A 57671-nucleotide genomic window follows, 5' to 3' on the forward strand; every position below is an offset into this window, starting at 1 on the left:
AGTGAAACGAAGTATCGCCGATGGTAGTGTGGGGTTTCCCCATGTGAGAGTAGGTCATCGTCAGCCTTTAATTTAAAACCCCTGATCGGTAACGGTCAGGGGTTTTTCTGTTTTAGGGCTTAGGCTATTGCCGGCCCCTGAGGGCCCTCTGAGACAGTTTGGAGCCGGTTGCGCACAAGTCTTAGTCGTGCGTTTATGCGGCTGCTCCGGGCCAACCAGCGCGCATAAAAAAGGCGGGCCATGGCCCGCCTTTTACAAGGGATATTCTGCAGGGGTTCTTATCTGACGTTAGAGAGCTTTAAGTTTGGCTTTTTGGCTTCTCTAAAAATCAACGCCACCTTGCCAATCTCCTGAACAATCTCAGCTCTGCATTTTTTTGCCATTTCAGCAATGACTTGCTTTCGCAGGTCGCGATCGGCGATCACCAATTTGACTTTAATCAGCTCGTGATCATCCAGGGCGCGATTTAATTCTTCAATCACAGTATCGCTCAGCCCATTACCGGCTACGGTGACTACGGGGTTTAAGTTGTGACCCAACGAGCGATATTGTTTTTTACGGTCTGGGCTTAAAGGCATACAATGTCTCATCTTGTAAATGGTATACAGGCTGCGGATGTTGCTCGCGACCAGAGGTCGGCGCGATTGGCATTGCAGAAAAACTCTATTGTAACTCAAGTTCAGGTTCTTGGTGGGTATGGCAAGGTCGAAAACAAGTAAGGGCTGGCTTAAAGAGCACTTTAATGATCAGTATGTAAAGCAGTCCCAGCAGGACGGTTATCGCTCGCGTGCCAGTTACAAGCTGGTGGAGCTCGACAAGAAAGACCATTTGTTCCGCCCGGGCATGACCGTGGTAGACCTGGGGGCCGCCCCTGGAGGCTGGAGTCAGGTGGCTGCTCGCCTGGTGGGAGATAACGGCAGGGTTATCGCATCGGATATTCTCCCAATGGACTCTTTGGCAGGGGTGGTGTTTATTCAGGGGGACTTTACCGAAAATGAGGTCTTTGAAGAGATCCTCGATGCCATGGGGCCGGAGAAGGCGGACCTTGTAATTTCGGATATGGCCCCCAATATGAGTGGAATGAGTGACGTTGATCAACCGCGAGCAATGTACCTGGTTGAGTTGGCGCTGGACATGGCGCGAGAAACCCTAAAGCCCGGGGGGGCGTTTGTCGCGAAAGTCTTTCAGGGGGAGGGGTTTGATGCCTACCTGAAAGATGCAAAGCAATCTTTCAAATCCGTTGTCACCCGCAAGCCCGATGCCTCCAGGGCTCGATCCCGTGAAGTGTATATTGTGGCAAAGGGCTTTAAGGGCTGAATTAACGATTATTTACCTGCAGGAGCGGTATGGGCGTCGCCGAGATGCCGCCGATAACGCTATACTGTAAATTAGGCTGTTTTTCCGAATACTCGGAGCGTACAAGCCATTTGAGCTAAGTCGTTGTTTTATAAGGGCTAAGCCGAATCAATAGCTGAAGTGAGGAAGTCTCTTGAACGATATGGCGAAAAACTTGGTGTTGTGGCTGGTAATTGCGGCAGTTCTGTTGGCAGTTTTTCAGAACTTTAATCCACAGCCCTCTCAGGAAAGCTTGACCTACTCTGAATTTGTTAGAGAGATACAGTCTGATCAGGTTCGCGAAGTCACGGTGGATGGGCTCATTATTATGGGCGTCAGAAACGATAATTCCCGTTTTGAGGCGGTACGTCCTCAGATAGCTGACGATAAGCTCATGGACGACTTGCTTAACCACAATGTTGAGGTTAAGGGGCGCAAGCCAGAGCAGCCCAGCCTGTGGCAGCAGCTCTTGGTGGCGAGTTTCCCGATTTTGTTGATCATCGTTGTGTTTATGTTCTTCATGCGTCAAATGCAGGGGGGAGCCGGTGGTAAAGGCGGCCCTATGAGCTTTGGCAAGAGCAAGGCGCGTCTTTTGGGTGAAGATCAGATTAAAACCACTTTTGCCGATGTGGCCGGCGTTGATGAGGCCAAAGAGGACGTTCAGGAGCTGGTTGAGTTTCTTCGCGATCCATCAAAATTCCAGCGCCTGGGTGGGCAGATTCCCCGTGGCGTCTTAATGGCAGGACCTCCGGGTACTGGTAAAACCTTATTGGCAAAAGCCATTGCGGGTGAAGCCAAGGTTCCTTTCTTCTCCATTTCTGGCTCTGATTTTGTCGAAATGTTTGTGGGTGTGGGCGCCTCCCGAGTCCGGGACATGTTTGAACAGGCCAAAAAGCAGTCGCCTTGTATTATCTTCATTGATGAGATTGATGCCGTTGGTCGTCATCGTGGGGGTGGTCATGGCGGTGGTCATGATGAGCGTGAACAGACGTTAAACCAGTTGCTGGTTGAAATGGACGGTTTTGAAGGAAATGAAGGCATTATCGTCATTGCCGCGACAAACCGCCCGGACGTTCTGGATAAGGCGTTGTTGCGCCCGGGTCGTTTTGACCGTCAGGTGTTTGTGGGTCTGCCTGACATTCGTGGGCGTGAGCAAATCCTGAAAGTGCACATGCGAAAAGTGCCTTTGGATGACAAAGTGAAAGCATCCATCATTGCTCGTGGTACACCCGGCTTCTCCGGTGCTGATTTGGCCAACCTGGTCAATGAAGCCGCTCTGTTTGCCGCTCGCTCTAACCAGCGTCTTGTAACGATGGAGGAGTTTGAAAAAGCCCGGGATAAAATCATGATGGGCGCTGAGCGCAAATCCATGGTGATGGGCGAGAAAGAAAAAGAGAACACGGCATACCACGAGGCGGGCCATGCTATTGTGGGGCGCTTGGTGCCAGAGCATGACCCAGTGCACAAGGTTACTATTATTCCTCGTGGCCGGGCTTTGGGTGTGACTCAGTTTTTGCCGGAAGATGACAAATACAGTTTGAGCAAGCGAGCCATTGAGTCACAGCTTTGTACTCTGTTCGGTGGGCGTATTGCCGAAGAGATGACTTTGGGTTTTGAGGGCGTCACAACCGGTGCTCAAAATGATATCGAGAGGGCAACCAGCTTGGCTCGTAATATGGTGACTAAGTGGGGCCTGTCTGAGAAGTTGGGGCCATTGCATTACGGCGAAGACGAAAGCGGTATGCCAGGAACTGGCGGAGCACCGAATTATTCCGGAGCGACGTCCAAAACCATTGATGAGGAAGTGCGTCGTATCATCGATCACTGTTACACCGAAGCGGAACGTCTGCTGAGGGAAAATCGCGATATCCTGGAAGCCATGAAAAATGCGTTGATGGAATACGAGACCATTGATGCAGAGCAGGTTGACGATCTCATGGGGCGTAAAAAAGTTCGCCCGCCACGGGATTGGCATGATGGTGATTTTAGCGGTCACATCAAAGATGATGATCTGAGTGAAAAAGGAAAGGATGACGACAAGGGAGCCAATCCGATAGGCGGCCCCGCTAAACATCACTGAGTCGGATTGAGAAACAGGGCCCAGCTTGCTGGGCCTTTTTTTGTTTTTGTTGTTTTGCAAAAGAAGATTGGGGGGGAGCGTGTCCCGTTTAATTTGTGGTGGCAGGATATTGGATTTATCACAGCCGGTTGTGATGGGTATCTTAAATACGACGCCGGATTCTTTCTCGGATGGTGGTCAGCTGTTACAACAGGGGACGGTAAATCTGGACGCCGCCTTGAAGCGCGCTGAAGCGATGGTGACGGCGGGTGCCAAAATTTTAGATGTGGGGGGGGAGTCGACCCGTCCAGGGGCTAAAGTTGTTTCGGAGCAAGAAGAATTGCAGCGGGTAGTCCCGTTGGTTGAGGCTATTGCCCGTGAGCTGGATGTGGTGATATCCGTGGACACCAGCTCTGCTATAGTCATGACAGAAGCCGCCAGTGTCGGTGCGGGATTGATTAACGATGTTCGATCGCTGCAGCGCGAAGGCGCTTTGAGCGCTGTGGCTGAGTCCGGGCTGCCGGTGTGCATAATGCACATGCGGGGTGAGCCACAAACCATGCAAACACAACTGGCGTACGAGTCCGTCGTTGATGAGGTATTGAAATTCTTGCTTGAGCGAGCAGCTGTATTAGAGGCCGCCGGTATCCCGAACGACAAGGTGTTGTTGGATCCGGGGTATGGGTTTAGCAAATCACCCGAACACAACCTCCAGTTGTTGCAGAAGTTGCCGGTTATCGTCGACACCGGCTTCCCGGTGTTGGCCGGCCTGTCGCGGAAGTCGGTGATTGGTCATGTGCTCAACAAAACCGTTGAAGAGCGCCTGGCCGGCAGCTTGGCGGCTGCGTTGTTGGCTGCCCAGGCGGGAGCCAAAATTATTCGAGTTCATGATGTGGCTGAAACAGTGGATGCACTAAAAGTGTGGCAGGCTGTTGTGGCCGCTTAAGCGTTCGGTTTCCACATAGATTGATGAGTGCCCGCTGGGTTATAAAACCTGTTTGAACGTCAGGTTGTTTTTAGATTTTTGTGGTGGCTGTTTGCTGTGCTGGCCATGCCGGTGCACCACAGTCATTGAACGTATTGAAAAAGCTGAGGGAGCGGTACAGCATGTCGCGTAATTACTTTGGAACAGATGGTATCCGGGGCCGGGTTGGTGAGGGCGTCATCACGCCGGACTTTGTTCTCCGGCTTGGGTGGGCGGCTGGCCAGGTGTTGGCAAATCACTACAAGGGCAGAAAACAAATTTTAATGGGCAAGGATACCCGTATCTCGGGGTATATGTTTGAGTCGGCCCTGCAGGCCGGGTTGATCAATGCCGGCATTGATGTGGGTCTGTTGGGGCCAATGCCGACTCCGGCGATTGCGTATCTGACGCGGACTTTTCAGGCGCAGGCGGGCATTGTCATCAGTGCTTCACACAACCCATTTTATGACAACGGCATCAAATTTTTCAGCGGTGCAGGTACCAAGCTACCCGATGAAATAGAGCTGGAAATTGAGGCGAATCTTGACTTGCCTATGCAGACCGCCACTCGCTTGGGGAAGGCTCGGCGCATCGAAGACGCGGCTGGTCGATATATTGAATTTTGTAAGGGAACCATGCCTTGGGGGTTCAGTCTTGAGGGCCTGAGGATTGTCTTGGATTGTGCCAACGGGGCGACCTATCACATTGCCCCTAATGTCTTTCAGGAGTTGGGCGCCACTGTTGATGTGATCGCGGCGGTGCCAGACGGTGAAAACATCAACCAGGATTGCGGCTCTACCAAGCCGGGCAAACTGCAGCAGCGAGTGCTGGAGACCGGGGCGGACCTGGGGATTGCCTTCGATGGTGATGGCGATCGACTGGTGTTTGTCGACCATAAAGGAGAAGTGGTTGATGGCGATGAGATCCTCTATTTGATTGCGGCGTATCGCAAGCGCTACGGTGGTGGCTGTGAGGGTGTTGTTGGAACCTTGATGAGCAACTTCGGCTTTGAGTTGGCGCTGAACAAGCTGGACATCCCTTTTGTGCGAGCCAAAGTGGGAGACCGCTATGTCCTGGAGCAGATGCACCAGCGAGGCTGGTCCCTGGGTGGCGAAAACTCGGGACACATTGTGTGCGGCGACGTCACCACAACCGGTGATGGTATTGTTGCAGCGTTGCAGGTCTTGTTGGCCCTGTCGAATGAGGGCGGAGCCACCTTGCATGAATTGAAGCAGGGGATGCACAAGCTGCCGCAGAATATGATCAACGTACGCGTCACTGGCAAGGTGGTGCTGGAGGGCAACGAGGTGATTGAGCGAGCGGTTGCGGCTGCTGAGCATGAGTTGGCCGGAAAAGGGCGGGTATTGTTGCGACCGTCAGGTACTGAGCCTGTGGTGCGTGTCATGGTGGAAGGCGAAGATCTGCCGCTGGTTTCCCAGCTGACAAAAGAGCTGGCCGAGGTGGTTGAAAAGGCGCTGAGCTGAGCGAGACCCCAGCGGCTAAAAAAATCCGGCAAAGCCGTGTGTTTGGCAGATAAGGCGTTGTATCTTATGGACTTATCCGCTAACATTTGCGCCCGTTTTGCCGAGAGGCGAGTCATCGTTTAACGGAATAGTAAAGATGAGACGACCTTTAGTGGTAGCCAACTGGAAAATGAATGGCAATCTTGCAGATAACCGCAAGTTGTTGCAGTCATTTCTGGCATCTTGGCAAGGTGTACACCATGCCGAAGTCGGCATTTGTCCACCTGCAGTATATTTGCCGCAAGCGATTGAGCTGTTAGGGCAAACGAACGTTGAGCTTGGCGCGCAGGATGTCAGCGCTGCTGAAAATGGAGCCTTCACCGGCGAGGTGTCAGCTGCCATGTTGGCTGACATCGGTTGTCAGTTTGCGTTGGTGGGGCATTCTGAGCGGCGTGAATATCACGCCGAAAGTGACCAGCTGGTAGCCCGCAAGTTCAAGGCCGCACAATCTCATAAGTTGACGCCGATTCTTTGTATTGGCGAGTCTTTGCAGCAGCGAGAAGCTGGCGAGACCTTGATGGTTGTAGGTGAGCAGTTAAAAGCTGTCATTGATGAGGTGGGCCGCGCTGCCATAGCGTCATCGGTAATAGCCTATGAACCCGTATGGGCTATCGGTACGGGATTGACCGCCACTCCCGAGCAGGCTCAGGAGGTTCACGCGTTTATTCGTGAGCAGTTAGGCGCTGTTGGCAACAGTGTGAGAATTTTATATGGCGGCAGTGTAAAGCCGTCAAATGCCGCTGAGTTATTTTCTCAGGCGGATATTGATGGGGCTCTGGTGGGCGGAGCCTCTTTAAATAGCGACGATTTTTATAGCATCTGCCAAGCGGCAGAGTAAAAGGCGAACTGATGGAAAAAATCATTCTGGTGCTGCATCTTCTGACTGCAGTATCGATTATTGCTCTTATCCTGCTGCAGCAGGGCAAAGGTGCTGAGGCCGGCGCTTCATTTGGAGCCGGGGCTTCTCAGACCGTATTTGGCAGCTCGGGCAGCGGCAACTTTTTTACCCGGGCGACGGCTTTGTTGGCGGCGGTCTTCTTTGCGACCAGTTTTGGTTTGGCTGTGGTGGCTAAGCAGCAAGCGACCGTTGGCATCACTGAGGGTATTCCGGTTATTGACGGTCCAGCGGAAATCCCGGCGGCGGTTGAGGTTGACTCTGATGTGCCGGGGGATATTCCGTCCATGAGTGTCGATGAGGTTCCTGCAGAAGATATCCCGTCAGCGCCGGAAACGGTTGCGCCAGAGGCTGAAATGTTGGAAACTCCCGCCCCGTCCGACGAAGAGTCTCAGTAAGCGGCTGCCGAGCGCGGTTGTTAGTAGAAAAGTTTTTGCCCAGGTGGTGGAATTGGTAGACACGCTATCTTGAGGGGGTAGTGGCCATTGGCTGTGCGGGTTCAAGTCCCGCCCTGGGCACCATTTCAAAATTCATTGTCAGCGACAATGTGTTCATTGTATGTTTAGCGAGTGCCTCACACGCAAAAAAAAGCCCCTTGTTTGGGGCTTTTTTGTGTCTGTAATATCCGTTTATCACGCCCGTTACCCCTCCTGTTGTCTGGCTAGGGTCAAGCCACTTGCTGTAACAGCGGTGCCAGCCTGCAACAAGATCAGGTGACCCTCACCTTCCCTATATCCCATGCGCTCTTCCCTGCTTTTGCGGTCCTTATTTTGCTTATGGCAAGGCGAGTTTTGCATATAGTGCGGCGAGTTTGTTCGGCCCACCTTTGCGGGAAACGCGGGTGCACAAATTGCTGATCAGCCTCACCGGCTGGTTTCAGGCCCTCTCCGAAAGCCTTCTTGTCAGCCTCTGAATTTTCCCTTGCCTGCATTTAGGGCCGGCCTATGGCCGATAGCCGTCAATTTTTAGTCAATAAGTTAACAATGTGGTCAATTATTTTGGCGCCAGAATTGAAAGTGTGACGTGGTTCACATATTATGTCGCCCCATAAGAGAGTTGATTTTTATAGCGTTACGAAATTAGTCGGGCCGATGCTTTCTGGGGCCGGGTACAGAAAAGATTATCTTTGGGGCTGTCAGGCGCAAGACCTTTGGCAGTTGATCACTTATGAACTTGGGAAATTGTCATGATTAATTGCATTAAAAAAATAAATACCACGATGTTGCTCGCTCTCGTGGGGCTGCTGGGCAGTCAATCCGCATCTGCCGCCTCAGAGGGCACCATGGGGGTCACCATCACCATACCGGAAATCATTATTCTGCATTATTACAGTGACGTTGCGCTGGATTTGGGTTCAATAGGGGTCAAGGACAGCGTTGATGAAGGCGCGACCAGCATTAGCAGTAGCGGCGCTCTCAATGGCACAGACAGCATTGCTACTGCTGATGTAGCCATCCTGGCTGATGGCGGCACGGATTACGACACAACTGTTACCGTAAAGATGCAAAATGCCTGGGCCGTACGTGGCCTGACCAGCACCGGTAAGATTTTGGTTACGCCAACCTTCGGTGCGGCTTCTGCGAACGGTAACAACGGGGGCACTCTTACCGCTTCATCCTTGACCAATCCTACTGGGGCCGTAGACGCTGCCGGGCCCGGTTTGGCCGGCCTTAAATATGGCGATCTGGAGTTTGTGCTGGACTTGGCTGACCTTCAGTATTCCGGTGAATATACCGGTCTGCAAATTGTTTTGACTGCTGCCGCTAACTAATAAGTCAGGACTCAGGGTTCGGTCCCAGATGGTTTTGGTAATCTCAAAATGGCTAATCTCCGGGTTGGCCATTTTTATGTGGTTATCTGTCTCGGGTGTGGTGCACGCAGCCTGCTCAGAAGATTATTTCAAGAGCTTTAAGGTGCCTAAACAAAGCGTTGATGGCGGCGCAGTGGCCCTGGCGACAACCAGTATCAGCGAGGGCTCGGTGTCGGCTATTTTGCCCCTGGATCTCAGTACGTCTGGTGATTTGGGGCTTGCCCCGACACTCACTGCAGGTGACACAACTGCTGTGTTAAGTCTTGCCGCCTGGGCGTGGGAATTGAAGGCGGATACCTCCGCTCCGAACAAGCCGGGCGACCCTGATCAGCAGTTTACCGTGGCTGACCTGGATATTCGTTATCAGGTCGGCCTCGATAATACCCTGTCATCGACGTTGGATCCCGCTTCGAAGGTGGGTGCCAGTGTGACGACCCAGTTTGTAGAGGTTGTCCAGCGGGGTTCAAAAAATACGGTTTTTACCGGGTACATTGATATCGCGCTCGATTATGGCGCGGCCACTGAAATTGGCGTTTACAGTGCCGACATTACCATTACCGTAGGATGCAAGTAACTCATGTTGTCCCTTTTCTTCAACCGGCTAAGGCTGCCTCTGTTGTTGGTGCTGACCTGTTGTGCGCTGCCGGTGTTTGCAGAGAGCAAGATGGCACCGCCTCAGGTGTCCTTGTCCCCGTCGGGCGTTTATCTTGATTTGGATAAAAAAAGCAGCGGTCTGTTTCATTTGACGAACCTTGGTGATCAGCCAAAACGCGTCAGAACCCGGGCCTATAATTTTGAGCTGGATGACAACAGTCAGGTTAAGTTAATGCCCCCCACGCCACAGTCGCTGGATCAGTGGCTGATCGTTAACCCCCGCGAATTTACGATACCGCCTAAGTCCCAGCAGGTGATTCGTTTTGCCGTCAGGCCGCCGATCAAGCCCGAGCCTGGTGAGTATCGCGCGATGCTCTATTTTGAAGAGGCGTCCTCGGTGGGTGACGCTGGCAAGGGTATGATCAAACTGGGGTTTCAGCTGGGGGCGCCGATCTACGTTCGCATTGGCGAGCTGACGGAAAAGGCCAGTCTTACCCAGCACCAGGTCACCGTTACCGGGCAGGCTATTGAGCTCGGCTTAACCATTCACAATCAGGGCGATCTCTCGGTCGGGCTGAATGGTCAGTATGTGCTGTGGCCTGACGGGCGCTACCCGGGGCGGCAGGCCGAACCGGTTGATACGCTCGCGGCGCAAGAGGGCAAGTCGTCACTGGTGAGGGGTAATCTGCTGGGAACCCCCATTCTGCCAGGTTCATTGCGCACATTGATTCAGCGCCTGCCTCGTCCCTCTGTCCCAGGCCGCTATCTACTGGTGCTGCACGGCACGCTGGGAACTGCGCCGCTGCACGTGGAGCTGCCGCTGAACATCGAATGAGTCGCTTGCGCTCACTGCTCCTGTACCTGCTGCTGGCGTTTGCTGTCCCGGCGTTGGCGGAAACGGCTTCGCTGGAAGATGCCGAGCGGCTTTTTGTGGGCCTCACGGTCAATGACCGGGAGGTGGACCCTGTTGATGTCTACCGGCAGGCGGGTAGTTACTGGTTGCCGCTGGAGCTCGTTTTGGAGGCGGTGGGGATTCGCTTGTTGGACGACGGGCAAAGTCTGCGCCTGATTTCTCCGCTGGGCCACCGCAGTCTGTCTCGGCAATATTTTCCCCGGTGGCGTCAACAGCGCTTCATCAGTGACCGGGATTTGCAGCAGTTTTTTCGCATTCAGGCACGCTTTAATGCTCAATTGTACAGTTTGGCGCTAGACGTGCCCTGGCAGCCGGGTCAGAGCCTGCTGCGTTACTCTGCTCTGATCGAGCCGGACGTCATGGCGCCACAGAGCTCGGTTAGCCTGATTCGCTGGCAGAGCCGTTATTCACAAAATCTGGATGCGAATCTCTACGACTACACCAACACGCTGGATCTCGCCGGTGGTGCGGGCACTGGTGTCTGGCTGCTGGGGCTCGAAAGTCGGCCGCAACAGGATGCCCGGCTGGAGCGTTATTTTTGGAGTGGCGAGAGCGATAATACGGCCTACCGGCTGGGAACCAGCTACGTCAATCTCAATCCGCTGTTGGCGGGGGTGCGTTTCACCGGGGGGCAGGGGGCATGGTCTAGCGAGCCCATTGCGCGCCTTACCGACTTTTCCCGCAACCTCAACGCGGACAGCTTTCTGGCCAGTGACGTCCAGTCTCAAGAAGTGATCAGCCGCACTGGCGGACCGCCGGCCGGCATTGCCGAGCTGCGCATTAACGACCGGTCCGTGCAGCGGGTGCGCATCGACCTCAATGGTTTTTATCAGTTCAGTGCGGTGCCGGCGTCGGTCGGCAGTTTTCAACGCACGGAAATTTACCTGTATGAGCGCAGTGTGCAGGAAAAGCCTGTCGCCATTATCGACAACACCCGCAGTCTGGTGCGGGAAATGCTTGCGGAGGGTGAGACCCTGGTGCGCAGTGGCGGCGGTGAGGTGGGCAACGGCCTCTACGAGGAGGGCGTTGATGACGGTGCCGCAGTGAGCTTTCTGCAATTGCGCCACGGTCTAACCCGCAATGCCACGGTACAGGCTATTTTTCAGCAGTCGCCGGATCAGCCGGGGGCGGGGGTGCTGGGGTTGCGCAGCAGTCTGGGAGCGCATTGGGCCTGGGCTGCTGATGCAGGCATTAACGCGGGGGAGTGGGTTGGCAGCTCGGAGTTGTCGGGTGTCGGTGATGGTTGGAATGCCAGTTTGCGTTCGCGCTATCTGGCCGCGAACTATTTTCCCTCAAACGACAGTAGTTATTACGATCACAGCCTGCAGGCGAACACGTTGCTCGGTCGCACCTTGCGTGCCGGGCTGGTCGGCCGCTTTGCCCGGGACACCGATGGGGCGGCAACCCGCTTCATAAAACCCTCGTTTTATTGGGGGCCGTCCCCCCGTTTCTCGCTGTCTGGCACGCCTGGCTATGACGGTGACTACCGCTATGTGGCCAGTTATCGCCCCCATCGGCAGCACCACATCACGGCCAGCCACAACCATAATCTCTATAGCCTGACCCACGATTATAGAGCTGCCCGGGACGCCAATTTGCTCACCGGGTATGAATACGACACGCAGACGCAGTCCGGCCTGGTTTTCATGCAGGCGGATTGGCATCTGCGCCAGGGGGACTATTCAGATCAGAACAATAACCATCGGCTTCAGGTCGGTGTCAGTTACAACGGCGAGTCCAGCGGTTACCAGCTCAGCTGGAATCGAAAGGTGTCGCCGGGGGTTGAGTTGCAGGCGGGTTATCGGCAGGGGTATCAGTCCGCCGAGGACAGTGTCGATCCCGCGGCAATGGTGTATTTCAATGTCCGTCTGGACTTTGCCGTGGTGCGCGGGCGTCTGCGCTCCGCCAGTCACCAGGATATGAATTTCGCCAGGGGGGGGATCAGCGGCTCTTTGGTGGGGCCGGAGGGGGAGCGCTTGTCGCTGGACGGTGCCGGAATCAGCATTAACGGTCACCGTTTGAATCGCGGCCAGGTTGGTGGCCAGTTCTATGCGGGCAACCTCAAGCCTGGCCTGTATCGTGTGGCTGTGGATGAGTCCAATCTGCCGATTGAGTATGTCCCGCAACAGCGCAGTGTGATTGTCGAGGTGCAGCGCAACGCGGTCACGCCGGTCAGTCTGCAGCTGAATAAAGTCTTTGCCATCGCCGGGCAGGTGCGTACTGCTCAGGGTGAGGCTGTCCCGCACGCAGCGGTGGACGTATACAATCGCAGCGGCGAGCGGGTGGGGCGGGTCCAGACGGGTCTGTTTGGCTTCTATCGTGTAGATAATTTGCCGCCGGCAGCTTACACCGTATCCTACAGTCCTGATTCCGGGAGTGCCGAGGGCGCTGTCCGCCGGGCAGTTGCTATTGAAGACGACTACCTGTTTGGGGTTGATTTGGTTGTGGTGCCAGCCCCCGAAGGTTAGTTGGGGTGGCGCACAGCCCCGCCGGCCCGGGGCTGCAGGTTGTTGGGAGTGTCGGCCGGGGCGGTGAATTTTCAGCAGGCAGAGGCTTTTTTTAAGCCGTTGAAAAATAAAAGCAAAATACCTGTTGACGACCCTGGGGGGCGTCCCTATAATGCGCGGCCTTGGTTAGGGAAACATACCTAAGCAAGTTGATGATGCGGGGTGGAGCAGTCTGGTAGCTCGTCGGGCTCATAACCCGAAGGTCGTAGGTTCAAATCCTGCCCCCGCTACCAAATTCAAGGGTTTGGTGTTCTTTACCGGACTCATGCGCTACAATTAGCGCAGCAGGAAAGCCCCTTTTAAGGGGCTTTTTCGTATCTGTCGTATGGCAGGCGAAATTGGCGCACTCAGGCGTTTCTGTTGTGGCTGCAGGGTTTGCAGCTGTTGTATAAAGATGGGCTTAGTGCCCATTTTTTGTTTGTCCCTTTATATTCACAAGTGGTTGAGTTTTATGGCATCGAAGCATGACCAGTTGACAGAGCTATTGGCGCCTGTGGTTGAGTCCATGGGCTGTGTGTTGTGGGGGCTTGAGTACTTTTCTCAGGGCCGTCACAGCACCCTTCGTCTTTATATCGAGCATCCGGACGGCATTGGCCTGGAAGAGTGCGAAAAGGTGAGTCGCCAGGTCAGTAGTGTGTTGGACGTCGAGGACCCGATTACCGGCGAGTACACGCTGGAAGTGTCATCTCCGGGGATGGATCGGCCGCTGTATACGCTGGAGCATTTTGCCAGTTATGCAGGAGAGCAGGTGGCGATCAAGTTGCGTTCAGCATTTGAGGGCCGAAGAAAGTTCAGTGGTTTATTGCGCGGCGTCGAAGGTGACGATGTGCTGGTGGTGGTGGACGAGCACGAATACTTGCTGCCCATCGACTTGATTGACAAAGCTAACATTATTCCCCGTTTTTAGGGATGCACCTGGTGCAGGTAAACGAGGCATACTCATGAGTAAAGAAATACTTTTGGTCGCAGATGCTGTGTCTAACGAAAAGGGTGTCGATAAAGGCATCATTTTTGAGGCAATTGAGCTGGCTCTGGCCGCCGCGACAAAAAAACGATACGACGAAGACGCAGATATCGAAGTTGTTATCGATCGCAAAACCGGTGATTACGTCACCACTCGCCGCTGGGAAGTGGTCAGTGACGATGTGATGGCTTTGCTGGGGACTCAGTTCACCACCGAAGAAGCTCTGGAAAAAGATGAAAACCTGAAAGTCGGCGACATCTACGAAGAAGTTGTTGAGAACGTCGAGTTTGGGCGTATCGCTGCCCAAACCGCCAAGCAGGTGATTGTACAGAAGGTTCGTGAAGCCGAGCGTCAGCAGATTGTTGAGCTGTATCGTGATCGCGTGGGCGAGCTGATCAGTGGCACCGTTAAAAAAGTTACCCGTGACAGCATTATTGTTGATATGGGCAACAACGCTGAAGGGTTGTTGCCCAGGGATCAGCTGGTAGGTCGTGAAGTCTTCCGTATGGGCGATCGTGTTCGCGCCCTGTTGCTGGATGTGCGCACCGAGCTGCGCGGGCCTCAACTCTATCTGAGTCGTTCTTGCCCGGAAATGTTGATTGAACTGTTCAAGATTGAAGTGCCAGAGATTTCTGAACAGGTGATTGAGTTGAAGGCGGCTGCTCGTGACCCAGGGTCGCGTGCCAAAATTGCGGTATTCACCAACGATGGTCGCATTGACCCGGTAGGGGCCTGTGTGGGCATGCGTGGTTCGCGCGTGCAGGCAGTGTCCAACGAGCTGGGTGGCGAGCGCATCGACATTATTCTGTGGGATCACAACGTGGCACAATTTGTGATCAATGCCATGGCGCCTGCGGAAATTGAGTCCATCGTCGTGGACGAGGATGCCGGCTCTATGGACGTGGCCGTGAACGAAGACAATCTGGCCCAGGCCATTGGCCGCAGCGGCCAAAACGTTCGTCTTGCCAGCGAGTTGACCCACTGGGAAATCAACGTAATGAGCGTTGAAGACTGGCAGTCCAAGCAGGAAGAAGAATCCGGTAACTACATGGAAGTCTTCATGGATGCGCTGGATATTGACGAGGATGTAGCGGGCGTACTGGTGGATGAAGGTTTTACCACGCTGGAAGAAATCGCTTACGTACCGCTGGAAGAGATGCTGGGCATTGAAGGCTTCGATGAAGACATTGCTGAAGAGCTGCGTTCCCGTGCCAAGGATGCCCTGTTAACTCAGGCCCTGGCGTCGGAAGAACAGTTGGAAAATGCGGAACCCGCAGAAGACTTGTTGACCATGGAGGGTATGGATAAGCACCTGGCTTATTTGTTGGCCAGCCGTGGAATTATCACTATGGACGACCTGGCTGAACAGGCCGTCGATGATCTGTTGGATGTGGAAGGCATGGATGAAACCCGTGCTGCAGCATTGATCATGAAGGCTCGTGAGCCGTGGTTTGCTGAAGAGCAACACGGGGCAGGCGAGTAAAGAGAGGATTGGGAGAAAACATGGCAGAAGTAACAGTTAGCGAACTCGCGAAATCGGTAGGCACGTCTGAAGACCGTTTGCTGAAGCAAATGGCTGAGGCAGGCTTAACGCACACCAGCGTTGATGCGGTTGTCTCCGATGAGGAAAAGCAAACGTTGCTGGCCTTCCTGAAGACCAGCCACGGGGAATCGAGTGAGGCGCCTAAGAAAATTACCTTAAAGCGTAAAACCACGACGACTCTGAAAACCGGCAGTGGCAGCGGGCGCAAAACCGTCAATGTCGAAGTGCGTAAAAAGCGTACTTATGTCAAACGGGATGAGGGTGTGGCTGCTGAAGTGGTTGCACAGCCTGAAGAAACAGTCGCACCTGAGGCTGTTGAAACTGCAGTTATCGAGACTGCAGAAGTTAAAGCAGCTGCACCGCAAGAAGCGACGCAGGTAGCCGAAGCGCCGGAAACTCCTAAAGCCGCACCCATTACTACGCCGAGCAGCCTGGTTGACGATGCTGAAGAAAAACGCATTGCCGCCATGGAGGCCCGCCGCAAAGCTGAGCAAGAAGAGCAGGCTAAGCGCAAGCAAGTTGAAGCTGATAAGGCCAAGGCGCCAGCCGCTGCTGGCAACAAAAAGCCTGAGCTGAGCGAAGCTGAAATGCGCGCTGAAGCCGAGGCGAATGCCCTGAAAGCGCAGCAAGAAGAAGAAAAAGGCAAGCACGGCAAGAAGAAAGAAAAGCATCTGGTTGATGACGATGCTGAAGAGTTGCCGCGCAAAAAAGCTGTCAAGGCCGTCAAAGGCACAGGTCCGAAGAAGAAAACCAACAAAGTGGCTCTGTTGAGCGCGTTGGATGAAGAAGAAAGGGATGCGGCAGCCAGAAGACGCAAAGGCTCCCGCCCTTCCATCAAGTTGACCAATAAACACGGTTTTAAACGGCCGACAGGAAAAATTGTGCATGATGTCCCCGTCCCCGAAAGCATAACCGTCTCAGACCTTGCACAGCGTATGAATGTGAAGGGTGGTGAAGTTGTTAAGTCCCTGATGAAAATGGGGATTATGGCGACGATCAATCAGGTATTAGATCAGGAAACTGCGCAGCTGCTGGTGGAAGAGTTGGGTCATAACCCAGTGCTTGTTACCGGCAATGAGAAAGAAGAAGCGCTGGAAGAGTCCATTGTTTCCGAAGGTGAAATGCAGTCTCGTGCACCGGTGGTGACGGTCATGGGTCACGTTGACCATGGTAAAACCTCCCTGCTCGACTACATTCGCAACACCAAAGTGGTCAGCGGCGAAGCGGGTGGTATCACCCAGCACATTGGTGCTTACCGGGTGAAAACCGATAAAGGCGAAATCGCCTTTCTGGATACACCGGGACACGCTGCATTTACCTCTATGCGCGCCCGTGGTGCCCAGTGCACTGACGTCGTGATCCTGGTGGTGGCCGCAGATGACGGCGTGATGCCGCAGACAGAAGAAGCTGTTCAGCACGCTCGTGCCGCCGGCGTTCCTCTGGTGGTGGCAGTGAACAAGTGTGATAAAGAATCTGCTGACCCGGATCGCGTGAAGAACGAGTTGGCAGCGAAAGATGTGATTCCGGAAGATTGGGGTGGTGATGTTCAGTTCGTGAATGTTTCTGCTCATACCGGTGACGGCATTGATGAGCTCCTGGAAGCCGTTTCCCTGCAGGCTGAGCTGTTGGAATTGCAAGCGCCTGTGGGTGTTCCTGCCCGTGGTGTGGTGATTGAATCCCGTATGGACAAGGGACGTGGCGTGGTTGCGACGGTTCTGGTCCAGGCCGGTGAGCTGAAGCGTGGCGATATCATTCTGGCTGGTCAGAGCTATGGTCGCGTGCGTGCCATGACCAACGAGCTGGGTAAGGCGATTGAAGAAGCCGGTCCTTCTACCCCGGTAGAGATCCTGGGCCTGGATGCAGCGCCTGACGCGGGTGACGAATTTGTGGTGGCGCCGAACGAGCGTAAGGCTCGTGAAGTGGCTGAACACCGCGCCGATCGCGCTCGTCAGGATCGTCAGCAACGGCAGCAGGCTGCCAAGCTGGAGAACATGTTTGCCAACATGGGCGCCAATGAACAGAAGATCCTGCCCATCGTCCTGAAAACCGATGTGCGCGGTTCACTGGAGGCTATCCAGTCTGCCTTGATGGACATTGGTAACGAAGAAGTTCAGGTGAACGTGATCGTTTCCGGTGTTGGTGGTATTACGGAAAATGACGTCAACCTGGCGCTGTCTTCCGGTGCCATCGTGATTGGCTTTAACGTTCGTGCCGATGGCTCCGCTCGCAAACTGGCCGAAGCGGAATCCGTCGAAATTCGCTACTACAGCATCATCTACCAATTGCTGGATGAAGTGAAAGACGCACTGGGCGGTATGCTGGATCCGGAGCGAGTGGAAGAAATTGTCGGTATTGCCGATGTGCGCGAAGTGTTCCGCTCACCGAAGTTTGGCCAGGTGGCGGGTTGTATGGTGACCGAAGGTACGGTTTATCGTAACAAGCCTATTCGTGTATTGCGTGACAACGTGGTGATCTACGAAGGCGAGCTGGAATCCCTGCGTCGCTTTAAAGATGACGTCAACGAAGTCCGCAACGGTGTTGAATGTGGTATCGGCGTAAAAGACTATGACGTAAAAGTCGGCGATCAAATCGAAGTCTTTGATGTCAAAGAGGTGGCGCGCGAGCTGTAAGGCGGCGTCACCGGTCTGTTGGCGGCAGGTGTCTCAACTTTGAGGGCAGCTGTGCGCCACGGGCCTTTATTCAGATGTACAGGCGCTGTGCGCCAAGGTAAAAGCAGATTGTATGGCAAGAGAATTTAAACGTACCGACCGCTTAGGGGATGCGATTCAGCGCATTCTGGCTCAACTGATCCAGTTTGAAGTGCGTGATCCGCGTATCGGTATGGTCAACCTCAACGACGTTGTGGTCAGTCGCGATCTGTCTTTTGCGCGTGTGTATGTCACTTTTGTGGGCAAAGAAACTGAACAAGAAAGCCTTGAGGCCGCTGAAGCTTTGAATAAAGCCAGTGGTTTTTTGCGCTCTCAGTTGGCCAAAGAGCTGGACATCCGCACGACACCCAGATTGCAGTTTATTTACGACAAAACCTCCGTTCAGGGGCAGCATTTGTCGCAGTTGATCGACAAAGCGGTTCGCCAGGATCGCGGAGCTCAGTCTGAAGCTCAGGATCAGGCCGATGAGCAAGATACCGCGCCTGAAAACGACCCAGAGGTGTAACCCTTGGCTCGCAGAAGAAAAGGGCGCCCGGTCAGCGGTGTGCTGTTGCTCAACAAATCCTCCGGTATGACTTCCAATGACGCGTTGCAACAGGCCAAGCGTCTGTTTTACGTGGCCAAAGCCGGCCATACCGGCAGCCTTGACCCATTGGCCACCGGTGTACTGCCGCTGTGTTTCGGCGAAGCCACCAAGTTCTCGCAGTTTTTGCTGGACGCGGATAAACGCTACCGTACGACCTACCGTTTAGGGGCTTTTACCACCACCGGTGACGTGGATGGTGAGTTACTGGAGCAGGTGAGTGCCGCTCATATTACCCGCGAACAGATTCTGGCTGCGCTGGAGGTGTTTCGAGGGGATATTGAGCAGGTGCCACCGATGTATTCGGCGTTAAAGCACAACGGTGAGCCGTTGTACAAGTTGGCGCGGCAGGGGATTGAAATTGATCGTCCCGCCAGACCGGTCACCATTTACAGTATCGAGCTGCTGGATTTCCGTGCTGGAGAGCAGGCCGAGGTAGACCTCGACATCCACTGCAGCAAAGGCACCTACATTCGTTCCATCGCCGAAGATCTGGGCAAGGCGCTGGGCTGTGGCGCTCATGTCGCGGTATTGCACCGCTCGGAAGCCGGTCCGTTTAAAGAAGATGCTACGGTCACCTTGGATGAGTTGCGCGAAGAGCGTGGGGAAGGCCTGGCCGAAGTGCTGGATCATCACCTGTTACCCACGGACTCACCCGTGCAGGCCTTGCCGGCAATGGCACTTGAAGACACATCCGCTTATTACTTTCGACTGGGGAACCCGGTCATGGACCCGCAGGTCTATCGCATTGGCGACGAAGGTGATATGGTGCGCGTCTTCGCCGAAAATGGTGATTTTTTAGGCATTGGGGTCCTTGACGACGAAGGTCGTGTGGCGCCAAAGCGATTGGTGGTGCAGCCTGCCGAGCAATAGTGGCGGGCATTTCATTTAGAACTTTGCTTTCATTAAATCCTGGTTTTCCTTTGAAACCTGGGTTCGAACAGTTCGAATAGATAGAAAGCCCCACCCAGAATTGGTCTATAGTGGCTGTTAATCAGCGGCTATAGGTTGATAGCTAGCCGGTCTGTAAATATGCACGGGCCGGGCTGGATTCTTGTGTAAGCATATTATTATTGAGGAAAAGACTATGGCACTGAGTGCTGCGCAAAAAGCTGAAATCGTAAAAGACTTTCAACAAGCTGAAGGTGATACCGGATCTCCCGAAGTACAGGTTGCTTTGTTGACTTTCAACATCAACAAGCTGCAAGGTCACTTCGCTGATCACAAGCAGGATCACCACTCACGCCGCGGCCTGATCCGCATGGTAAACCAGCGTCGTAAGCTGCTGGACTACCTGAAGGGTAAGGACGTTAGTCGCTATGCTGCTCTGATCCAGAAACTGGGTCTGCGTCGCTAAGTGACCAGAAGTGCCCGCATATGCGGGCACTTTTTTATATTTAACAGCCGTTTGTCATGTGGAATAGCGTAGCGCTTCGACAAGCTCAGAGGCTGGTTAGAATTCTCTAGCCACTTTGCCGTGTAATGCGTAAAAGTGTCTGTTGAAGCTGCGTTGATGCGAAGTATTCATGCGAAAAGCCGGGTGGTAATAGCCGGATGGGTCGTACAGCCGTTGACGGTACGACTGAAGATGCATCGGATTGGCAGCAACGCAGTGCATAAGGTTTGAGCCGGACATTAGATTGACTCAAAGGTCAGCGAATATGGTCCAGGCTCAGGCTGCTGCAAAGAAAGTTTGAACAAAAAACACATCGAAAGTAAACGTAAGTAAGAAAACATAAGGAAAATGTCGTGAATCCCGTCATTAAAACCTTTCAATACGGAAGCGATACCGTCACTCTGGAAACTGGCCGCATAGCACGCCAGGCCACCGGAGCTGTGATGGTTACCATCGGCGATACTCAAGTACTGACTACGGTAGTTGGCGCCAAAAGTGCAAAAGAAGGCCAGGACTTCTTTCCACTGTCTGTTCATTACATCGAAAAAGCCTATGCCGCGGGTAAAATCCCGGGTGGCTTCTTTAAGCGTGAAGGTCGTCCAAGCGAAAAAGAAACCCTGACCTCCCGTCTGATCGACCGCCCGATTCGTCCACTGTTCCCTAACGGTTACATGAACGAAGTGCAGGTGGTGTGTACTGTGATGTCGGCCGACAAGAATGTGGATCCGGATATTGCGGCCATGATCGGTACGTCTGCCGCTCTGGCGATCTCAGGTATTCCATTTAACGGTCCTATTGGTGCCGCTCGTGTGGGTTACACCCAACAGGACGGTTACCTGCTGAACCCTGGCTACGACGTCCTGGCGAATTCTGAGCTGGACATGGTGGTTGCGGGCACTCAGGATGCCGTGCTGATGGTGGAATCCGAAGCCAGTGAGCTGCCGGAAGACATCATGCTGGGTGCCGTTCTGTACGCTCACCAGGAATTGCAGGCTGTGGTTCAGGCGGTCAATGAGTTGGCCAAAGACGCCGCCAAACCTACCTGGGAGTGGACTCCGGAGCCGGAGAAAACTGAACTGAAAGCCGCGTTGGCCGAGGCCTTTGGTGCTCAGGTTAAAGAAGCTTACCAAATTACTGACAAAATGCAGCGTTACACCCGTCTGGGTGAGTTGCGTGATGCCGCTGTTGCCCAGCTGTCTAACGACACGGTCAGCAGTGATGACGTGAAAGGCGTCTTCAGCAAGCTGGAGAAGCAAACCGTTCGTCAGAGCGTAGTCGCTGGCGAGCCGCGTATTGACGGTCGTGATACCAAGACTGTGCGCCCGATTCAGGTTGAAGTGGGCACATTGCCAAAAACTCACGGTTCTGCCCTGTTTACCCGTGGTGAAACTCAGGCCATCGTCGTTGCCACTCTGGGCTCTGCCCGCGATGCACAGATGATCGATGCTCTGGAAGGCTCTCGCCGCGACCCCTTCATGCTGCACTACAACTTCCCTCCTTACTCGGTTGGTGAAGCTGGCCGTATGGGCGGTACCGGTCGTCGTGAAATCGGTCACGGACGTCTGGCCCGTCGCGGTGTGGCAGCGGTGCTGCCGAAAGAAGAGGATTTCCCTTACTCCATTCGTGTGGTAAGTGAAATTACCGAATCCAACGGTTCGTCTTCCATGGCCTCTGTGTGTGGTTCTTCCCTGGCTCTGATGGACGCGGGTGTGCCTTTGAAGGCACCAGTGGCCGGTATTGCCATGGGTCTGGTGAAAGAAGACAACGGCTTTGCGGTTCTGACCGATATCCTCGGTGACGAAGATCACCTGGGTGATATGGACTTTAAAGTGGCCGGTACTGCCGATGGTATCACTGCTCTGCAGATGGATATCAAAATCGAAGGTATCACCGAAGAGATCATGGAGATCGCTCTGCAACAGGCCCTGCAGGCTCGTCTGCACATCCTGGCAGAGATGAACAAGGTGCTCGACAAGTCTCGTGACGGCGTGGCTTCTACGGCTCCACAGTTTGAAACCATCAAGGTCCATCCTGACAAGATCCGTGACATCATCGGTAAAGGCGGCGCGACCATTCGTTCCATCACCGAAGAAACCGGTGCCTCCGTGGACATCGATGACGACGGCACTGTGAAAATTTACGGCGAGAGCACGGAATCCTTGCAGGCCGCGCTGAACCGTATTGGTGAGATCACCGCCGAAGCCGAGATCGGTGAAACTTACGAAGGTAAAGTGGTTCGCATTGTGGACTTCGGTGCATTTGTGAACTTCCTGCCCGGTAAAGACGGCCTGGTGCACATTTCACAAATCGCTGAAGAGCGTGTAAACAGCGTGAATGACTATCTGAGCGAAGGCCAGATGGTTCGTGTGAAGTGTCTGGACGTGGATCAGCGTGGTCGTATCAAGCTGTCCATCAAAGAAGCGCTGCGCGATGAAGCACCTGCGGAAGAGGCTCCTGTAGCAGAAGCACCTGCTGTAGAGGCTCCAGCCGACGATTCCGCTGATAAGTAATCATCAGCAGAACTGAAAAAGCCCGCTTCGGCGGGCTTTTTTGTGCCTGTCGTTTAGGCAATGGTATGGGCTGGTTAGCCTGGGGTCATTGTGCGCCTGTTGCAGCCCCGCGTTAGGAGCTGCCAAGGCTGGCTAGCGTCGAAACACCACTGTGCGGTAACCGTTGAGCAGCACCCGCTGTTCGGCGAACCAGCGCACGGCACGATAGAGCACAATGCTCTCTATGTCGTGTCCGATCTCTACCAGCTCTTCGGGGCCGTTGGTGTGGGAGACCCGCTCAACTTCCTGTTCAATGATCGGGCCTTCGTCCAGGTCGGAGGTGACAAAATGGGCGGTGGCACCGATCAGTTTGACGCCGCGATCATAGGCCTGGTGGTAGGGTTTGGCGCCTTTGAAGCCGGGGAGGAAGGAGTGATGGATGTTGATCGCCCGGCCGGACAGTTCTGTACACAACTCATTCGATAAAATTTGCATGTAGCGAGCCAGAATCAGCAGGTCGGCTTCTGCGTCTTTCATTACCTGTAAAATCTGCGCTTCCTGCCGGGCCTTGGTGTCTGCAGTGACGGGCAGGTGATGGTAGGGGACGTTGTACCACTCGACCAGATCCCTCATGTCGTCATGGTTGGACACCACCGCCACAATATCGACCGGCAGGGTGCCGGCCTTCCATTTGTGCAGCAGGGTGTTTAAGCAGTGCCCCCAGCGAGATACGGCAATCACCACTTTGAGTTTCACACCGAGGTCGTGGATTTGCCAGCACATGAGGTCCGTCCCCCGGAGCTGGCCGAACTCTTCCTTCAGCTGGGGCAGCGGGGTGGCCTGGTCATTGACGGGTGCCAGCTCGGTGCGCATAAAAAATCGTTTTTCCTGGCGGTCTTCGAACTGGGAGGACTCTTCGATATTGTAATTATGCTGGGCTAAAAATGCGGTGACGTCGGCAACAATACCGTGACGGTCTGGGCAACTCAGGGTAAGAACAAGGCGTTGTGTCATTGGGAGGGGCATTCCTCAAGGTAATTCATGTGGGCCGTTCGAAAATTAATTGTGTGAATTCAATCAAATAGGTGGGTGTTTGGCACACGATTCATATTGGCTTCTGATAGCCTGTATAACGTACAGGGTTGCTACTTTATCAAACTTGCCTCGACCTTGCTCGCGTTACCACGGCGGATACACACATCTTCCGTGGGTTGTTGATGAATTTTCGGGTAAGCCGGAAGGGATAAGCCGGAAGGGGGTCAGCAAGACGACGGCGGGCAGGGAACCTTTACCTGAGGTGGCAGTCTAACACCCGTCTCAGCGTTTAGGCGGGCCGTCAATCTGGGGCATGGCATACAATAGACAACAAGCGTATAAATATAACGAGAAAGGGAGCGAGAAGGCTGCGACTGCGGGGGCAGTGGTGAAATGGATTGAGGTGCTTTCACGCCTTAATCCCGCAAGGCTCATGGGGGGCAACGATGTCACTGAGCGTGAGGACGTCAATGTACTTCTGAGTGTTGCGGGGCCATGTGAATATTATAATGGGGGTTTCAGGGGTTTTTACGAGCGAGACGCTTAAGAAGCAACGACTCATCTATCTGTTCCACGCCATATTTCATCATAATGTTTCTCCAGATTGCCTGCTTTGATCCTGCTGCTGGTCGTATTTGGGTTGTTTAATGATCCTTAACAACCAAACAGCAAGGAGTCGGATCAATGAAGCAACTAATCGCAATTTCAACCCTGTGTTTCGCAACGGGTCTCAGTGGGGCAGTGCAAGCGGCCTCTGGGTCAGAAAAGACCACGGGACTGGGAAGTTCACTTTCTCAACTGGAACCGGTTAAAAACTATGCCGATGCAGCAGGCGGCAGCGACCTCGGCAATCGCGACAAGGGTTACACCGAGCTCAAGCAGGGCACCGCATTTACAGCCTCGGCTGTGGCTGGTGCAGTGTTGGGTGGCCCCGTGGGCATGATCCTGGGGGCCTTGGGCGGAGCGTATGTGGGTGAACAAATTCAACAGGCGGATGAGGTGCAGGCTATGAATAAATCATTGGTCGCAGCCGAAGCGGAAATTAACCGACTGCAGCAGCAGTTGGCGTTCTCGCATCAGCAGGCGGAAGAATTGCAGGAGTTAGCCGCAGAGTCTCTGGACCTGAAAGTACTGTTCCGTAAGGCTTCAGATACGTTAACGGAACATGGTCGGCAGCGTGTACTGGAGTTGGCATCGCTGCTCAAGAAACATCCGCAACTGAAAGTGCGTCTGGATGGTTATACCGATCCCCGCGGGACGGATGAGTACAACAACGTACTGTCACATTATCGGGCGGAGTCTGTCCGTGATGCCCTGGTTGAGTTTGGTGTCGAGAGTGGGCGAATCGAAGCTTACAGCCATGGATCGAGTGGCTCCAAAGCCGCAAAAGGTGACGAAATGGCTTATGCTGCCGAGCGGCGGGTGGTTATCGATGTCAGTTTTGCGAATGGTGCCAGAGAGTTCGTGGTGATGGAATAAGATCACTTCCGTTTGCCGGAGGTCAGCCTGCAGGCGTCCTCCGCGCGGCACCCGGTTTTAGTCCGGGTTTGCTGGTGTTCATCATCAATCATCATAGGTTGTCCCGCCTGTTATCCCATGCGCACTATATGCATTTGCAGTCAATAAGGGTTGATCTGTCGCGGATCAGCGGTCGCACCTTTTCTCCAGATCGATTTGTTGCCGTCGCTGATAATGCGCATCACATGGGGCCAGTTTGATCTATAATGCGCTCAATTCCCGAATCAACTGAGTGGCTGGCCATGGATCCTTTGTCTGACAACGTAGAAGAAAATTTAGATCGCTTTATCGTGGAGGCGATGGAAACCGGTTGTGTTTGGGGGCTGGAAGGCCCGGAAGGCTTTGCCCTGTGTCCCTCAGACGACAATGAAGAGGTTGATGTCATGCCTTTCTGGTCGCAGCCTGAGTTTGCCCAAGCGGTGTGCGTCGATGAATGGTCTGTTTACAAGCCGGTGCCGGTGTCTCTCGATGAATTCCTGGATGAGTGGGTTGACGGTTTGCACGCGGATATCGTGTTGATTGGTATCAATTGGACCGCTGAGCTGGAAGGGCTTGAAATGGAGCCGCTGGACTTGGCCGAAGAGTTTGACAGCGAGATGCAATAGGGCGCAAACGCTCGTTTGATCGTGCTGTTAATAACGGCTGATGATGGTTTTCATAAGTTTATTTTGATGTACAAGCGTCAACGCTGATTGCATATTTCGCTCCACAGCAACCTTGACGTGGAGTGAAAAGGTGTCTAAAACCCGCAGAAGCCTCGAAGACGATTTTTTTGAATCCGACGCTGACTTTGAACTCGAGTTTCGTGAAACTCACCTGGAAAAACGCGATAAACACCGTCGCCAAACTGAAGTCCGCCGTAAAATGGAGGATAAGATTGAGCGCCGGCGTATGGCGGAACAGCTGGGTATGTATCTCGACGACTCTATCTTCTCACAGGACCGGCACCCGTAGCCCCAGCTAGCTTGGCACCTGTAAATTTGGCCCAGGCCCCGGTTGAACACATCAAAGCCACCTTCGCAGGGATGCGGGGTGGCTTTATTTTTGGGTTCAGAATTGTGTCTGGACTCAGCGATTAGGTCAGGGTTAGGTGGTCCAGCAGTGCCGGCAGCACACTCAGGCGGCTCAGGCTCTTGGGGTAGATGGCGTAGATGTCGCGGGAAAAACTGGAGCTGCCTTCCACCGGATAAAGGCGATGCTTGGCGTTATGCTCTCCAGGAGTGAATGTTCGGTGCAGTGAGCTCTCAGGCAAATAGGCTGAGCCGCCGTGCTCTAACAAAAACGCTTGCGCAATGCTGGCCATGTTGGTGTGCAGGGTTGGTGGGGGTGCGTCCATAAACCGCTGGGCATGAAACATCCCAAACGCGGTTCCCCAATCCACGTAGACATAGTGGGTTTGCAGGGCCGCTTTCAGAGAGATGCCGGGCTCTGTGCTGACGAGGACCAATTTCAGTTTGCCCAGCGCTTGCGTGATCAGCCCTGGCAGGGTGGTGGGCTCAAACAACAGCCCTAAATCCAGAGCGCCTTCCTGCAGCAAACGCAGTAACTCATCGGCGGAGTGCGCATCTGCTCGCAATGCCAGCTCGGAAAATTGCCGTTGCAACCCATCCAATTTGTCCTGAAGAATAAACTGCCAGAGGCCGGCGGTTGTGGCGAGACTGAGTTGGTGCCGCTTTTCTGGCTTGAGCGCGACGTCTTGCCGTGCGCGGGTCCAGGCAACGAGCATGGTTTCAGCGTGCGGTAGTAAGCGCTCACCTTCGGCGGTTAGCTGGATGTTGTTGCGAGCGCGGATGAAGAGGTCGACCCCCAGCACGTCTTCAAGCTGTTTGATGCGGGCGCTCACCGCAGCCTGGGTCAGGTAGAGGTTGTCAGACGCCTTGCCGAAATGCCGGGTTTTGTTCACTTCGAGAAAGGTTCGGAGCAGCTCAATATCCATGTGTGTGCTTGCCTATCATTGCGCTTGATTTCCCGCCCACACCGGGTATTGCGTCAATTCTTCTGGTTGCGTACAGCCTGTTCCTGCTCGGTAATGTCGGCAATGCATTCGGACAGGAATTGTTCCAGCTTGCGTTGCGGTATCTCATCTTCTTTCGCCCAGGTTAAACAGACGCCCTCCGCGTAGGCTTTGGTGTTGGTGATGCTGTGGAGGTCAGGGCTTTCCTGACCGTGAACGATGGAGGAACCCCACAGTATTAATGGCAGGGTCAACATTGCCAGTGGTTGAGCAGTGCGTGATTTTGTTATCATTTTTATATCCATCAACTATTTTTCTTATAATCATGTATTCGGTTGTAGTTGAGTGCAAGTTATTTTTGTGCCCTGCCTGAGCGGGGTTGGCGACGGTAATGCTTGATTTTGGTGTGGACGCCACGGCTGAAGGTTTTGGTGTTTTCCTCCAGAACATCGACGCCATACAAAATAGCGACAACCACAATGCTGAGCTTTATGGCTTGCAGTGGATAATCACAGGCTATCATCACACCGATGGCGGCCAACACCCATATAGTTGCTGCTGAGGTCACCCCGATGACAGCGCCGTCCTTAGCGAGCATCACCCCGGCGCCGAGAAAACCAATGCCGGTTATCACCTGCCCGACGACCCTGGAAGGATCGACGATGTCGCCCTTCAGTAAAAACGCGGTTGCCAGGAAGGTGTAGGTGCCGAGCACAATCAGCGAGGCGGTGCGAATCCCCACCGGTTTTCCCCGCAGTTGACGCTCAAGGCCAATAATCGACCCGCTGAATATGGCGCAGCCAATTGAAGACCAGTTAAAAGGGGATATATCCAGGATAAAGCCAAGACTCATGTTGGAAACTCATTATCAACCGCTGGGACTTCGCCTTCACGCGCCAGCAGCGGTGAGGCAGGGGGCAGGGGGTGCCGCAGTGCAGTTGTGGACCTGGAAACACGTTATCCCTGAAGATGGCTTTTTAGCACCTTCAATGAGACTTGTATAGCCGAAAGAATGATATTTTCTTTCACTGGGAGTGGTGCAGTGATGAGAGTAACATGGCGGTCCGAGCGAGTCGTTTTAATCAAAATACAGGAGAAAAATCATGAGGATAGCCGTCCTTTCCCGCAACTCGAATTTGTATTCTACCCGCCGCTTGAAAGAGGCAGGAGAGGCCCGGGGGCACCAGGTCGATGTGATTGATACTCTTCATTGTTATATGGATATCACTAAGAGTCGTCCTGCAGTGCGGTATTTGGGGGAGGAGTTACCTTATTATGATGCAGTGATCCCGAGGATCGGTGCGTCTATCACTTTTTACGGTGCCGCGGTGGTGCGTCAATTTGAAATGATGGGAACCTTCTGTGTCAATGAGTCCGTGGCCATCAGTCGCTCTCGGGATAAATTGCGTTCATTGCAGTTGTTATCCCGTAAAGACGTGGGATTGCCCCGCACCGGGTTTGCCAACAAACCGGATGACATTAAGGATTTGATCAAAAATGTGGGCGGTGCCCCTCTGGTGATTAAACTGTTGGAAGGCACCCAGGGGATTGGTGTGGTGCTGGCCGATACCAATAAAAATGCCGAGAGTATCATTGAGGCGTTTATGGGTTTAAAAGCCAACATTTTGGTGCAAGAATTCATTAAAGAAGCCGGTGGGGCTGATATTCGCTGCTTTGTCGTCGGCGGTACTGTGGTCGCGGCGATGAAACGTCAGGGCGCGGAGGGTGAGTTTCGCTCCAATTTACATCGCGGTGGTTCGGCCAAATTGATACGTCTGACGAAAGAAGAGCGGTCAACGGCAGTGAATGCGGCCAAAGTTATGGGGCTCAATGTTTGTGGTGTCGACATTCTTCAGTCCAACAATGGGCCGGTGGTGATGGAGGTAAACTCCTCTCCCGGTTTGGAAGGTATCGAAACGGCAACGAATAAGGATGTGGCTGATTTGATCTTCAGTTTTATTGAAAAACAAGCCAAACCGCACAAAACAAAAACCAAAGGTAAAGGTTAATTTTTTATGGAAAAATTGGTCATCGATGGAGTTGAAATTCGACCGGGAACGCAGACGCAAATTGAAATGCCGGTGGCAAAACTGTATACCGACACCGACATTTCCATGCCGATTCACGTTGTACGGGCGAAAAAGACAGGGCCGACAGTGTTTGTTTCCGCAGCGGTACATGGGGACGAATTGAACGGTGTTGAAATTATTCGTCGATTGATCAAGTTAAAAAGCTTAAAAATTACGGCAGGGACGTTAATTCTTGTACCGATGGTGAATGTGTATGGGGTGCTGAACCAAAGTCGCTATATGCCGGATCGCCGGGATCTCAATCGTACTTTCCCTGGCTCCCCCCAGGGTTCGATGGCGGGGCGGGTGGCCGATAAGTTTCTGACCGAGATCGTGAATCACTGTGATTATGGGATTGATCTGCACACAGGTGCGAAACATCGCTCTAATCTGCCGCAGATTCGCGCAGATTTGAATGATGAGCTAACGCGTAACCTGGCTGATGTCTTCGGGGTGCCGGTGTTGCTGAATGCTAACCTGCGTGATGGTTCGTTGCGGCAGTCGGCGTTAGAGTCCGGAGTCCGTATTTTGTTGTATGAGGCCGGTGAGGCGTTGCGCTTTGATGAGTTGTCCATTCGCGCCGGTGTCAAAGGGGTTATGAATGTACTCTCGCATTTGGGTATGGTGCGCAAGAAAACTTCCGGGCGTCCAAAGAAAGTCTTGAAGCCTTTTGAAGCGAATCACAGTGCCTGGTCCAGAGCAAATTGCAGCGGTATTGTGCGCAACATAAAAGAGCTCGGCGATGCGGTACAAAAAAATGATGCTCTGGCTGAAATTGGCAGTCCGTTCGGAGAGCTTATGGGGACGGTTCGGGCGAGTCGCTCCGGTATTATTATTGGCAAACAAAACATTCCCCTGGTGCAGGAGGGGGATGCGATGTTTCATATTGCGTACTTTTCAGAAGATGACGATGAAATTGCCGAGCGCATTGAAACCATGCAGGACACCTTGTTGCCGGAATTTGAGGAGACCCCTGCCGAGGATTGAACCGGCCGGGGGTGGCTGCACGGAGGCTGAAACTTGCGTCCGATGACTGTGGCCCGGCGCTGCAGGCATGGGCAAACAACGGGCTGTGCTTGCCGCCAGCTGTTAAAACCATTGCCTGCGTTTGAAGGTGGTGATTAATCCCACGGCAATCGCCAGCATGCTGAACATTAACACGAAATAGCCGTATTTGAATTTCAGTTCGGGGATGTACTCAAAGTTCATGCCGTAGATGCCGGCGAGAAAGCTTAACGGTACAAAAATCGCTGTAATCACCGTCAGTACCCGCATGGTGATGTTCAGTTTATGCGAGGTAATGGAGATATAACTGTCGATGATGTCGCTGCAAATATCGTAATGCAGTTGCGCCAGACTTTTGAGACGTTCAAAGCGATCATCCATGTCAATGATCAGGTGCTCGGCTTGGGTGACTTTTACCGGCAGTGAGCTTAAATGCCGCTCTTTGAGTTGTTGTGACACATTGTAGTGGTAGTTAAAAACCCGTTTTATTTTAATCAGTCGGGCTTTATATACCGCGAGTTCGGTTAAGGCCTTTTCACCCAATCCCTCCTGAATCTGGTCTTCTTTATTGCTGATGTCGGTTTCAAAGTTCAGAACCTCTTCCAGATAAATTCCGGCAGAGGCGTGCATCACCTTGACAGCAACTGCCAGGGGGGAAGACAGGAGGGCGGTCAGATTGATGCCGTTGACAACCTTGTCAATGCCCAGGGATTTTTCCGGGTGAAGGGTGATTAAGCAGCGTTCACTGATGAAAAACCCCATCTGTTGATGCTCAAACACCAGGTCGTCTATGACAGCGCTGATACCCCGGTACAAGATGAAAATCTGTTCGTCAAAAAATTCAATCTTGGGCGGGTGGCGTTTTCTCACCGCGTCCTGAATCGCCAGCGGGTGGCAATTAAATTCCAGCAGCAGCTCTTTGATTTCGGGGTCATCCAGATTCTGCTTCTGAATGTCGATCCAGATGTTCGCGCCGGGGGTTTTCTTCCAGGTGTCTATTTGTGATTCATTACCGGTGATGATGTTGCCGGACTCCAGAGTCAGGTAGGTTTTGATCATGTTGGTGGTGTCCGTTGTTGTGTTTGCCGTTTACGGGATGCTTTTGTTGTGCACACGATTGTTGTTCACGCGATGCTTTCGCTGTTTGAATCGGGCCCGAGGACTGCTGACCCAAAGCCTCTTGTGTTTTTGAGTTGTCTGTTACAGGCGTGTCCCGCGGCCAGCTGCAGGCGGTTTGTGAGGGCGGCGTCACTGTTGAGTATAGCCGATTCAATTCTTCGATTAGAAGGTGTTATTAGGCGCTGCCGGCCATTCCTGGACGCGGATGGTTGGTGTTCGGGGGGAATGTGGATAGAATTGCCCGGCGGGAAACCGTGAGTGAGTGTTAACCTGTTCGGAGAGGTCCGCAAGTATGTACCCGATTGATTATATTGACCCCGTATTTCGCCCCCCCAGTGAAGCCCGGTCGTTGATTTTGCAGGTGACCAATGGCTGCTCCTGGAATCAATGCACTTTTTGTGAGATGTACACCGCGCCACAAAAACGCTTTCAGCCCCAGCCCATGGAGGCCCTCGAGCAGCAGTTGCAAAGTCTGGCCTCGGCCGGCTACCCGGTCAGGCGCGTGTTCCTGGCCGACGGTGACGCCATGGCGCTGTCGGTGCGGCGTTTGAAAGAGATTCTGACATTGATCCGTCACTACTACCCCGATGTCCAGCGGATATCCTCCTATTGTCTGCCTCGTAATCTCAAGAAAAAAAGTGTGCAAGAGCTGGCTGAGCTGAAAGAGCTGGGGCTTAGTCTGATGTACGTTGGCTGTGAAAGCGGCGATAACGACGTGTTGACGCTGGTTGAAAAAGGGGAAAGCTTTGACTCTTCGCTGGAGGCCTTGAGTAAAATCAAATCGGCCGGGATGAAAAGCTCCGTCATGATCCTCAACGGCCTGGGCGGTGAGGCTTTATCACACCAGCATGCGGCAAACTCGGCCCGTTTGATGAACGCAGCCCAGCCAGATTATCTGTCGACGCTGGTGGTGTCTTTTCCCATGGGGGATGACCGCTATCAGGAAAATTTCAAAGACAGCTTTGTTCCTCTCACCCAGCAGGGCCTGTTTTCCGAAATGAAAACCCTGTTGCAGACACTGGAATTGCAGCAAACGATTTTTCGCAGCGATCACGCCTCTAATTACCTGGTGCTTAAAGGCGTCTTGGGCAAGGACAAGGCGGCGATGCTGGAGCAGGTCGATCTGGCTCTCAATGGCAGAATTGCCCTGAGGCAGGAGTGGCAGAGAGGACTCTAGTCGCCGGTGTTGCCGGTAGAGCCGTTTGGGGCGACGCCCAGTGTATGGCGCCGTGCGCCCGCGGCCGGATACCCCTCAGTCAGGGTTCTTTTGAAGGGCATACCTTTTAGAGCTTCTCTGCCCTAAGAGCTTATTGGGTAACAGAAGAGCTCTTAGGGCTGGTTGCAGGCTTTCCCGACTATTCCTCCCGGATGACCATCTCCTGCTTAAAGTGGCGGCCGTTGGTGGCGTAGTGCTCGGCCCCCAGCTTCAGAAAGCCTTTCTCGGCTTCGCTCAGAGCGCGTTTCACTTTGGCCGGTGAGCCAATGACCAGAGACCCATCGGGGATTTCCATGCCCTCCGGTACCAGTGTGTTGGCGCCGATCAGGCAATGCTTGCCGATTTTGGCGCCGTTTAAAACGACCGCATTGATGCCAATCAGGGAGCTCTCCCCAACCCGGCAGCCATGGACCGTGGCGTTGTGACCGATGGTGACATCGCGCTCAATGATTAAGGGCTGGCCTGGATCGGCGTGCAAGACGGCGCCGTCCTGCACGTTGCTGCCTTCTCCGATGACGATGTCTTCACAGTCGCCGCGTATCACAGCGCTGAACCAGACGCTGGCGCCTTTGTGCAGGGTTACAGAGCCCACTACCATGGCGTTGGGGGCGACATAGCTGTCAGGGTCGTTATTGACTTTACGGTCTTTTAAATCGGCTATCACGTTCAAATCCTGTGTTGTTTAACGTCTCCGGGGTAGCTTAACGGATCGCGCTCCGCGATGCAGGCTGAATTACGCTGCCGGGGACGATGCGAAATCGTGGTGCTCGATAGGGGGGGCAGACCGGAGGGCGCGCGGGAGGGGGCGCGTACAAGCCACCCCGCTGCTTAACGGTGCCGTTTTAAAGGGGCGTTATTGGAGCATGCGCCCCGTTGGTGCCGGTTATGCAGAGCCTGCCGGGTTGATCCAGTCAAAGGCTTCTTGCTGGTGGCCACTGTCAAAGTGGCGAATGTCGGCGTCCACAAAGTGGCTGGCAATGGCGGGCATGACCTTGAGTCGGCTGTCGTCTGAAACCACGGCTACCTTGCGGATGTGTTTATGGTGCTCCCGAACAAATTTGACGTGTGACACCAGGGCTGAAAAGTCCTCCCAGCCTTCGAAATCGTCGGTTGTGATAATCAGGCCTTTGAGAGCCTCGTGAGAGGCCAGGTAGCGGTCTGCAACTTCACTGAGCTGGGCAAAGTCACGCACCTGCAGGGGCGCGCTGGGGGAGACTCGCAGTATGCCTTCCTGATTCAAGAGTTCAAAATTTAACATGGCGCGATATCAACCTGTGCTGATGGTAGGGTTATTGCTTAAGCGTAGTTCAGGGGGAGCCACTATGCTTAATGTGGCAGTGGTGTTTGTGCGAAACCCCTGTTGTGTTCAACAGACGTCACACGTAGAGGAACTAGCATGATGGATTCAATTAAGGTTTCAGATTGTATGAGCCACCAGTTTGTCTCGTTTTCACCGTCGACACACGTGGTCGAAGCCGCAATCGAGCTGGTGAAAAATGAGCTGCTGGGGGGGCCGGTCATCAATGATGCCGGGCATTTGGTCGGCTGGATCTCTGAGCAAGACTGTATTGGGGCGGTAAGTCAGGTGGCTTATTACTCAGAGCGGGTGGCGATGGTTGAAGATGTGATGAGCCGTGACGTGACCTCGGTGGACGGTGATCGCAATGCCATGGACCTGGCCGAAGACATGAAAAAGCACCGGCGCAAAGTGTATCCGGTGGTGGACTCATCAAATAAAGTATTAGGGGTTATTTCCCGGCGGCATATTTTACGGGCGATGTGCACCCTGATTATGGATTCGGAGAAGGGCGCCTTCAGTCGCGGTGGTCATAACCCCCCTCACCACCCCTGGCCCCATTAATGGCTTGGGCCGTGGCACCTATCTTGAGACTGTATTAACCGGTCCGCATTAGCCGGCTTACTGAATCAGCCGACCGCCATCGACGGCGATGATCTGCCCGCTGAGGTAGTCGTTTTGCAGCAGGAACAGAGCGCTGCGGGCAATGTGGTCGGGGTCCCCCAGCCGCTTCAGCGGCACGCGATTCAGCAGGGCTTGTTTGCTGTCAGGGTCCATTTCTGAGGCGGGGTCATCCGGCCAGAGAATGGCTCCCGGAGCAATGCCATTCACTCGCACTTCAGGGGCCAATTCCAGCGCCAGTGACTGGGTCAGCATGAGGTTGGCGGCTTTTGCCATGCAGTACAGTGTGTGTGCTTTGAGCGGTTTGCTGGCGTGAATATCCGCTATGTTAATGATCACGCCGTGACGCCGGGCCAGCTCCGGGGCCAGCGCCTGACTCAGAAAAAACGGGGCTTTGGCGTTGCTGTTCATCAGTTCGTCCCACTGCGTTGGGGTGGCCGTGCCGATGGGGGTGGGGTAGAACGCTGACGCGTTATTGATCAGCGCATCCAGTTGGCCAAAAGCGGCCAAAGCTTGCTCTGCCAAGGGGACTATGGCGTCATCCCGCCCCAGGTCGGCTTGCAGCAGAGCGGCGGATTCAGGACGCTGCTGATTCAGGTGGTTCACCAGTGCCTGGGCTTCGGCGATGGAGTGGCGACAGTGGATCAGGGTGCGGTAGCGGTGTTGATGCAGCAGTGTGGCAATGCTGGCGCCAATACGCTTCGCGCCGCCGGTAATCAGCGCTACAGGGCCGTCAGTCGGGGAGCTTGAGTGAGTCACGAATCTGTTCTCAGGTTAATGGGTATCGGGTGCAGGAGCTCAGGCTGGAAGGCTCGTGGGGTGATCTGTGGCCTCACGTACGGTTCGCTTCCTGATATTCTGTTTTGAACGTTTGCAAGGCCTGTTGCCTTTTGTGGTCAATGGCTGCGCCGATGGCTTTGCCACTGACGCCTTCACTGATGACGTCTTTCGCCTGTATGCCGGTGCACACGGCGATAGCCTGGCGCACATAATCGGCCTGTGGGTAGGGTTGCCGGGAGAGGCCCTCACGACCCCGGGCATCCGCTTCGCAGCAGACCAGAAAGTCCTCGGCCTGCTGCGGGCGCCGGAAGGTGTCCAGGCGCTGTATCAGACTTAACAGGGTCTTTGCTTTGAGCTCAAAGACACGATGGCAATTGGTGTGGTCTCTGGCGACGATTACAGACAGTTCCCGGTGCCTTTTGGGCACTGCCAGTCGCTCACACAGGGTGTTTATGAGGCTCAGGCTGCGCTGCTCGTGGGCAATATGGCGCGGTAATTCTGCCGCTGGTGTTGTGGCTTTGCCCAAATCGTGAATGAGCGTGGCGAGTAAAATGGCGCTGTCGTCCGTGAGTTTGCGGGCTTCAGCGAGCGCCAGCAGGCTGTGCTTGCCACAATCGATTTCCGGGTGGTGCCGCGCCGGTTGCGGTACCCCAAACAGGGCGTCCAGTTCCGGCATAATGACCTTGAGTGCGCCACATTGACGCAAGACTTCAATAAAAACGGTCGGCGACTGTTCCCCCAGGGCGCGCTCCAATTCTTTCCAGACCCTTTCTGGCACCAGGTGGGCCACTTCGCCAGCCTCGACCATTGCCGTCATCAATTGCAGGGTTTCGGGGGCCACTTTGAAGCCCAGATGGTGGTAGCGGGCGGCAAAGCGGGCGACTCGCAGGATGCGCACGGGGTCCTCGCTGAAGGCCGGGCTGACATGGCGCAACAGCCGGGCTTTGATGTCGTCCACCCCGTGATAGGGGTCGTACAGCTTGCCCGTTTCGTCTTCGGCAATGGCGTTGATGGTGAGGTCCCGGCGGCCCAGATCCTCCTCCAGGGTGATGTCGGGGGAGGTGTGGAAGGCAAAACCGCTGTAGCCCGGTGCGGTTTTGCGCTCGGTGCGAGCCAGAGCGTACTCTTCGCCGCTGTCGGGGTGCAGGAACACCGGAAAGTCTTTGCCCACCGGGCGAAACCCTGCTGCCTGCATGGCTTCAGGCGTCGAGCCGACCACCACCCAGTCGCGCTCGTGAAACGGGTAGCCCATGTATTTATCGCGCACGGCTCCGCCCACGAGGTATGTCTGTTTCATAGTGTTTGCCATTGGTTAACCTGGCCGTCAGCGGCCTGTGTTCTTGGGCTCATTATACACGGGGAATTTTCTTCTACAGACCGCCTGTTTTTCACGACTGACTGGTGATGCGGCGAAGGCCGTCCGCAGATTGAGGTATTGGGATGATTTGCCGGGCTGCGGCAGGCGTGTCTCAATGCTGTGAAATGGGCAAGGTCACCACAAAGTGACTGCCTCTCCCCGGTTCGCTGTGGACCTCAATTCGGCCGTGGTGGGCTTCAATAAATCCGTATGAGACGGATAGCCCGAGGCCGGTTCCCTGACCGACCTCTTTGGTGGTGAAGAAGGGATCAAAAATCTTGCTGAGGACGTCGTCGTCCATGCCGGTGCCGGTATCGCGAATGCTGATCTCAATGGCATCTTCGGCGGGTTGTAAGTTCCTGGTTTGAATGAACACGTCACCGTGCCGGTCGACGGGAATGGCCTGGGCGGCATTGACCAGCAGGTTGGTCATCACCTGATAGATTTGTGTGGTGACCCCGTCGATCGACGGCAGGGCCGCTTCGAGGTCGAGGTGAATTTCGGCTTTGTACTTGATTTCGTTTTTGATCATGTTGAGCACACTGCGGATGCAGCTTTCCAGTGATACTTTCTCCCACTGGCGGTTCTGGGGGTGATGGGCAAAGACTTTCAGGTCGGCAATGATTTGTTTGACCTGACGGGCACCGCTGAGCGAGTCGGTGATGAGTTGTTGCACATCCTCCTTGAGGAACGGCACATTGATGCTGTCTTGCAGGTTTTGCAGCTGTTTGCGGGCAGAGGCGTCAGAAATGTAGGGCTCGGCCTGTTGATATTGGCCAATCAGTTTTACCACGTCTTGCATGTAGTCCTGCAGTGAATCCAGATTCGAGAGGATGTAACCAATGGGGTTATTGATCTCGTGAGCGATGCCGGCGGAGAGCTGCCCCAGGGAAACCATTTTTTCAGCCTGAATCAACTGGTTTTGCGCTTTTTGCAGGGCCTGGTTGGTGGCTTCCAGTTCGCTCGTGCGCTGTTGCACCCGCGCCTCAAGGTCTTGCTCGCGGCTGCGCAGGGCCAGATGGGTTTTTACCCGGGCCAGTAATTCGTCCCGGTTAAACGGGGTGGTGACATAGTCGGCGGCGCCGAGCTGGAGGGCGCGGCTGATAGTGTCCGGGTTATTGTCGGCCGATACCACGATGAATGCCGGTGTGTGACGACCGCTGTCGGATTTGGGGGTGGCAGTGGCGCGGACCGTTTGCAGAACCTCAAACCCGTTTTTGGCCGGCATGTTGAGGTCGAGGAGGACGAGATCAAATGGCGTTTGATTCAGCGCATCCAGGCACTGTTGGCCGTCGTCGACGGTGTGAAGGCGGTCATAGGCGCTCTGTAAAATGAAGCTCATGACCTTCCGGTTCACTGAACTGTCATCAACAATCAGTATGGAAGGGCTGTATGAGGCGTCGTCGTCCACCGGTGGCATCATCCGTTCATCCATCTTACCCGTGCTCCTTTCAGCGTTAGCGTGCTCTTTTCAACCGGCGGGGGATCGATGTGGGCCGTCGAGCAAGGTGGCGGTTATGGGGTTGATTCGCAACACTTGGGAGGCTGTCAGCTTATGACGCATTATGGCGCAAAGGTTCAGCCAGGGAAACTGCCAGCCAGAGACTCGGTCAGCCAAAGAAACGGAAGGGATAAAGGTCGGGGGAGAAAAAAACGCCCTCGGTACATCGGAGGGCGAAAGGTCTTAGGGTGTTCTGTGTGACTAAAGCAGTGCGGTGACTGACAAGTCGTTAGTCAGCCGATGGATGAGTTCGGGTAGGCCTCGAGGCATTCACCTCAGTTGCCTAACCGCTCTGCCATCAAAAACCAAGTTGTTGATAATCGCGCCGCTCAAAAAATGTCTGCTCAAATTGACTGAAGAGGAGATTGCTCTTTGATGGGGGTGATTATATGTCTAACCTGACATTTGTGTCAAAAGTGATTAATGTATGTATTGTAACTATTAGTCAAGATTTGTCATTATTGGTGTATAAAAGTCATGCAAGACAGGTTGAAAGTTCGTATGCTTAAGGGCCGAAATTGAAAATGGACGGTTTATGACAGAAGTTCAGGTATTAACGACGGGCGAAGCTGCGAAGTACGTAGGAGTGAACTTCCGTACGGTGATTCGCTGGATCGAGCGCGGCAAGCTGAAGGCCTATAAGCTGCCTGGCCGCGGTGATCATCGCATTCAGGTCAGCGATTTTGTGGCGTTTCTGCAGGAGCATCAAATGCCGGTACCTCCAGACCTGGCCGTACAGAAGCGCTCGGTGCTGGTGATAGAAGATCAGCCGGAGATGGCTGGCGCGATACGACGGGTGCTGATGCGGCAGGGCTTTGACGTCGAAGTGGCCAGCGATGGTTTTTCGGCGGGCACCCTGTTGACGCACATGAAGCCGGGGCTGGTGACGCTGGACTTGAAAATGCCGGGCATGGACGGCTACGAGGTTCTGCGGTTTATTCGCAGCCAGGAAGAACATGCGGCCACCAAGGTGCTGGTAATCTCCGCCGAAACTCAGGCGGGGTTGGAGAAAGCCATGACTCTGGGGGCCTCGGACGTGCTTGCCAAGCCTTTTGAAAACCAGGAGTTACTGGTCAAGGTCGAGGCGCTGATCGGCTAGCTCGCGGCCTTTTGCCAACGTCGGTCGTGACCCCTTTCAAGAGTGCATTTTTGCAAGCGCGTATTTCTGCAAGAGTGCGTTTCTGCAAGAGTGCGTTTCTGCAAGAGTGCGTTTCTGCAAGAGTGCGTTTCAGCGTGAGGGTCTTCTTGAAAGAGAATGTTCCTGAAGACGTGTATTGCAGGGTGTGTGGGCGCCAGTTGCCGGCCCCCATCATCCGCCCTAATGATGCATGGCTTCACGCCTGCGCGGGGTGCAGGGCGCCTGCGTCAGAGGCGGTGTCACGGCAGTTCAGCGCCCTGTGTTGTGAACACGTCGGTGTTATCCTGCCTGAGTGCCCCCCCTCCTGTTGACGCCTGCCCCGGACTCAGTTGATGACCGGGAGAGACATTTCCAGGTCGTCCATGTTGGATTCCGGTTTGGGGGGGCAGTGGAACGTGGCCGTTATTTCATCATTTTGCAAGGACTGCAAGTGGACATCGAAGCCCCATAGGCGGTGGACGTGTTTTAACACCTCCTCCGTCGACTTCCCCAGCGGCTTGCGGTTGTGCTGGATGTGCTGCAGGGTGAGGGACCGGTCTCCGCGAATATCCACTTTATATACCTGAATGTTGGGCTCGCGGTTGCCCAGGTTGTATTGGCCGGCCAGGGATTCCCGTACCCGCTGATAACCACTTTCGTCGTGAATGGCCTCGACATTGATTTCCCGCTGCCGGTCATCGTCGACAATGCAGAACAGCTTCAGGTCGCGCATGACCTTCGGGGACAGGTATTGCAGAATAAAGCTCTCGTCCTTGAAATTACGCATGGCAAAGTGCAGGGTTTCCAGCCAGTCGCTGCCGGCAATGTCCGGAAACCAGTGCCGGTCTTCCTCGGTGGGGTGTTCGCAGATGCGACGAATGTCGGTCATCATGCTGAACCCCAGCGCGTAGGGGTTGATGCCACTAAAGTAAGGGCTGTCAAACGGGGGTTGATAGACCACACTGGTGTGGGATTGTAAAAACTCGAAGATGAAGCCTTCCGTGACAAAGCCCCGGTCGTACATGGTGTTCAGCAGGGTATAGTGCCAAAAGGTGGCCCAGCCTTCGTTCATGACCTGAGTTTGTCGCTGGGGGTAAAAGTACTGGGCAATTTTGCGCACGATGCGCACAATCTCGCGCTGCCAGGGCTCCAGCAGTGGCGCATTTTTCTCTATAAAGTAGAGCAGGTTTTCTTGTGGCTCTTCGGGAAAGCGCAAGTTTTCTTTCAACTTGGTGCTGCCCTGTTGTCCGGGAATGGTGCGCCAGAGGTCGTTGACCTGTCTTTGCAGGTGCTGTTCGCGCTCTTCCTGACGGAGTCGTTCTTCCTCTGCCGAAATGGGATAGGGGCGCTTGTAGCGGTCAACGCCGTAATTCATGAGGGCGTGGCAGGAATCCAGCAGGGCCTCGACTTCTTCAATGCCGTGGCGGGATTCGCATTTGGCGATGTAATTCTTCGCGAACACCAGGTAATCGATGATGGAATCTGCGTCAGTCCAGGTGCGGAACAGATAGTTGCCTTTGAAGAAGGAGTTGTGGCCGTAGCAGGCGTGCGCAATCACCAGCGCCTGCATGGTCATGGTGTTTTCTTCCATCAGGTAGGCGATACAGGGATTGGAGTTGATGACGATCTCGTACGCCAACCCCATTTGCCCGCGGTTGTAGGAGTGCTCAATGTTGAGAAACTGCTTGCCATAGGACCAGTGGTGGTAGCCCAGCGGCATGCCGACCGAGGCGTAGGCGTCCATCATCTGTTCGGAACTGATGACTTCAATTTGATTGGGGTAGGTGTCGAGCTTGTACTCCGCAGCGATGCCGGCAATGGCCCGGTCGTATTCTTCAATCAGGTCGAAGGACCACTCCGAGGTCTCTGAGATTGGGTTGCGTCTCAGATGGTTTTCGGGGTTTTGATCCAGGCTGTCGTTGCTGCCATTTTCCTGTTCACTCATAGGCCTTTACCCGCTGACTTGTGCAGCTCTTTTCTGAAAGAGTTCTCTGAATACCGGGTAGATATCCCGGACATCAATGATCTGTTGCATGGCGAAGACATCACCAAAGTTGGCCTGAACTTCCTGGTACTCTCGCCAAAGGGCCTGGTGATCTCTGGGGGTGATTTCGATGTAAGAGTAGTATTGCAGCTTGGGCAGCAGGTCCTTCATCAACAGCTGGGAGCAGGTGCTGGAATCGTCATTCCAGTTGTCGCCGTCGGAGGCCTGTGCGCCGTAGATGTTCCATTCCGAAATGGGGTAACGCTTGTCGAGAATTTCCTTCATCAGCTTGAGGGCGCTGGAGACGATGGTGCCGCCGGTTTCCCGAGAATAGAAGAACTCCTGCTCATCCACTTCTTTGGCGCTGGTGTGATGGCGGATAAACACGACTTCGGTGTGTTCGTAATTGCGTTGCAGAAACAGGTAAAGGAGAATAAAAAAGCGCTTGGCAATATCCTTGGTGGCCTGATTCATCGAACCGGAGACATCCATTAAACAAAACATCACCGCTTTGGAGCGCGGCACCGGGTCTTTGACGTGCAGGTTGTATTTAAGGTCGAAGTCATCCAGCCAGGGGACCCGATTGATGCGGTGGCGCAGGGCTTCTATTTCCGCCTCTAACGCGTCAATGCGCAGTTGATTGCGCAAGGCGGCATCGAGACCTTCTTCGTGCTTCAGTTCTTCTTCAAGTTGCCGCAGCTTTTTGCGTTTACCGCTGGTTAACGCGATGCGACGAGCGTTGGCGGAGCGCAGACTGCGTACAATGTTGATGCGTCCTGGATTGCCTTCGTTGGCGATGCCGGCGCGGCGCATTTTGAACTCTTCGCTACCCGCCAGCTGGCGTTTGATCAGATTGGGCAGCTCCAGATCTTCGAACATGAAGTCGAGGAACTCTTCCTGGGTAATCTGGAACACAAACTCATCGATGCCCTCGCCCTGGTCGCTGGCGCCGGAACCTGAACCGCCACCCCCTTCACCACCCGGGGGACGCGGTATTTTATCCCCGGCAATAAAGTCTTTGTTGCCGGGCAAGACGTTGGTGTTCTTACCGCCTTGACCGTGGTGAAAAATCGGTTCCGTGATGTCTTTGCCCGGGATGCTGATTTGCTCCCCTTTGTCGATGTCGGTGATGGACCGTTGACCCACCGCATCGGAGACGGCTTTTTGAATGTGCTTACGATAGCGCTTCAAGAAGCGCTGTCGGTTGACAGTGCTTTTGTTCTTACTGTTGAGGCGTCGATCGATAATATAGCTCATGCCGGCTCCGCCGTTTGATGAAAATGTCGTGTTCGATAATCGCGTTCACGATCCGTGCCGTTTACTGGCTACTGGGATTTGCGCACACGCAAGTACCACTCTGACAGCAGCCGTACCTGTTTTTCGGTATAGCCACGGTCAACCATGCGAGCGACAAAGTCCTGATGTTTTTTCTTGTCGGACGCAGAGGCTTTGGCGTTGAACGAAATCACTGGCAACAGGTCTTCGGTGTTGGAGAACATCTTCTTCTCGATCACCGTGCGCAATTTCTCGTAGCTGTTCCACACCGGGTTCATGCCGTTGTTGTTGGCGCGGGCCCGCAGCACAAAGTTGACGATCTCGTTGCGGAAATCTTTCGGATTGCTGATGCCGGCGGGTTTTTCGATTTTTTCCAGCTCCTCGTTCAGGGCCACGCGGTTGAGAATTTCACCGGTTTCCGGATCGCGGAATTCCTGATCCTGAATCCAGAAGTCCGCGTAGGTGACATAGCGGTCAAAGATGTTCTGACCGTACTCGGTGTAGGATTCCAGGTAGGCGGTTTGTATCTCTTTGCCGATAAACTCAACATAGCGCGGTGCCAGGTGTTCTTTGATGAACGCGAGGTATTTTTCCTGCAGTTCCGGTTGGTACTGTTCCTGTTCTATCTGCTGCTCCAGTACGTACAGCAGGTGTACCGGGTTGGCGGCAATTTCGGTAGGGTCGAAGTTAAAGACTTTCGACAGGATCTTGAACGCGAAACGGGTGGAGAGTCCGGCCATGCCTTCATCCACGCCGGCAGCGTCCTTGTACTCCTGCAGTGACTTCGCTTTCGGGTCGGTATCCTTCAGGTTCTCGCCATCATAAATACGCATCTTGGAGTAAAGATTGGAGTTTTCCGGCTCTTTGATACGCGACAGGATGGAAAACTGGGCCAGCATTTTTAAGGTGTCGGGGGCGCAGGGCGCCGAAGCCAGAGAGCTGTTTTCCAGCAGTTTGTCATAGATGCGGATTTCTTCGGACACGCGCAGGCAATAGGGGACCTTGACGATGTAAACCCGGTCGATAAAGGCCTCGTTGTTTTTGTTGTTTTTGAAGGTTTTCCATTCGGATTCGTTGGAGTGGGCAAGAATGATCCCCTCAAAGGGTATGGCGCCCAACCCCTCGGTGCTGTTGTAGTTGCCTTCCTGGGTGGCGGTCAGTAAGGGGTGCAGCACCTTGATCGGTGCCTTGAACATTTCGACGAATTCCATCAGCCCCTGGTTGGCGCGGCACAGACCTCCGGAAAAGCTGTAAGCGTCCGGGTCGTTCTGGGGAAAGTCTTCCAGTTTGCGGATGTCCACCTTGCCCACCAGTGACGAAATGTCCTGGTTGTTTTCGTCGCCGGGCTCAGTTTTGGTGATCGCGATCTGATCCAGGATCGAGGGGTAAAGCTTCACCACTTTAAACTGACTGATATCGCCGTTGTAGTCATGCAGGCGTTTGACCGCCCAGGGCGACATGATGGATTTCATGTAGCGGCGGGGGATGCCGTAATCTTCTTCGAGAATATGGCCGTCCTCATCCTCATCGAACAGCGCCAGTGGCGATTCAAACACAGGGGAGCCCTTGATGCAGTATATGGGCTCTTTTTCCATCAGGGATTTCAGCTTTTCCGCCAGTGAGGATTTACCGCCACCGACCGGCCCCAGCAGGTACAGAATCTGTTTCTTTTCTTCCAGCCCCTGGGCGGCATGCTTGAAGAAGGAGACAATTTGTTCAATGCACTCTTCCATGCCGTAGAAGTCGCTGAAAGCTTTATAACGTTTGATGACCTTATTGGAAAAGATACGGCTTAACCTGGGGTCGCTGGAAGTATCAACGACCTCAGGTTTACCGATGGCCATCAACATGCGCTCCGCAGCCGACGCGTAAACGCCAGGATCCTTTTTACAGAGATCCAGATATTCCTGAATGCTGAGTTCTTCTTCCTGAGTCGCTTCGTAGCGTTCACGGTAGTGGTTAAAAATGCTCATGGCTCATCTCCATATTAACGGGTGGCCTGTCGGGTGATTTTCAGCTAACCGGGCAGACTCCCGCAAGTTAAATCTTAACATGCGATCCTTAATCTTAGGCTTTGGACCCTTAAGTTTCAGGCTGTGAGAGTTAGACCGTGGGAGCGTAAGAATAATCCCCCGATATAGGCCAAGCGTATATAACGTTATACCTCTTCGTGCAAAAACTGTTATTCCCTACTTGTAGCATAGTCGGAAAAAATCAAAGTATTGGGCGGATATGATCTTTTTTTAATTTATTTTTTTAGATTTTTATCCTTTGAGTTTATTCCTGTTTTTGTCCCATGGGCTGTGTGATAATTGTTGGATTATCAATTTGATAGGTTGCTTGATGCGATTTTCTGGGTGGCCTGATGCGCGGCTGAACGCCGCGGAGAAAAGCGCCATTGGGCCGGCGGGTGAAGCGCGGTTGAGCGTCATCAAACAACGGGAATGCAGATGTCAGATGGGGGCAGGGAGTGAGTGAAGATCATTTAGCCAATGAGGGCGCAAATGGGTCAAACCGCCATAAGGTGCTGGTGACCGGCGGCGCTGGTTATATCGGCAGTCATACGTGTCTGGAACTGGTGGCAGCCGGCTATGAGCCGGTGATTGTGGATAACTTTTGCAACAGCAAGCCGGCTGCAATTAGCCGACTGACTCAGATTTTGGGGCGGGAACTGCTGGTGATTGACGCGGATGTGAACGATCGCCAGGCCATGCGGGCAATTTTTCAAGCGCACCAATTTCAGGCAGTGTTGCACTTTGCTGGACTCAAAGCCGTCGGCGAATCCTGTGCAATCCCCTTAACCTATTATCACAACAACGTCGCGGGCACCGTGGCCCTGTGTGAAGTGATGCAGGAAGCCGGTGTCTTTGATCTGATTTTCAGCTCTTCGGCCACCGTCTATGGTGATCCGGCCAGCGTACCCATTGACGAAAGCTTCCCCACCTCGGCCACCAATCCCTACGGACGCAGCAAGCTGATGGTGGAGGAGATCATGCGGGATGTGTGTAACGCCACCGACAGCCCCTGGCGGGTCAGTCTGTTGCGCTACTTTAATCCGGTAGGTGCTCACGAAAGCGGTTTGATTGGCGAGGATCCTCAGGGGATCCCCAACAATCTGTTGCCCTACGTGGCTCAGGTCGCGGTGGGCAAGTTGACTCAGTTGAGTGTGTTCGGCGATGACTACGCCACTGTGGACGGGACCGGGGTGCGAGATTATATTCACGTTGTCGATCTGGCCAGGGGGCATGTTAAAGCCCTGACTTACCTGCGCCAGGCCAAAGCCGGTTGTTATACCCACAATTTGGGCACGGGTCAGGGGTACAGTGTGCTGGAAATCGTCAAGGCGTTTGAGAAGGCCTCTGACAAATTGGTTCCCTATGTCGTTCAGCCGCGGCGGGCGGGCGATATTGCGGAATGTTTTGCCGACCCGCAAAAAGCCCGTGACGAATTGGGCTGGAGCGCCGAGTTCGGCGTCGAGCGCATGATGGTGGATACCTGGCGCTGGCAGTCCGCCAACCCCAACGGTTTTGAGTAAACCCAGGCATCATCCATAGACACAAGTGAGTGGCGACTCACCCCAAGTAAAATCTACTTGCACAGTGGCTGTGAGTCGCCCTCACACTGTTCTCGCCACTCGCCCAAGGTGAATTGCGCAGCCAGAGAGGGCAGCCTGGGCTGACTGCTCTCCACTCCAGCCCAAAGTCTAGGTCTGGATTTCCTGTTCCCACATTACCGGTTTGGGCAATGTTGCCCACAAGAGGTTGCCGAAGCGCGCTTCGAGTTTGTTGCGCCTGAGTTTCAGGGTTGGGGTCAAGAGTTCATTGTCGATGCCCCAGGGCTCGGTGCTGATGATGATATTGTCGAGCCGCTGGTGAGATTCCAGCTCGGCGTTCACCTTAGTCAGTGTGGCTTGCAGGCGTTGGCGGATCTCTTCTGAGGGCTGCTGATGTGTTTCGTTGAGCACCACCACGGCCAGAGGCTGCTTGCGACCGGACCCCAGCACACAGATCTGCTCAATGTCCGGGTTTTGTGAGAGCAAGCTTTCCAGTGGGACCGGTGCCACATATTTCCCTTTGGCGGTTTTAAACTGCTCTTTGACCCGCCCGGTAATGCTCCAGGAGCCGTCCGTGTTTTGTCGGGCGCGGTCTCCGGTATGAAACCAGTCACCACTAAACGCGGCGGCGGTGGCTTCCGGGTTGCGGTAATACTCTTTGAAGATTGCGTCGCCACGGATCAATATTTCTTCATCGGCCGACAGTTTCATCTCCACGCAGGCCACGGGCACGCCAATGGTTCCGAGGCGCGAGGCTTCGAAAGGGTTGTTGCCGCAGGCGAGGCCGGCCGTTTCCGTCATGCCCCAGCCTTCCGAAATACGGATGCCGAGCCGGGCGTACCACGCCAGCGTGCTGGGCGAAATGGGGGCTGAGCCGGAGCCAAACAGGGTGGCCTGACCGAGACCCAGCTGGTTGCGGATTTTGCGTGCCACGAGTTTGCCGATGACGGGGATCTTCAACAGCCGCTGCAGTTTTGGGTCGGGTATTTTTGCCAGAACCTGCCCTTGAAATTTGGTCCACAGGCGCGGTACCGAAATAAAATACGTTGGCTGAGCGTGGCGGACATCTTCAATAAAGCTCTCCAGAGACTCCACAAAAAAGATCTCCAACGGGTGATACAGCGTCATCAGTTCCAGCACGCAGCGTTCGGTGATGTGTGCCAGAGGCAAATACGACATGCTGCGTTCATTGTCTCCGCGTGGCTGGATATGGGCCGTGCAATAACTGGAGGCGGCGACATTCAGGTAACTCAGCACCACACCCTTGGGCAGTCCTGTACTGCCGGAGGTGTAGACCAGAGTGACGGTGTCGTCGGGTTGGGGCTGGTGCACGTTGGTCAGTGGCGGGAAATCCTGCAGCCACTGATTAAATTCTGCATGACCTTTCAGGGTGGGGTAGGGGAAGGTAATGATCAACGTCTCTGGCTCAAGTGCTTGTTCCGCGGCGCGGAGGTCGTCGAGCTTGCCCACAAAGATGGCTTTGGCGTTGCTGTGCCTCATGATGTGCTGAATCGTGCTGGCACCGGCTGTTGCGTAAATGGGCACACTGATTAAGCCGGCCATCATGATGGCGAAATCGGTGATGAACCATTCCGCACTGTTTTTTGCCAGAATGGCGATTCGATCACCCGGTTCAAAGCCCTGGGCCTTCAGCCCTGCGGCAATACGCCTTGCCTGTTCTTCTACCTCTCCCCAGGTCAGGGTATGCCATTGGCCGTCCCTGGGTTGATGCAGGTAGGGTTTGTTGGGGTGCGCGGCGACATTGGTTGCCAGCTGCTCAAGGGGCAGGGGGTAGGTCATTGGCGTCTCTCGTATTGTTATGGTTATTCGTGAGTCTCATTCCAGCAGACTCCTGAAAACAGGGCAAGGAAGATTTGGGCAAGTCGGGTCAGGGGCGAAGGGCTCGGGCCGGCGGCCGCTCAGTAGCCACTTGCGGGGCCGAGGGATGGCTTCAATAAATCGTGCACACAAATACTAATCTTATTGTTAATGATAATAAGTTGCATTTAATGGTGAGTTTGCATTAGGATGTGGTCATTGGGCAATAGTCAATCGACGGTTGTCGCTGACGTGCCAGTGACTTCGACGCGTCGTGGTCGATCAATGCTCTCACCGCTAGCCGTATAGGAAAGCGGCGTTATTCAGATTGATGTCTATCAGATTCAGATAAAGGTACCCGACCGTCAACAGTCGTTGCGCTCTAGCGTCGCTGCACGGGTTACCACTTGGGGAATGAGATGTTTGAAAGTTTTTTTCAGTTTCTGTTAAGCGGTGGTCCGGTGATCTGGATCCTGCTGGCGCTCTCCGTCATGGCGCTCGCCGTTATTCTGTTGAAGGGCTGGTCCTTATGGGCACTGCGTGAGCGAGCTGAAGTGCCAATGGCGGCGGTTCTGACGCACTTGCAAGGTGGCAAGAAGTCCGAGGCGTTGATGATGGCCCAGGGCCAACAGAGTCCTCGTGCTCGCCTTTTGGCGCACCTGATTCCGTTTCTGGAGCATAAAGAACTGGCTCTGGACGACATTCGTGATGAGGCGACGCGCAAGGCCCGCCTGCTGTTGGCCGAGCTCAACAGTCATCTAAAAATACTGGAAGTGATCGCCACCGTGGCGCCTTTAATCGGTTTGTTTGGAACGGTGCTGGGCATGATTGTCGCCTTTCAGGCGATGGAGTCGGCCGGTGCGGCCGTCAATCCTGCGGTCTTGTCCGGCGGCATCTGGCAAGCGCTGTTGACGACGGCGGCAGGCATGGCGGTGGCGATTCCAGTCACCATGATTCACAGCTGGTTTGATCAGGTCGTGCAAGCCAAGGCGGTGTTGTTGCAGGACGATATGGACTTGATCCTGACGCGAGAGGCGTTGAGTCGGCAACCGGGCCTTGCGCTCAAAAGCGTTCGCTAGTCGAAGTCCCCACAAGCCAGGATGGATCGGGTGAGTAAGGTTACATGAGTCATACGCTGCTGCAAGCAAGCCCTCGTAAACGTATCAGTTTAACGCCACTGATTGATGTGGTTTTTATTCTGCTGATGTTTTTTATGCTGACCTCGACATTCAATCAGTGGAAAGCCATTGATTTGATTTCCGCTGCGGCCAGTGCAGAGGCCACGGTTGTGAGTCCGGACACGTTCCCTCAGTTGTTGGTGTTGCACGCAGACGGTTTGCTGTCGTTAAAAGGCACGGCTGTTCGGCAGGCCACGGCCATGCACGCTCTGTCCGTTGAGCGGGTGGCCCTGTCGTCGCTGCGGGCGGCTTTGGATTTGGCGGCGCCGGTTGTGGTTTTGCCGGAGGCACTGGCGAACGTTCAAACCATCGTGGCAACCCTTGAAGCATTAAAGGCGGCCGGTGCTGATGACATTACACTGGGCAATGCCCTACCCGCCGGTGACAACCCCGGACCTGTACAGGTAACGCCATGAGTCGTGCGCGCCGAGCTTCATTCGTAGCTGCAGCAGCTTCTGCACCGGGCAATGATGACAATATGATGCCGTTGATCAACATTGTCTTCCTGTTGCTGATTTTTTTCATGGTGGCCGGGCACATCAGTCGCTTGTCTGAAGGTGAGCTGGATCTGCCCAGTACGGTCACTGAGCGCAGTGCCGATGCCGAATCGCTGGTGTTGCAGATGAACCTGCGTCAACAGCTGTTGTTAGACAGCGAGGTGGTTGAACTGACGAAGCTGGAGCGCGCCCTGGGCAGCAGTCCGCAAATGACGGCGGCCCTGGAGCGCCATGGGCTGGCCTTGCAAGTGGATAAATCGGTCACTGCGCAGGAGTTGGCCCCGGTCTTGAGCAAGCTGCGTCAAATGGGCGTTAAGTCCGTGCAGCTACACGCCCTGTTGGATATGGACGCTGCCCCATGACGTTAACACAATGGGTGCTGGCGGTAGTGATTTCTGTGGCGGTTCACGGGCTGGTCGCGGCAGCGTATTTTGCCGGGCAAGAGGTGGCGGTACCCGGAGCCCAGGCGGTGGGTGAAAATGGTTTGGAAGTGGGGCTGGGGATGTACGGGTCCTATCAGGAAATGCTACAGCCCAATGCCGAAGAGGTGATCGCCGAAGCCGAGCCAAAACCGGAAAAAAAACCGCTGGACGAAACGTCCGTCGACAACCCCGCTGAGAACGTTGTTGAAAAAGTTGTTGAAAAATCCGTTGAGAAGAAACCACAGCCGTCAGCGCTCGAACTGGAGGTGGCGACGGTGAACGAGCCACAGCCCACTATCCGTGTGCCGGTGGAAAAAAACGCAGACAACTCTCTCGATCTTTCGCAACCGCAACCGCAACCGCCCATCGAGCAGGCTGAGGCTGAAGAGATCAAACCGGTGTCCAGTGAGCCAGCGGTTGCCAAGGCGACAACCACCGCTCGGGCAACCGGTGCCGCCAATGATCGGTCTGCAGGAGGTAAAGCGGGCGACGCACGCAGCTATTTCAGTCAACTGATGGCCTGGTTGAATCAGTACAAGACCTATCCGGCAGTACTGAAAAAACAAAAACAAGAGGGCATTGTGACCCTCAAGTTTAGCATTAACCAATACGGCGATGTACTCAGCGCCAGTGTCAAAAAGAGCTCAGGTTACGAAAGCCTGGATCAATCGGCTTTGGATATGTTGCAAAAAGCTTCACCGCTGCCGGCGATTCCTGATTTTCTGAAAAAAGAGAAGCTCACATTGGTAATACCCATTGAGTATTCACTGATCACACAATAAATTTTCAAGGAGATAGCAATGAACACGCACCACAAAAAACCGATGAGTTTGCGCAAAGCCAACTTCAGTAAAACCACTCTGGCACTGAGCATTCCGGGGTTAATGCTGGGGCAGGTGGCCATGGCACAGGGCGATGACGCCATTGTGCTGGACACCCTGCAGATTGAAGAACGCACCATTGATACCAATCCTTACGCGCAGCCCGGTGTGCCTTACAAAGCGAAAGTCTCCGGTGACCCGCGTCGTGTGAAAGCTCTGGCTGAAACGCCACAGACCATTTCGGTGCTGACGCAAACCGCGATTAAGGAATCCGGAAAAACTGACTTGAAAGAAGTGCTGGCGGCACAGCCGGGTATTTCCTTGGGCACTGGTGAGAACGGTAACGCATTTGGTGATCGCTACGTGATTCGCGGCCACGAAGCGCGCAGTGATGTGTTTGTCGATGGTTTGCGCGATCCCGGCATGACCACTCGCGAAAGTTTTGCGGTGGAGCAGGTGGAAATTACCAAGGGGCCGAGCTCGACGTTTGCCGGTCGCGGTTCTACCGGCGGTGCGGTCAACAGCATCACCAAGCAAGCCAGCACCGAATACGATTTCACCAAAGTGGAAGGGGGGCTGGGCACTGACGGCTATGTGCGTCTGACTGCCGACAGCAACCTGAAATTAACCGAAGATCTGGCTGCGCGAGTCAATGTTCTGCACAGTTATGAAGACGTGCCCGATCGCGATCCTGCCGATCGCGAGCGCAATGGACTTGCTTTATCGGTCACCTACGCGGCGACCGACAAGCTGAACCTCACCGGCGATTATTACTACCTGAAAGCCGAAGATAAACCCGATTTGGGTTCTTATATTGATGACACCACTGGCAAACCCAATGATGATATTGCGGTCTATGTTCAGGACGAGGATTTTCTGGATTCCGAGGTGGAAACCTTCACCTTTCATGCGAATTATGAGTTTGCGGATAACCTGTCGCTCTCAAACGCAACGCGTTACGGCACCACCGATAACGGCTATGTGACCACCGGCGCGAGCTCAAGGACTCCGCCAATGATTACCATTGACAGCCGGGCGCATCAGGGCTGGCAGGAAGTTGAATACTTTGCCAATCAAACCAACTTGTTCTGGACTCAGGAGCTGGCTGGGTTGGAAAACCAGTTTGTATTCAGCCTGGAGTACACGGATCAGCAGGTTCTAAATGGTGTCTATAGCGTCACCAACGCCAATGCAGAAAATTGTGGAACAGCCTATTGTATCGTCGATGACGCTGGCAATGCTGTCTCTGAGGACATTAATCATTTGTTGAACCGGCAGGTCTCAAAGGGTGATTGGGATTCCGACTACAATATTCAGACTTGGTCAGCGTCTGTCATGGATACCATTGATTTCAATGATCACTGGAGTCTGTTCCTGGGGCTTCGCGCCGATAACTTTGATTACGATAACAATGTTTACGGACGCGGTGCCACAACACCCACCGAGTACAGCTACTCCGATACTTTGTGGAACGGTCACGCCGGACTGGTGTACAACATTAATGACGAAGCCAATGTGTACCTGACCTACAGTACTTCCGCCAACATCAACGGTGGCGAATCCGATGTCGGTGGCAGTTGTGGCTACGGCGGTCTGTGTGGCGACGCCAATCTGGTAGGGCAGAGCAAGCCCGAGAAGACCGAAAACATCGAACTGGGTGCCAAGTGGAACTTGATGGATGAAAAATTGCTGGCCACGGTTGCCGTATTCCAGATCACCAAAGACGATGTGATGGAAAGCGGTGGTGCGGATAACTACAGCACCATTGGCACGCTCAATACCGGACAAAACCGCGTTGAAGGTGTCGAAGTGTCGCTGGTCGGTAATATCACCGATAAGTTCAGTGTGCAGTTCGGTGCTTCGGTCATGAATGCAAAAGTGCTGGAGTCCTTTAACGACGGCGTCAACATGACCACCGATCGCGGCGGTAACCGGGTGGTGACTTCGGACGATGTGGGCAAAACCTTGGCGAACTTTGCCGATAACAGTGCATATCTGCAGCTGCGCTATCAATTGACGGATGCCTTGTCGTTTGGTGGTGCCGCGACCTACTCCAGTGAAGTTTATACCGGCCAGCCGGACACGGCCGCCAATGAAGATCTGGGGTTGCCCAGCTACACCGTGTACGATTTCTTCGCCACTTATCAGTTTAGCCAGCAGTTGAGTGCGCGCTTGAACGTGGGTAACGTGACCGATGAAGATTACTACCTGGCGGCTTACCGCAGCGGATCTTTCGCGTATATCGGCGATCGTCGCAACGCTCAGTTGTCTGTGGCTTATGAATTCTGATGAGTTCAGCCACTATTAGTTAACAGGTCATTCAGTGATTGGACGACCTGCAAGAAGCCAGCCGTTGCTGGCTTCTTGGGTTTTGCGGTTTCTATCTTAAGTGTGTTTGCCTATGATGTCGGTAAGCTCAGAAATCTCCTTTTTGCTTTACGGATTGCACGGTGTGTTATGTCGGATAGCCATTTAATACTGCCCAAGCTGGATCACATCCCGGCGCATATTGTGTCGGCAGGCGATTACGAGCAGGCCGCGCAGGACTATATGCCCGAGAACATTTACGCGGCCATCGCCGGTGGTTCGGCGGATGAATTGACATTGCGTGAAAACTGCCGGGCATTTGAATCGATCGAATTGATTCCGGCTATTTTGCAGGAATTCTCCTCGGCCTCGACCGCAACAACGCTGTTGGATCAGTGCCACGCGTTGCCCTTTCTGCTGGCCCCTATTGCTCACCAGCAGCTGGTGCACCCGGAGGGGGAACTGGCCACGTTGGCCGCAGCCAATGCGTTGAATATCCCCATGGTCTGCTCGACGCTGGCCTCGACGTCGCTGGAAGACGTGGCCGCCCAAGCCGAGGTGCCGCTGTGGTTTCAGTTGTATTTTCAGGAAACCCGCGACGCTACCCTGTCGCTGGTCAAGCGGGCTGAGCAGTCGGGTTATCGAGCCATTGTCGTCACTGTGGATGCCCCGCTCAGTGGACTGCGCAACCGGGCGCAGCGCGCTGGTTATGTGTTGCCGTCGGCAGTGCCGTCGGCGAATTTGGTCAATAAGCCTGCAGCGCCCCCCATTTCACTGGCACCGGATCAGAGCCTCATTTTACATGGACTGATGTCCGAGGCCCCTACCTGGTCTGATATTGAGTGGTTGCAACAGCACACGCACCTGCCGATTATTGTTAAAGGTGTCCTCAGTCCCGGCGACGCGGTGCGCTGTCGTCAACTGGGACTTGCCGGAGTCGTCGTTTCCAACCACGGCGGGCGAACACTGGACGGTGTGCCAGCGAGTATTCGGGCGCTGCCAGCGGTGCGCCAGGCGGTGGGTGACGATGTGATGGTGTTGCTGGACAGTGGTATCCGTCGCGGCAGTGATATCTTTAAAGCCCTGGCCCTGGGGGCCGATGCCGTATTGATTGGTCGCCCCTATCTTTACGCGCTGGCGGTGGCCGGTGCCCTGGGAGTGGCACATCTGCTGCGGACCTTAAAAGAAGAACTGGAAATCACCATGGCGTTAACCGGCTGTCCTACCATCGACAGCATCCAGGCCAACCGCTTAAATTTGCCCTGACGTTAACGTTGCTTGAGTTAACGGTATTTGATTGGATTCAATGTATGTTGCTTCATATTGAAAAGGTTCTGACCCCGGCACAGGTGCAGGAGTGCCGACTACAGCTCAATCGTTGTGAGTGGCAGGACGGGAAAATGACCGCCGGCGGTGTGGCCGGTTTGGTGAAAGCCAACCAACAGCTGGACGACGCACTGCCGGTGGCGCAAGCCCTGCGGTCGGCGCTGCTGGATATTCTGCGAGGCAATCCGCTGTTTGTGTCTGCGGCCTTGCCGCATAAAATCTTCCCTCCAAAATTTAATCGCTACACTGGCGGTGGACACTACGGCCTGCATGTCGATGGTGCGGTGATGACGTTGCCGGAAGGCGAGATGATGCGCACCGATTTATCGGCGACGTTGTTTTTAACCGACCCTGATGATTACGACGGTGGCGAGCTGGTCATTGAAACGCAGTACGGTGCGCAGGAAGTGAAACTGGATGCCGGTGACATGGTGCTGTATCCGTCCAGCAGTCTGCATCAGGTCACGCCGGTGACTCGCGGAGCGCGGGTATCGTCGTTTTTCTGGGTGCAAAGTCTGGTGCAGGAAACCCGGCACCGTGAGCATCTGTTTGACCTTGATCAGACCATTCAGGCCTTAACCGCAGAGCGCGGCGCTCAGGACGAGCAGGTCAAGAACCTGACCCGGCTCTATCACAATCTGGTGCGCGACTGGGCCAAGCCTTAACCTTGGCTTTAACGGGAATGACCGCCATGACATTACGCGGTTGTTTGCAGCTGGGTGCTTTGAAATTGATTCAGCAATTGGTGCATCAGGTAGACCAGACTCAGGGTAATCAAGACCGATACACTCAGTGACGTGAAACGGTACATCGCGCTGTAAACGATATCCTGGTCGGGGGCGAGGTATTGAGAAAAGAGCACCACGACTGTGGTGATGGCGCTGAAGCCACCCGCCGCGACGCCGCCTTCCAACATGTGGTAACGGCTCATCAGCAGCAGACTCAGCCATAACGCAAATGCCGAAAACAGCAACAGGCTGGACCAGTTCATCAGCAGCAGTTGCATGAGCAGTCCCAGATTACAGCCGACCAACGTGCCCACCGCACGGTTCCAGCCGGCGGGGGCGGAACCTCGCCAGTTCATGGGAAAGAGGATCAGGATGCTGGCCAACTGGGCTGACAGAGAATCCAGCAGGTCAAAGCATTGGAACACGACAAAGGAGGTGGTGGCGACAGTCGCTGCCAAGATGGTTTCGTGACGCACGGTGCTGCGCAACTTGCTGGTTGTGGGGCGGGGTTGGCGAGGCTCGATGTCCGCAAACAGCGTGTGCATCAGGAAACCAATCATGATGGCGAGCACCGTGGAGGCGAGGTTCGTCATCAACAGGTCGTCCAGTGAAATGCTGCTGTAACTGGCAAAGTGCAAGCTGATGGAGGTGTTGACCATGGTGATGGCGCCAAACAGAAACAGCGGGCCTTTGGACATTTCGCGAAACAATAAGACAAACAGCCCCGCGACCAGCAGGGTCATCACCACCGGGTTATTGCCAAAGTGGCCATAGCCAAAGGCCACGGTTACGGAGACCACCGGGATGCTGGCCAAAAATTGCAAAATGATATGACGGTTGAGGGTGGGTACCAGGCCGAGTAACAGCGCGGGCATTACCGTGAAAAACACACCGTTGTCCCAGCCCATCAACTTGCTGATCAGAAAACCCAGCGTACTGCCGCCGGAGATGCGCAGGCATTGACGCAGATCGTTGCCGTTGAGCTCGTGCTTTTTGATGGTCAGGTGCGTTTTAAATCGACTCACGTTTTGTGCTTACCGTTTAGGCTGACTGTCTGTTGGGCGTGTGGTTTATGTCTGTTCAATGTTCCAGGGGGCGTCTCTTTTAAGTCGGCATTTTTAGTCGACGTCTTTAATAGACAAAGTGCAGCAGGCTGAAAAAGTGGATTTGCAGTTTGCCCAGCCAGGCCAGCGGGCCGCCCACATGATACAGCTGCACCGTGGCGCGAGCACCCGATGGCAATCCGTTTAAGGCTTCGCCGGGGTTGTCCAGAGACAGGTAAATACGCTGCCGTTGGGCATCCCGCACCCAGCGATCACTGGTTTCCGGCGCCGTAAGATTACCGGACGGGTTGAGCTGGCCGGCGTAAGTTCCGGCATCCACTGCCGCAACGCGGGCCGCAAAGGTTTGTCCAGGCAAGGCGTCAAACGTGACGGTGGCCGGCTCGCTGAGGGTTAAGTGCGACAAGGATTTTTCTCTAAAGTCGGCGATGACTTCGGGCACGCCCCCGACCAGTGCCGCCAGCGAGACCGACGCGGTGGCGTAGGCACCGGGTTTGAGTTGAAAGTTCGAAATAATGCCGTCGTGCTCGGCGCGCACCTGGGTGTAGGCCAGATTGAGCTGGGCCTGTTGCAACGCATTGCGGGCTCGACGCAGAGCCAGGTTGTCGGCACCGGTGTCGCCCCGTTGCACCCGCAGTTGATGGCGCTGGGCGACGGCAATTTTCACGGCAGCAACGGCCGCCTGATATTGGGCTGCGGTTTCTTCGTAGCTCTGCAGCGCCACCGAATTGTTTTGCAGCAGGGCATGCAAGCGCTGTTGCTCAAGCAATAACTGCTGTGCATTAACCCTGGCGACGGCAATGTGCGCAGTGGCTTCGGTAATCGAGGCGTCCAGTTGTTGATTGCCTTGCTGTGCGTTTTCCAGAGCCAGTTGGGCGGCCTGCACGGCGAGTTCGAAGGGGGCCGGGTCCAGAGTGAACAAAATGTCGCCGGCCTTCACCCGTTGATTGTTGTGCACGTTGACCTCGGTAACCTGACCGCTGACTTGCGGAGCCACCTGAACCACCGGAAAGATAATCCGTGCATGTGGGGTGGCGGGCAGGATCAGGTCGGCCATCAGAAAATAGACAAACACCACCCCAAAGCACGCCAGGGATACCTTTACCCAGCGGGCAAAACTCTGATCAGGTGTCATTGATGTTTGTCCTCGTGATGGGAGGATTGTTGGGATGTGTGTTTTTCGTCAGTTTGACGGTTTTCTGGCGGATGATTTTTCAATTCCAGCTGAGCCTTGTTCAGTTTGAGGGCTTTGGCGTTGTCTTCGATGGCGATCAACACTTCTGCGAAAATATTGAGCTTGTCATCCGGCACACCTTCCAATACGGCTTGTCGAACTTGGTCAACCCGCTGTTCCAGTTGCTGGGAAATGCCGCGTCCCTGATCGGTCAGCCACAGGCAGTGGCTGCGCTTGTCTGTGGGGGAGGGGCGCCGTTCCAGTAATCCCTGTTTCTCCAGTTGATTGAGTGTGCGGGTCAGGGAGGGCATCTCGATGCACAATTCGGTAGCCAGGCATTGCTGGGTGGCGCCTTCGCCAATTTTTTCCAGATTGACCACGACTTGCCAGCGACTTTCGCTGAGGTCCATTTGCTTGGCGATGTCGTTGATGGCATCCCGCCACAAGCGTTGGGCGCGGCCCATGGCGGCCCCCAGGGAGGGTTTGAGGGTTTGGTAGAGCGGCGGCTGAGAGCCCTTGTGGCTTTCAATAGAGGCGTTAATGTCATCAGCAGCATTGTTGTCGGAATCTGTCACGATCATGGGCCTTGCCAGAGAAACTTTAGTTAGCTTGCTAAGTATTATAGCGGCAGGAATCTATTTAGCAAGCTAACTATTTTGTCTGGGTGGGCCATGCCATGACCGAGTCATGAGCA

General features: G+C 54.3%; 51 protein-coding genes and 2 tRNA genes. 35 read left to right on the top strand and 18 right to left on the bottom strand.

The window, feature by feature from the left end; translation table 11 throughout:
- Positions 1-278: 278 nt before the first annotated feature.
- Positions 279-578 (bottom strand): ribosome assembly RNA-binding protein YhbY, encoded by a 300-nt coding sequence (gene yhbY, locus G8770_RS04605; protein WP_167182408.1) that lies wholly within the window; start codon positions 576-578, stop codon positions 279-281.
- Between the two features lie 118 nt (positions 579-696).
- Between yhbY and rlmE the strand changes: the two genes are divergently transcribed.
- The 19 genes from rlmE (at position 697) to pnp (ending at position 22265) form a co-directional block, all read left to right on the top strand.
- A complete protein-coding gene (gene rlmE, locus G8770_RS04610; RefSeq protein WP_167182411.1) occupies positions 697-1317 on the top strand; it encodes a 23S rRNA (uridine(2552)-2'-O)-methyltransferase RlmE in 621 nt (206 codons plus the stop codon).
- 181 nt (positions 1318-1498) lie between these two features.
- The gene (gene ftsH / locus G8770_RS04615; RefSeq protein ID WP_167182414.1) at positions 1499-3415 is read left to right on the top strand and encodes an ATP-dependent zinc metalloprotease FtsH; all 1917 of its coding nucleotides are present in this window, start codon (positions 1499-1501) and stop codon (positions 3413-3415) included.
- A 109-nt stretch (positions 3416-3524) separates the two neighbouring features.
- Positions 3525-4340 carry a dihydropteroate synthase gene (gene folP, locus G8770_RS04620; protein WP_341771075.1) on the top strand — a complete coding sequence of 272 codons (816 nt, stop codon included), beginning with the start codon at positions 3525-3527 and terminating at the stop codon, positions 4338-4340.
- Between the two features lie 161 nt (positions 4341-4501).
- Positions 4502-5842: a phosphoglucosamine mutase gene (gene glmM / locus G8770_RS04625; protein WP_167182417.1), complete on the top strand. Its 1341-nt coding sequence runs from the start codon at positions 4502-4504 to the stop codon at positions 5840-5842.
- Positions 5843-5978: 136 nt separating this feature from the next.
- Positions 5979-6719, top strand: a complete 741-nt coding sequence (tpiA, locus tag G8770_RS04630; protein WP_167182420.1) for a triose-phosphate isomerase — start codon at positions 5979-5981, stop codon at positions 6717-6719.
- Positions 6720-6730: 11 nt separating this feature from the next.
- Positions 6731-7174: a preprotein translocase subunit SecG gene (gene secG, locus G8770_RS04635; protein ID WP_167182422.1), complete on the top strand. Its 444-nt coding sequence runs from the start codon at positions 6731-6733 to the stop codon at positions 7172-7174.
- A gap of 37 nt (positions 7175-7211) precedes the next feature.
- Positions 7212-7297: transfer RNA gene (locus G8770_RS04640), tRNA-Leu, on the top strand.
- A gap of 665 nt (positions 7298-7962) precedes the next feature.
- Positions 7963-8547: a hypothetical protein gene (locus G8770_RS04645; protein ID WP_167182425.1), complete on the top strand. Its 585-nt coding sequence runs from the start codon at positions 7963-7965 to the stop codon at positions 8545-8547.
- Positions 8548-8623: 76 nt separating this feature from the next.
- The gene (locus G8770_RS04650) at positions 8624-9160 is read left to right on the top strand and encodes a hypothetical protein (protein ID WP_167182428.1); all 537 of its coding nucleotides are present in this window, start codon (positions 8624-8626) and stop codon (positions 9158-9160) included.
- 3 nt (positions 9161-9163) lie between these two features.
- Positions 9164-10015: a fimbrial biogenesis chaperone gene (locus tag G8770_RS04655; protein ID WP_167182431.1), complete on the top strand. Its 852-nt coding sequence runs from the start codon at positions 9164-9166 to the stop codon at positions 10013-10015.
- The gene (locus G8770_RS04660) at positions 10012-12561 is read left to right on the top strand and encodes an MSCRAMM family protein (RefSeq protein WP_167182434.1); all 2550 of its coding nucleotides are present in this window, start codon (positions 10012-10014) and stop codon (positions 12559-12561) included. Before G8770_RS04655 ends, G8770_RS04660 begins: the two co-directional genes overlap by 4 nt.
- A 195-nt stretch (positions 12562-12756) precedes the next feature.
- A tRNA-Met gene (locus tag G8770_RS04665) sits at positions 12757-12833 on the top strand.
- Positions 12834-13051: 218 nt separating this feature from the next.
- Positions 13052-13507, top strand: a complete 456-nt coding sequence (gene rimP / locus G8770_RS04670) for a ribosome maturation factor RimP (RefSeq protein ID WP_167182437.1) — start codon at positions 13052-13054, stop codon at positions 13505-13507.
- Between the two features lie 34 nt (positions 13508-13541).
- Positions 13542-15047, top strand: a complete 1506-nt coding sequence (nusA, locus tag G8770_RS04675; RefSeq protein WP_167182440.1) for a transcription termination factor NusA — start codon at positions 13542-13544, stop codon at positions 15045-15047.
- Positions 15048-15067: 20 nt separating this feature from the next.
- The gene (gene infB / locus G8770_RS04680; RefSeq protein WP_167182443.1) at positions 15068-17737 is read left to right on the top strand and encodes a translation initiation factor IF-2; all 2670 of its coding nucleotides are present in this window, start codon (positions 15068-15070) and stop codon (positions 17735-17737) included.
- Positions 17738-17849: 112 nt separating this feature from the next.
- Positions 17850-18281: a 30S ribosome-binding factor RbfA gene (rbfA, locus tag G8770_RS04685; protein WP_167182446.1), complete on the top strand. Its 432-nt coding sequence runs from the start codon at positions 17850-17852 to the stop codon at positions 18279-18281.
- A gap of 3 nt (positions 18282-18284) precedes the next feature.
- Complete coding sequence (truB, locus tag G8770_RS04690; RefSeq protein WP_167182450.1) at positions 18285-19232, top strand: tRNA pseudouridine(55) synthase TruB; 948 nt, start codon at positions 18285-18287, stop codon at positions 19230-19232.
- Positions 19233-19446: 214 nt separating this feature from the next.
- Positions 19447-19716 (top strand): 30S ribosomal protein S15, encoded by a 270-nt coding sequence (gene rpsO / locus G8770_RS04695; protein WP_167182453.1) that lies wholly within the window; start codon positions 19447-19449, stop codon positions 19714-19716.
- Positions 19717-20108: 392 nt separating this feature from the next.
- Positions 20109-22265: a polyribonucleotide nucleotidyltransferase gene (gene pnp, locus G8770_RS04700; protein ID WP_167182456.1), complete on the top strand. Its 2157-nt coding sequence runs from the start codon at positions 20109-20111 to the stop codon at positions 22263-22265.
- A 132-nt stretch (positions 22266-22397) separates the two neighbouring features.
- Here the strand turns inward: pnp and purU are convergent, their stop codons facing one another.
- Entirely contained in the window at positions 22398-23258 is an 861-nt protein-coding gene (gene purU, locus G8770_RS04705; RefSeq protein WP_167182459.1) for a formyltetrahydrofolate deformylase, read from the bottom strand.
- 705 nt (positions 23259-23963) lie between these two features.
- Here purU and G8770_RS04710 point away from each other — a divergent pair.
- The 3 genes from G8770_RS04710 to G8770_RS04720 all read left to right on the top strand — a co-directional run bounded on the left by G8770_RS04710 (position 23964) and on the right by G8770_RS04720 (position 25751).
- Complete coding sequence (locus tag G8770_RS04710) at positions 23964-24758, top strand: OmpA family protein (protein WP_167182462.1); 795 nt, start codon at positions 23964-23966, stop codon at positions 24756-24758.
- 281 nt (positions 24759-25039) lie between these two features.
- The gene (locus G8770_RS04715; protein WP_167182465.1) at positions 25040-25402 is read left to right on the top strand and encodes a DUF2750 domain-containing protein; all 363 of its coding nucleotides are present in this window, start codon (positions 25040-25042) and stop codon (positions 25400-25402) included.
- Positions 25403-25532: 130 nt separating this feature from the next.
- Entirely contained in the window at positions 25533-25751 is a 219-nt protein-coding gene (locus G8770_RS04720; protein WP_167182468.1) for a hypothetical protein, read from the top strand.
- Between the two features lie 121 nt (positions 25752-25872).
- On the opposite strand, the gene G8770_RS04725 is transcribed toward G8770_RS04720, so the two are convergent.
- The 3 genes from G8770_RS04725 to G8770_RS04735 are packed head-to-tail and all read right to left on the bottom strand — an operon-like array spanning position 25873 to position 27604.
- Entirely contained in the window at positions 25873-26733 is an 861-nt protein-coding gene (locus G8770_RS04725) for a LysR family transcriptional regulator (RefSeq protein WP_167182471.1), read from the bottom strand.
- A gap of 53 nt (positions 26734-26786) precedes the next feature.
- Complete coding sequence (locus G8770_RS04730; RefSeq protein WP_167182474.1) at positions 26787-27044, bottom strand: hypothetical protein; 258 nt, start codon at positions 27042-27044, stop codon at positions 26787-26789.
- A gap of 59 nt (positions 27045-27103) precedes the next feature.
- Positions 27104-27604 carry an MgtC/SapB family protein gene (locus G8770_RS04735; protein ID WP_167182477.1) on the bottom strand — a complete coding sequence of 167 codons (501 nt, stop codon included), beginning with the start codon at positions 27602-27604 and terminating at the stop codon, positions 27104-27106.
- Positions 27605-27854: 250 nt separating this feature from the next.
- Here G8770_RS04735 and rimK point away from each other — a divergent pair, with 250 nt between their 5' ends.
- Positions 27855-28760: a 30S ribosomal protein S6--L-glutamate ligase gene (rimK, locus tag G8770_RS04740; RefSeq protein WP_167182480.1), complete on the top strand. Its 906-nt coding sequence runs from the start codon at positions 27855-27857 to the stop codon at positions 28758-28760.
- A 6-nt stretch (positions 28761-28766) separates the two neighbouring features.
- Entirely contained in the window at positions 28767-29807 is a 1041-nt protein-coding gene (locus G8770_RS04745; RefSeq protein WP_167182483.1) for a succinylglutamate desuccinylase/aspartoacylase family protein, read from the top strand.
- A gap of 102 nt (positions 29808-29909) precedes the next feature.
- Here G8770_RS04745 and G8770_RS04750 read toward each other — a convergent pair whose 3' ends face one another.
- Positions 29910-30884 (bottom strand): magnesium transporter CorA family protein, encoded by a 975-nt coding sequence (locus G8770_RS04750; RefSeq protein WP_167182486.1) that lies wholly within the window; start codon positions 30882-30884, stop codon positions 29910-29912.
- 352 nt (positions 30885-31236) lie between these two features.
- On the opposite strand from G8770_RS04750, the gene G8770_RS04755 reads away from it, so the two are divergent.
- Entirely contained in the window at positions 31237-32121 is an 885-nt protein-coding gene (locus G8770_RS04755; RefSeq protein WP_167182488.1) for a radical SAM protein, read from the top strand.
- A 178-nt stretch (positions 32122-32299) separates the two neighbouring features.
- Here G8770_RS04755 and G8770_RS04760 read toward each other — a convergent pair whose 3' ends face one another.
- Both G8770_RS04760 and G8770_RS04765 read right to left on the bottom strand, forming a co-directional pair.
- A complete protein-coding gene (locus G8770_RS04760; RefSeq protein ID WP_341771076.1) occupies positions 32300-32824 on the bottom strand; it encodes a gamma carbonic anhydrase family protein in 525 nt (174 codons plus the stop codon).
- A gap of 219 nt (positions 32825-33043) precedes the next feature.
- Positions 33044-33418, bottom strand: coding sequence for a SpoIIAA family protein (locus G8770_RS04765; RefSeq protein WP_167182491.1), 375 nt, complete (start codon positions 33416-33418; stop codon positions 33044-33046).
- A 138-nt stretch (positions 33419-33556) separates the two neighbouring features.
- Between G8770_RS04765 and G8770_RS04770 the strand changes: the two genes are divergently transcribed.
- Complete coding sequence (locus G8770_RS04770; RefSeq protein WP_208022061.1) at positions 33557-34021, top strand: CBS domain-containing protein; 465 nt, start codon at positions 33557-33559, stop codon at positions 34019-34021.
- 57 nt (positions 34022-34078) lie between these two features.
- Here the strand turns inward: G8770_RS04770 and G8770_RS04775 are convergent, their stop codons facing one another.
- From G8770_RS04775 to G8770_RS04785, 3 genes are all read right to left on the bottom strand, one after another.
- On the bottom strand, positions 34079-34837 hold the full coding sequence (locus tag G8770_RS04775; protein ID WP_167182494.1) for a pteridine reductase: 759 nt from the start codon (positions 34835-34837) through the stop codon (positions 34079-34081).
- A 73-nt stretch (positions 34838-34910) separates the two neighbouring features.
- Entirely contained in the window at positions 34911-36155 is a 1245-nt protein-coding gene (locus tag G8770_RS04780; protein ID WP_208022062.1) for a multifunctional CCA addition/repair protein, read from the bottom strand.
- 172 nt (positions 36156-36327) lie between these two features.
- Positions 36328-37650 (bottom strand): ATP-binding protein, encoded by a 1323-nt coding sequence (locus G8770_RS04785; protein ID WP_167182500.1) that lies wholly within the window; start codon positions 37648-37650, stop codon positions 36328-36330.
- 601 nt (positions 37651-38251) lie between these two features.
- Between G8770_RS04785 and G8770_RS04790 the strand changes: the two genes are divergently transcribed.
- Entirely contained in the window at positions 38252-38815 is a 564-nt protein-coding gene (locus G8770_RS04790; protein WP_167182503.1) for a response regulator, read from the top strand.
- A 364-nt stretch (positions 38816-39179) separates the two neighbouring features.
- Here G8770_RS04790 and G8770_RS04795 read toward each other — a convergent pair whose 3' ends face one another.
- The 3 genes from G8770_RS04795 to G8770_RS04805 all read right to left on the bottom strand — a co-directional run bounded on the left by G8770_RS04795 (position 39180) and on the right by G8770_RS04805 (position 44065).
- A complete protein-coding gene (locus tag G8770_RS04795) occupies positions 39180-40778 on the bottom strand; it encodes a SpoVR family protein (protein ID WP_167182506.1) in 1599 nt (532 codons plus the stop codon).
- 6 nt (positions 40779-40784) lie between these two features.
- Entirely contained in the window at positions 40785-42074 is a 1290-nt protein-coding gene (locus G8770_RS04800) for a YeaH/YhbH family protein (RefSeq protein ID WP_167182509.1), read from the bottom strand.
- Positions 42075-42142: 68 nt separating this feature from the next.
- Positions 42143-44065, bottom strand: coding sequence for a PrkA family serine protein kinase (locus G8770_RS04805; RefSeq protein ID WP_167182512.1), 1923 nt, complete (start codon positions 44063-44065; stop codon positions 42143-42145).
- A gap of 497 nt (positions 44066-44562) precedes the next feature.
- Here G8770_RS04805 and galE point away from each other — a divergent pair, with 497 nt between their 5' ends.
- Positions 44563-45627, top strand: a complete 1065-nt coding sequence (gene galE / locus G8770_RS04810) for a UDP-glucose 4-epimerase GalE (protein WP_341771077.1) — start codon at positions 44563-44565, stop codon at positions 45625-45627.
- 168 nt (positions 45628-45795) lie between these two features.
- Here galE and G8770_RS04815 read toward each other — a convergent pair whose 3' ends face one another.
- Positions 45796-47445, bottom strand: coding sequence for an AMP-binding protein (locus tag G8770_RS04815; protein WP_167182515.1), 1650 nt, complete (start codon positions 47443-47445; stop codon positions 45796-45798).
- Between the two features lie 437 nt (positions 47446-47882).
- Between G8770_RS04815 and G8770_RS04820 the strand changes: the two genes are divergently transcribed.
- The 7 genes from G8770_RS04820 to G8770_RS04850 all read left to right on the top strand — a co-directional run bounded on the left by G8770_RS04820 (position 47883) and on the right by G8770_RS04850 (position 54679).
- Positions 47883-48542, top strand: a complete 660-nt coding sequence (locus tag G8770_RS04820; protein ID WP_167182518.1) for a MotA/TolQ/ExbB proton channel family protein — start codon at positions 47883-47885, stop codon at positions 48540-48542.
- Positions 48543-48586: 44 nt separating this feature from the next.
- Positions 48587-49057 carry an ExbD/TolR family protein gene (locus G8770_RS04825; RefSeq protein WP_167182521.1) on the top strand — a complete coding sequence of 157 codons (471 nt, stop codon included), beginning with the start codon at positions 48587-48589 and terminating at the stop codon, positions 49055-49057.
- A complete protein-coding gene (locus G8770_RS04830) occupies positions 49054-49500 on the top strand; it encodes an ExbD/TolR family protein (protein ID WP_167182524.1) in 447 nt (148 codons plus the stop codon). The genes G8770_RS04825 and G8770_RS04830 overlap by 4 nt, the downstream gene beginning before the upstream one ends.
- A complete protein-coding gene (locus tag G8770_RS04835; protein ID WP_167182527.1) occupies positions 49497-50342 on the top strand; it encodes an energy transducer TonB in 846 nt (281 codons plus the stop codon). Before G8770_RS04830 ends, G8770_RS04835 begins: the two co-directional genes overlap by 4 nt.
- Positions 50343-50360: 18 nt before the next feature.
- Positions 50361-52670: a TonB-dependent receptor gene (locus tag G8770_RS04840; protein WP_167182530.1), complete on the top strand. Its 2310-nt coding sequence runs from the start codon at positions 50361-50363 to the stop codon at positions 52668-52670.
- Positions 52671-52838: 168 nt separating this feature from the next.
- Positions 52839-53954 carry an alpha-hydroxy acid oxidase gene (locus tag G8770_RS04845; protein WP_167182533.1) on the top strand — a complete coding sequence of 372 codons (1116 nt, stop codon included), beginning with the start codon at positions 52839-52841 and terminating at the stop codon, positions 53952-53954.
- 44 nt (positions 53955-53998) lie between these two features.
- The gene (locus G8770_RS04850; RefSeq protein ID WP_167182536.1) at positions 53999-54679 is read left to right on the top strand and encodes a Fe2+-dependent dioxygenase; all 681 of its coding nucleotides are present in this window, start codon (positions 53999-54001) and stop codon (positions 54677-54679) included.
- A gap of 32 nt (positions 54680-54711) precedes the next feature.
- Here G8770_RS04850 and G8770_RS04855 read toward each other — a convergent pair whose 3' ends face one another.
- The 3 genes from G8770_RS04855 to G8770_RS04865 all read right to left on the bottom strand — a co-directional run bounded on the left by G8770_RS04855 (position 54712) and on the right by G8770_RS04865 (position 57558).
- Entirely contained in the window at positions 54712-55767 is a 1056-nt protein-coding gene (locus tag G8770_RS04855; RefSeq protein ID WP_167182538.1) for a DUF2955 domain-containing protein, read from the bottom strand.
- 106 nt (positions 55768-55873) lie between these two features.
- Positions 55874-56938: an HlyD family secretion protein gene (locus G8770_RS04860; protein WP_167182541.1), complete on the bottom strand. Its 1065-nt coding sequence runs from the start codon at positions 56936-56938 to the stop codon at positions 55874-55876.
- Positions 56935-57558: a MarR family winged helix-turn-helix transcriptional regulator gene (locus tag G8770_RS04865; protein WP_167182545.1), complete on the bottom strand. Its 624-nt coding sequence runs from the start codon at positions 57556-57558 to the stop codon at positions 56935-56937. The genes G8770_RS04860 and G8770_RS04865 overlap by 4 nt, the downstream gene beginning before the upstream one ends.
- Positions 57559-57671: the final 113 nt, after the last annotated feature.

It is taken from the genome of Pseudomaricurvus hydrocarbonicus, assembly GCF_011602365.1.
GTDB lineage: Bacteria > Pseudomonadota > Gammaproteobacteria > Pseudomonadales > Cellvibrionaceae > Pseudomaricurvus > Pseudomaricurvus hydrocarbonicus.

What these genes read in the sequence shown, in the direction of transcription:
- G8770_RS04750 (WP_167182486.1), bottom strand. Translation starts at nt 30,884, where the DNA reads ATGATCAAAACCTACCTGACTCTGGAGTCCGGCAACATCATCACCGGT.
- rimK (WP_167182480.1), top strand. Translation starts at nt 27,855, where the DNA reads ATGAGGATAGCCGTCCTTTCCCGCAACTCGAATTTGTATTCTACCCGC.
- G8770_RS04730 (WP_167182474.1), bottom strand. Translation starts at nt 27,044, where the DNA reads ATGATAACAAAATCACGCACTGCTCAACCACTGGCAATGTTGACCCTG.
- tpiA (WP_167182420.1), top strand. Translation starts at nt 5,979, where the DNA reads ATGAGACGACCTTTAGTGGTAGCCAACTGGAAAATGAATGGCAATCTT.
- rimP (WP_167182437.1), top strand. Translation starts at nt 13,052, where the DNA reads ATGGCATCGAAGCATGACCAGTTGACAGAGCTATTGGCGCCTGTGGTT.
- G8770_RS04650 (WP_167182428.1), top strand. Translation starts at nt 8,624, where the DNA reads ATGTGGTTATCTGTCTCGGGTGTGGTGCACGCAGCCTGCTCAGAAGAT.
- G8770_RS04745 (WP_167182483.1), top strand. Translation starts at nt 28,767, where the DNA reads ATGGAAAAATTGGTCATCGATGGAGTTGAAATTCGACCGGGAACGCAG.
- infB (WP_167182443.1), top strand. Translation starts at nt 15,068, where the DNA reads ATGGCAGAAGTAACAGTTAGCGAACTCGCGAAATCGGTAGGCACGTCT.
- rbfA (WP_167182446.1), top strand. Translation starts at nt 17,850, where the DNA reads ATGGCAAGAGAATTTAAACGTACCGACCGCTTAGGGGATGCGATTCAG.
- G8770_RS04725 (WP_167182471.1), bottom strand. Translation starts at nt 26,733, where the DNA reads ATGGATATTGAGCTGCTCCGAACCTTTCTCGAAGTGAACAAAACCCGG.
- G8770_RS04795 (WP_167182506.1), bottom strand. Translation starts at nt 40,778, where the DNA reads ATGAGTGAACAGGAAAATGGCAGCAACGACAGCCTGGATCAAAACCCC.
- G8770_RS04865 (WP_167182545.1), bottom strand. Translation starts at nt 57,558, where the DNA reads ATGATCGTGACAGATTCCGACAACAATGCTGCTGATGACATTAACGCC.
- G8770_RS04770 (WP_208022061.1), top strand. Translation starts at nt 33,557, where the DNA reads ATGATGGATTCAATTAAGGTTTCAGATTGTATGAGCCACCAGTTTGTC.
- G8770_RS04785 (WP_167182500.1), bottom strand. Translation starts at nt 37,650, where the DNA reads ATGGATGAACGGATGATGCCACCGGTGGACGACGACGCCTCATACAGC.
- glmM (WP_167182417.1), top strand. Translation starts at nt 4,502, where the DNA reads ATGTCGCGTAATTACTTTGGAACAGATGGTATCCGGGGCCGGGTTGGT.
- G8770_RS04815 (WP_167182515.1), bottom strand. Translation starts at nt 47,445, where the DNA reads ATGACCTACCCCCTGCCCCTTGAGCAGCTGGCAACCAATGTCGCCGCG.
- G8770_RS04835 (WP_167182527.1), top strand. Translation starts at nt 49,497, where the DNA reads ATGACGTTAACACAATGGGTGCTGGCGGTAGTGATTTCTGTGGCGGTT.
- G8770_RS04755 (WP_167182488.1), top strand. Translation starts at nt 31,237, where the DNA reads ATGTACCCGATTGATTATATTGACCCCGTATTTCGCCCCCCCAGTGAA.
- G8770_RS04850 (WP_167182536.1), top strand. Translation starts at nt 53,999, where the DNA reads ATGTTGCTTCATATTGAAAAGGTTCTGACCCCGGCACAGGTGCAGGAG.
- G8770_RS04780 (WP_208022062.1), bottom strand. Translation starts at nt 36,155, where the DNA reads ATGAAACAGACATACCTCGTGGGCGGAGCCGTGCGCGATAAATACATG.
- G8770_RS04860 (WP_167182541.1), bottom strand. Translation starts at nt 56,938, where the DNA reads ATGACACCTGATCAGAGTTTTGCCCGCTGGGTAAAGGTATCCCTGGCG.
- G8770_RS04825 (WP_167182521.1), top strand. Translation starts at nt 48,587, where the DNA reads ATGAGTCATACGCTGCTGCAAGCAAGCCCTCGTAAACGTATCAGTTTA.
- ftsH (WP_167182414.1), top strand. Translation starts at nt 1,499, where the DNA reads ATGGCGAAAAACTTGGTGTTGTGGCTGGTAATTGCGGCAGTTCTGTTG.
- G8770_RS04645 (WP_167182425.1), top strand. Translation starts at nt 7,963, where the DNA reads ATGATTAATTGCATTAAAAAAATAAATACCACGATGTTGCTCGCTCTC.
- G8770_RS04820 (WP_167182518.1), top strand. Translation starts at nt 47,883, where the DNA reads ATGTTTGAAAGTTTTTTTCAGTTTCTGTTAAGCGGTGGTCCGGTGATC.
- rpsO (WP_167182453.1), top strand. Translation starts at nt 19,447, where the DNA reads ATGGCACTGAGTGCTGCGCAAAAAGCTGAAATCGTAAAAGACTTTCAA.
- yhbY (WP_167182408.1), bottom strand. Translation starts at nt 578, where the DNA reads ATGCCTTTAAGCCCAGACCGTAAAAAACAATATCGCTCGTTGGGTCAC.
- G8770_RS04830 (WP_167182524.1), top strand. Translation starts at nt 49,054, where the DNA reads ATGAGTCGTGCGCGCCGAGCTTCATTCGTAGCTGCAGCAGCTTCTGCA.
- nusA (WP_167182440.1), top strand. Translation starts at nt 13,542, where the DNA reads ATGAGTAAAGAAATACTTTTGGTCGCAGATGCTGTGTCTAACGAAAAG.
- G8770_RS04765 (WP_167182491.1), bottom strand. Translation starts at nt 33,418, where the DNA reads ATGTTAAATTTTGAACTCTTGAATCAGGAAGGCATACTGCGAGTCTCC.
- G8770_RS04655 (WP_167182431.1), top strand. Translation starts at nt 9,164, where the DNA reads ATGTTGTCCCTTTTCTTCAACCGGCTAAGGCTGCCTCTGTTGTTGGTG.
- G8770_RS04735 (WP_167182477.1), bottom strand. Translation starts at nt 27,604, where the DNA reads ATGAGTCTTGGCTTTATCCTGGATATATCCCCTTTTAACTGGTCTTCA.
- secG (WP_167182422.1), top strand. Translation starts at nt 6,731, where the DNA reads ATGGAAAAAATCATTCTGGTGCTGCATCTTCTGACTGCAGTATCGATT.
- G8770_RS04660 (WP_167182434.1), top strand. Translation starts at nt 10,012, where the DNA reads ATGAGTCGCTTGCGCTCACTGCTCCTGTACCTGCTGCTGGCGTTTGCT.
- G8770_RS04790 (WP_167182503.1), top strand. Translation starts at nt 38,252, where the DNA reads ATGACAGAAGTTCAGGTATTAACGACGGGCGAAGCTGCGAAGTACGTA.
- G8770_RS04840 (WP_167182530.1), top strand. Translation starts at nt 50,361, where the DNA reads ATGAACACGCACCACAAAAAACCGATGAGTTTGCGCAAAGCCAACTTC.
- G8770_RS04715 (WP_167182465.1), top strand. Translation starts at nt 25,040, where the DNA reads ATGGATCCTTTGTCTGACAACGTAGAAGAAAATTTAGATCGCTTTATC.
- G8770_RS04710 (WP_167182462.1), top strand. Translation starts at nt 23,964, where the DNA reads ATGAAGCAACTAATCGCAATTTCAACCCTGTGTTTCGCAACGGGTCTC.
- rlmE (WP_167182411.1), top strand. Translation starts at nt 697, where the DNA reads ATGGCAAGGTCGAAAACAAGTAAGGGCTGGCTTAAAGAGCACTTTAAT.
- purU (WP_167182459.1), bottom strand. Translation starts at nt 23,258, where the DNA reads ATGACACAACGCCTTGTTCTTACCCTGAGTTGCCCAGACCGTCACGGT.
- G8770_RS04800 (WP_167182509.1), bottom strand. Translation starts at nt 42,074, where the DNA reads ATGAGCTATATTATCGATCGACGCCTCAACAGTAAGAACAAAAGCACT.
- G8770_RS04805 (WP_167182512.1), bottom strand. Translation starts at nt 44,065, where the DNA reads ATGAGCATTTTTAACCACTACCGTGAACGCTACGAAGCGACTCAGGAA.
- G8770_RS04845 (WP_167182533.1), top strand. Translation starts at nt 52,839, where the DNA reads ATGTCGGATAGCCATTTAATACTGCCCAAGCTGGATCACATCCCGGCG.